This window comes from Peptidiphaga gingivicola (assembly GCF_001652275.1).
Taxonomy (GTDB): domain Bacteria; phylum Actinomycetota; class Actinomycetes; order Actinomycetales; family Actinomycetaceae; genus Peptidiphaga; species Peptidiphaga gingivicola.
In genome coordinates, this window is sequence record NZ_LVZK01000001.1 from 115,343 (window position 1) to 173,013 (window position 57,671).

44 protein-coding genes (1 of these 44 cut by a window edge) are annotated in these 57,671 nt (G+C 64.0%); 11 read left to right on the forward strand and 33 right to left on the reverse strand.

Annotated features, from left to right (window positions below):
- Window positions 1–250: 250 nt before the first annotated feature.
- The 14 genes from A4H34_RS00500 to A4H34_RS00565 all read right to left on the reverse strand — a co-directional run bounded on the left by A4H34_RS00500 (window position 251) and on the right by A4H34_RS00565 (window position 20,433).
- Complete coding sequence (locus tag A4H34_RS00500; RefSeq protein WP_064230704.1) at window positions 251–1,138, reverse strand: RCC1 domain-containing protein; 888 nt, start codon at window positions 1,136–1,138, stop codon at window positions 251–253.
- 232 nt (window positions 1,139–1,370) lie between these two features.
- Window positions 1,371–3,872 (reverse strand): hypothetical protein, encoded by a 2,502-nt coding sequence (locus A4H34_RS00505; protein ID WP_064230705.1) that lies wholly within the window; start codon window positions 3,870–3,872, stop codon window positions 1,371–1,373.
- Entirely contained in the window at window positions 3,869–4,210 is a 342-nt protein-coding gene (locus A4H34_RS00510) for a hypothetical protein (protein ID WP_064230706.1), read from the reverse strand. The genes A4H34_RS00505 and A4H34_RS00510 overlap by 4 nt, the downstream gene beginning before the upstream one ends.
- A 259-nt stretch (window positions 4,211–4,469) precedes the next feature.
- Window positions 4,470–5,087 (reverse strand): DUF4853 domain-containing protein, encoded by a 618-nt coding sequence (locus A4H34_RS00515; protein WP_082902950.1) that lies wholly within the window; start codon window positions 5,085–5,087, stop codon window positions 4,470–4,472.
- The gene (locus A4H34_RS00520) at window positions 5,084–6,793 is read right to left on the reverse strand and encodes an alpha/beta hydrolase (protein ID WP_064230708.1); all 1,710 of its coding nucleotides are present in this window, start codon (window positions 6,791–6,793) and stop codon (window positions 5,084–5,086) included. Before A4H34_RS00520 ends, A4H34_RS00515 begins: the two co-directional genes overlap by 4 nt.
- Window positions 6,793–7,146, reverse strand: coding sequence for a hypothetical protein (locus A4H34_RS00525; protein ID WP_064230709.1), 354 nt, complete (start codon window positions 7,144–7,146; stop codon window positions 6,793–6,795). The genes A4H34_RS00520 and A4H34_RS00525 overlap by 1 nt, the downstream gene beginning before the upstream one ends.
- A gap of 1,106 nt (window positions 7,147–8,252) precedes the next feature.
- On the reverse strand, window positions 8,253–9,686 hold the full coding sequence (locus A4H34_RS00530) for a DUF4357 domain-containing protein (RefSeq protein ID WP_064230710.1): 1,434 nt from the start codon (window positions 9,684–9,686) through the stop codon (window positions 8,253–8,255).
- Window positions 9,687–9,732: 46 nt separating this feature from the next.
- The gene (locus A4H34_RS00535; RefSeq protein WP_064230711.1) at window positions 9,733–12,789 is read right to left on the reverse strand and encodes an FAD-binding and (Fe-S)-binding domain-containing protein; all 3,057 of its coding nucleotides are present in this window, start codon (window positions 12,787–12,789) and stop codon (window positions 9,733–9,735) included.
- Between the two features lie 131 nt (window positions 12,790–12,920).
- Window positions 12,921–13,340, reverse strand: coding sequence for a hypothetical protein (locus A4H34_RS10485; RefSeq protein WP_009198475.1), 420 nt, complete (start codon window positions 13,338–13,340; stop codon window positions 12,921–12,923).
- Entirely contained in the window at window positions 13,337–15,454 is a 2,118-nt protein-coding gene (feoB, locus tag A4H34_RS00545; protein ID WP_009198474.1) for a ferrous iron transport protein B, read from the reverse strand. Before feoB ends, A4H34_RS10485 begins: the two co-directional genes overlap by 4 nt.
- Entirely contained in the window at window positions 15,451–15,675 is a 225-nt protein-coding gene (locus A4H34_RS10490; RefSeq protein WP_082902951.1) for a FeoA family protein, read from the reverse strand. Before A4H34_RS10490 ends, feoB begins: the two co-directional genes overlap by 4 nt.
- A gap of 389 nt (window positions 15,676–16,064) precedes the next feature.
- On the reverse strand, window positions 16,065–18,785 hold the full coding sequence (gene ppdK / locus A4H34_RS00555; RefSeq protein ID WP_064230713.1) for a pyruvate, phosphate dikinase: 2,721 nt from the start codon (window positions 18,783–18,785) through the stop codon (window positions 16,065–16,067).
- Between the two features lie 296 nt (window positions 18,786–19,081).
- Complete coding sequence (locus A4H34_RS00560) at window positions 19,082–19,480, reverse strand: hypothetical protein (protein WP_009198471.1); 399 nt, start codon at window positions 19,478–19,480, stop codon at window positions 19,082–19,084.
- A complete protein-coding gene (locus A4H34_RS00565; RefSeq protein ID WP_064230715.1) occupies window positions 19,477–20,433 on the reverse strand; it encodes a hypothetical protein in 957 nt (318 codons plus the stop codon). The genes A4H34_RS00560 and A4H34_RS00565 overlap by 4 nt, the downstream gene beginning before the upstream one ends.
- Before the next feature lie 689 nt (window positions 20,434–21,122).
- Here A4H34_RS00565 and A4H34_RS00570 point away from each other — a divergent pair.
- Window positions 21,123–21,566 (forward strand): YjdF family protein, encoded by a 444-nt coding sequence (locus A4H34_RS00570; protein ID WP_064230716.1) that lies wholly within the window; start codon window positions 21,123–21,125, stop codon window positions 21,564–21,566.
- Window positions 21,567–21,726: 160 nt separating this feature from the next.
- Here A4H34_RS00570 and A4H34_RS00575 read toward each other — a convergent pair whose 3' ends face one another.
- Window positions 21,727–23,211 (reverse strand): amidohydrolase family protein, encoded by a 1,485-nt coding sequence (locus A4H34_RS00575; protein WP_064230717.1) that lies wholly within the window; start codon window positions 23,209–23,211, stop codon window positions 21,727–21,729.
- A gap of 825 nt (window positions 23,212–24,036) precedes the next feature.
- Between A4H34_RS00575 and A4H34_RS00580 the strand changes: the two genes are divergently transcribed.
- From A4H34_RS00580 to A4H34_RS10495, 3 genes are read left to right on the forward strand one after another with little or no spacing between them, the layout of a single operon-like run.
- A complete protein-coding gene (locus tag A4H34_RS00580; protein WP_064230718.1) occupies window positions 24,037–24,795 on the forward strand; it encodes a Rossmann-like domain-containing protein in 759 nt (252 codons plus the stop codon).
- 9 nt (window positions 24,796–24,804) lie between these two features.
- Window positions 24,805–26,283, forward strand: a complete 1,479-nt coding sequence (locus tag A4H34_RS00585) for a hypothetical protein (RefSeq protein WP_064230719.1) — start codon at window positions 24,805–24,807, stop codon at window positions 26,281–26,283.
- Between the two features lie 21 nt (window positions 26,284–26,304).
- The gene (locus A4H34_RS10495; RefSeq protein WP_082902952.1) at window positions 26,305–26,436 is read left to right on the forward strand and encodes a tetratricopeptide repeat protein; all 132 of its coding nucleotides are present in this window, start codon (window positions 26,305–26,307) and stop codon (window positions 26,434–26,436) included.
- Window positions 26,437–26,794: 358 nt separating this feature from the next.
- On the opposite strand, the gene A4H34_RS11455 is transcribed toward A4H34_RS10495, so the two are convergent.
- On the reverse strand, window positions 26,795–26,923 hold the full coding sequence (locus A4H34_RS11455; protein ID WP_269452273.1) for a hypothetical protein: 129 nt from the start codon (window positions 26,921–26,923) through the stop codon (window positions 26,795–26,797).
- A gap of 1,072 nt (window positions 26,924–27,995) precedes the next feature.
- On the opposite strand from A4H34_RS11455, the gene A4H34_RS00590 reads away from it, so the two are divergent.
- Complete coding sequence (locus A4H34_RS00590; RefSeq protein ID WP_064230720.1) at window positions 27,996–29,909, forward strand: tetratricopeptide repeat protein; 1,914 nt, start codon at window positions 27,996–27,998, stop codon at window positions 29,907–29,909.
- Between the two features lie 86 nt (window positions 29,910–29,995).
- Here the strand turns inward: A4H34_RS00590 and A4H34_RS00595 are convergent, their stop codons facing one another.
- Entirely contained in the window at window positions 29,996–31,762 is a 1,767-nt protein-coding gene (locus A4H34_RS00595) for a formate--tetrahydrofolate ligase (protein ID WP_231870900.1), read from the reverse strand.
- A 340-nt stretch (window positions 31,763–32,102) separates the two neighbouring features.
- On the opposite strand from A4H34_RS00595, the gene A4H34_RS00600 reads away from it, so the two are divergent.
- The 5 genes from A4H34_RS00600 (at window position 32,103) to A4H34_RS00620 (ending at window position 34,978) form a co-directional block, all read left to right on the forward strand.
- A complete protein-coding gene (locus tag A4H34_RS00600; protein WP_064230721.1) occupies window positions 32,103–32,396 on the forward strand; it encodes a hypothetical protein in 294 nt (97 codons plus the stop codon).
- Window positions 32,397–32,767: 371 nt separating this feature from the next.
- A complete protein-coding gene (locus A4H34_RS00605; RefSeq protein ID WP_231870901.1) occupies window positions 32,768–33,025 on the forward strand; it encodes a hypothetical protein in 258 nt (85 codons plus the stop codon).
- Window positions 33,022–33,615, forward strand: a complete 594-nt coding sequence (locus A4H34_RS00610; protein ID WP_064230723.1) for a hypothetical protein — start codon at window positions 33,022–33,024, stop codon at window positions 33,613–33,615. The genes A4H34_RS00605 and A4H34_RS00610 overlap by 4 nt, the downstream gene beginning before the upstream one ends.
- Window positions 33,616–33,731: 116 nt before the next feature.
- Window positions 33,732–34,331: a hypothetical protein gene (locus A4H34_RS00615; protein WP_064230724.1), complete on the forward strand. Its 600-nt coding sequence runs from the start codon at window positions 33,732–33,734 to the stop codon at window positions 34,329–34,331.
- Window positions 34,332–34,384: 53 nt separating this feature from the next.
- Complete coding sequence (locus A4H34_RS00620) at window positions 34,385–34,978, forward strand: hypothetical protein (RefSeq protein ID WP_064230725.1); 594 nt, start codon at window positions 34,385–34,387, stop codon at window positions 34,976–34,978.
- A 413-nt stretch (window positions 34,979–35,391) separates the two neighbouring features.
- Here A4H34_RS00620 and A4H34_RS00625 read toward each other — a convergent pair whose 3' ends face one another.
- The 12 genes from A4H34_RS00625 to A4H34_RS00680 form a co-directional block, all read right to left on the reverse strand.
- The gene (locus tag A4H34_RS00625) at window positions 35,392–36,435 is read right to left on the reverse strand and encodes an NAD(P)H-dependent glycerol-3-phosphate dehydrogenase (RefSeq protein ID WP_009198441.1); all 1,044 of its coding nucleotides are present in this window, start codon (window positions 36,433–36,435) and stop codon (window positions 35,392–35,394) included.
- An 8-nt stretch (window positions 36,436–36,443) separates the two neighbouring features.
- Complete coding sequence (locus A4H34_RS00630) at window positions 36,444–38,003, reverse strand: xylulokinase (protein WP_064230726.1); 1,560 nt, start codon at window positions 38,001–38,003, stop codon at window positions 36,444–36,446.
- Between the two features lie 22 nt (window positions 38,004–38,025).
- Complete coding sequence (locus A4H34_RS00635) at window positions 38,026–39,567, reverse strand: xylulokinase (protein WP_064230727.1); 1,542 nt, start codon at window positions 39,565–39,567, stop codon at window positions 38,026–38,028.
- Window positions 39,568–39,840: 273 nt separating this feature from the next.
- Complete coding sequence (locus tag A4H34_RS00640) at window positions 39,841–40,902, reverse strand: NAD(P)H-dependent glycerol-3-phosphate dehydrogenase (RefSeq protein WP_064230728.1); 1,062 nt, start codon at window positions 40,900–40,902, stop codon at window positions 39,841–39,843.
- A gap of 46 nt (window positions 40,903–40,948) precedes the next feature.
- The gene (locus tag A4H34_RS00645) at window positions 40,949–41,650 is read right to left on the reverse strand and encodes an L-ribulose-5-phosphate 4-epimerase (RefSeq protein ID WP_197480374.1); all 702 of its coding nucleotides are present in this window, start codon (window positions 41,648–41,650) and stop codon (window positions 40,949–40,951) included.
- On the reverse strand, window positions 41,647–43,329 hold the full coding sequence (locus tag A4H34_RS00650; protein ID WP_064230729.1) for a ribulokinase: 1,683 nt from the start codon (window positions 43,327–43,329) through the stop codon (window positions 41,647–41,649). The genes A4H34_RS00645 and A4H34_RS00650 overlap by 4 nt, the downstream gene beginning before the upstream one ends.
- A gap of 89 nt (window positions 43,330–43,418) precedes the next feature.
- Window positions 43,419–44,786 (reverse strand): sn-glycerol-1-phosphate dehydrogenase, encoded by a 1,368-nt coding sequence (locus A4H34_RS00655; RefSeq protein WP_064230730.1) that lies wholly within the window; start codon window positions 44,784–44,786, stop codon window positions 43,419–43,421.
- Between the two features lie 139 nt (window positions 44,787–44,925).
- Complete coding sequence (locus A4H34_RS00660; protein WP_040323076.1) at window positions 44,926–46,476, reverse strand: FGGY-family carbohydrate kinase; 1,551 nt, start codon at window positions 46,474–46,476, stop codon at window positions 44,926–44,928.
- Between the two features lie 86 nt (window positions 46,477–46,562).
- Complete coding sequence (locus A4H34_RS00665; RefSeq protein WP_050758817.1) at window positions 46,563–47,363, reverse strand: HAD-IIA family hydrolase; 801 nt, start codon at window positions 47,361–47,363, stop codon at window positions 46,563–46,565.
- 216 nt (window positions 47,364–47,579) lie between these two features.
- Window positions 47,580–48,614, reverse strand: coding sequence for a hypothetical protein (locus tag A4H34_RS00670; protein WP_064230731.1), 1,035 nt, complete (start codon window positions 48,612–48,614; stop codon window positions 47,580–47,582).
- 120 nt (window positions 48,615–48,734) lie between these two features.
- A complete protein-coding gene (locus A4H34_RS00675) occupies window positions 48,735–49,202 on the reverse strand; it encodes a ribose-5-phosphate isomerase (protein WP_064230732.1) in 468 nt (155 codons plus the stop codon).
- Window positions 49,203–50,029: 827 nt separating this feature from the next.
- The gene (locus A4H34_RS00680) at window positions 50,030–50,857 is read right to left on the reverse strand and encodes a DeoR/GlpR family DNA-binding transcription regulator (RefSeq protein ID WP_231870902.1); all 828 of its coding nucleotides are present in this window, start codon (window positions 50,855–50,857) and stop codon (window positions 50,030–50,032) included.
- 411 nt (window positions 50,858–51,268) lie between these two features.
- Between A4H34_RS00680 and A4H34_RS00685 the strand changes: the two genes are divergently transcribed.
- Window positions 51,269–51,958, forward strand: coding sequence for a cyclase family protein (locus A4H34_RS00685; protein ID WP_064230733.1), 690 nt, complete (start codon window positions 51,269–51,271; stop codon window positions 51,956–51,958).
- Window positions 51,959–52,590: 632 nt separating this feature from the next.
- Here the strand turns inward: A4H34_RS00685 and A4H34_RS00690 are convergent.
- The 4 genes from A4H34_RS00690 to ygfZ all read right to left on the reverse strand — a co-directional run.
- Entirely contained in the window at window positions 52,591–55,176 is a 2,586-nt protein-coding gene (locus tag A4H34_RS00690) for an ATP-dependent Clp protease ATP-binding subunit (RefSeq protein ID WP_009198426.1), read from the reverse strand.
- Window positions 55,177–55,357: 181 nt separating this feature from the next.
- Entirely contained in the window at window positions 55,358–55,804 is a 447-nt protein-coding gene (gene dtd, locus A4H34_RS00695; protein ID WP_009198424.1) for a D-aminoacyl-tRNA deacylase, read from the reverse strand.
- A gap of 231 nt (window positions 55,805–56,035) precedes the next feature.
- Window positions 56,036–56,464 (reverse strand): DUF2516 family protein, encoded by a 429-nt coding sequence (locus tag A4H34_RS00700; RefSeq protein ID WP_009198422.1) that lies wholly within the window; start codon window positions 56,462–56,464, stop codon window positions 56,036–56,038.
- Window positions 56,461–57,671, reverse strand: the 3' portion of a protein-coding gene (gene ygfZ / locus A4H34_RS00705; protein WP_064230734.1) for a CAF17-like 4Fe-4S cluster assembly/insertion protein YgfZ. Its footprint extends 406 nt past the window's final position; 1,211 of the gene's 1,617 nt are visible here — the last part of the coding sequence; its start codon lies off the right edge, out of view — the gene reads right to left on this strand; its stop codon occupies window positions 56,461–56,463. Before ygfZ ends, A4H34_RS00700 begins: the two co-directional genes overlap by 4 nt.

The window sequence follows — 57,671 nt, forward strand, 5'->3', positions numbered from 1 at the left end:
AAGTCGGCTCATCTTGAAACAGTCGCCCGTCAAAGCTTGGCCGGGCAAGGCACGGCCCCTCCCCCATCCTCGTGCAGGGCGTCGAAGAGACCAAGTTGCCTGCCCGCCGTCTCCGTCGCCCGCACTCTTCCTTGTGCAGGGCATGGAGGCGCCGTTGGTTGCGCACGGAACTGTCGCACCCGTTACCGCATCAAGCTGCGGCCTGGTCTTAGCAAACCGCAGTCCGGCCTTCTTCGACACGCGCCTTTCCTTAGTATTGTCCGATTTGGGTGGTGCGTCCGCGCCCGTCGCGGCAGTAGGCCGCCCCAGAGACAAGGACCCAACACTGGAGGCTTCTGTAGGAGCCCGAGTAGCTTTTGACTTTCCCGAAAGTGTCGATGGGCGTGAGCCTGGTTTTGATGAAACCGTCGCGAGGATCAAAGGGCCGAAAGTCAATGAAGACGAGTTTTCCGTCGGAGGTCATCCCCATCTGCCCTGAGATTTCTTGTAGTCTGGTCGAGACTTTCAAGGCAACGGGCCCGGTCGGGATCGGCTTCCTGGAACCTTCAAGGTTGCCCCAGCAGTGGATCGAGGCGTCCGCCAAAAGCGCACACGTCATTCCGCCTCGCTCATCGAGTAGTTTGACGGCGGGTTGGGGCAAGGGAACCTTTGCCACGCTCTGTCCCGATTCGACATCGATCCCGTCGGGGACGCCGACCTCGCCGAACCGATTCTTTCCCCAACAGTAGACCGACCCGCTGTCTCCACGCGCACACGTAGTCTCGTTGGAGGCGTGGACCTGCTTGATGCCCTCGGGCAGATTGACCCGCACAGTAGCCTTCAGCCCATACCGATAGTGCACATGCAGCTCGGGCTCACGCCCGACGCCGCTTGCCTGCCCATAGGCGTCGTTCCCCCAACAATGGACCGATCCGTCCACGATCGCGCAGCCATGGCGACGCCCGACGGCGATCGAGGACGCCGGACCGGGCAAAGCAATCGTCGTCGGCTGGTGGAAGTAACTGATGTCAAAATTAGGGGAAATTTGCCCCATATCGTTGGGGCCGAGGCAACGAACGTCGCCCTTCCTGCCCAGAAAACACAGATTGTCCGTGTCTCGTTTGAGCGACGTGACGTCGCCGACATGATCGACGCTCAAAAGAACAGGATCTTCATCTCGTTCGTCCGGAGGCGTCGACGCGTAGTCAAGCTGAAAACAGCGAAGAGCCCCGCCCGAAGTCACAGTGCAAACAGACTGATCGTCCGACACTATCTGACCAAAATCAGTCCGATAGCTTCTAGGAGACGAACACCCCCAGACCACAACCAGCAACGACACCAAGAAAGCCTGCAGTGACTTGTAACGAATAGTGAACGGTTTCGGAGACACTTCACGGCCTCCAGCTTAGAAGGAACCGGTTGTATTGTTGGACTCTTAAACGGTCTCCCTCAAATTTTCCAGTGTTTGGATCGATTTTTATCAACCAATTCCCGTTTCGGTCCATAAAGCGTGAGTCTTCATCATCTATTCCGTTATTAAACGCATTTAATTCATTTTGCCACCCAGAAACATTATTAACTATCACATGACTGAGCATGCGCCTACTGATTGTTGAAACATCAGCTGAAGTGTTAGCGTTATCTGCGTTATGTTCTTGATACACGTTTTTTACGTGATCATTGAATTCAACGGAAGGTCGCAAAGCGTAGCCGGTGCTAATAACCTCGCCGATAACAGGAATGTGGCCTACTTTTTGGACCAACACAGACATTGCATTCGCCGTGGTCGCCTCCTTGCGGTCTAGTTCCCCCGCTTGTGCCGCGTCGGAGGCGAGACCTCCACCTTTGATAGCCGAGAACATACTTTGATATTTATCACACGTCTCTTTTATGTCTTGACGAATATTGGCCGAATCTGCGTGCGATACCGTTGCCGCTCTACCGTATATATCTTTTAAATCCGATTCTAGATTCGCCTCTAGTGACTCGGTTAGCGTCTTCATTGAGGATTTACTAGCTCCGATGTCCTTGAAAAAATCGGATTTTCCCTCGAATAGCGCTGTCGTTCCCGCTTTGGTCAAAGACAGGCTGTATTCTCCGTTTTGTTGGTTTCCATGGGGCGCACCCGGAACGCCGGTGTAGCCTTTCAGCTCGCTAGCAAGATCTTTAGAATACTCCTTCAGGATATCGCCCGCTTTTTCCCTCAGTTCAACGTTGCCGTACCCAAAGGCGTCTTGTCCCTTGAAAGTCGCATCTGAGCGTTTTAAACCATCCGTATATCCTTGCAAGTAATCCCGGGCAACGAGGGAGGACTCTTTATGGGTCTTATCGGAGCTCACTTCATCTAACAGATTTGCAAGCGTTTTGCCGCGATCAACATAGAGGGCCTCAGTGGTTCCTGGCAGGGGAACGAAGTGACGATTTCCAACAAGGTAACGCGTCATGCTTATAGGGTACTTGACAGGTCGTTTTTCATCGCCAGATTCAGCTATTTCGTACGGACCATTGCTGGCAAGAAAAGTCCTGGCCGCATCTGGATTGCCGTCCATCGCAACAAGCATATTATGCACGGGATCCCATGTTGTTGTTTTAGGCGTATAGATGTCTGAATGATAGTTATTTGCCTCTTGCGGATTCTCATAATCCCATTTGACGATATCGCGGCCTATTGCGTGGGGACCATTTAGGAAAGGATCGCCTAAGGCTAGTTCACTGTGAGTCTGCGCAGAATTCGCTATCGCCCCAGAGATGAGCATGTATCCCGATGCGCCCGCGTTATCTAGATTCGCGCCGCCAATCCAGCGCTTGTTTCCTGCTTTCTTGAGGTCATCAAGGTATTTATCCCGACTTTCATCGATCAATGTTCCGTCGGAACTCGTTAAGTACTTCGCTCCCGAATTCCAGGAATTCCATACGCTGCTTTCCTCTTCACTCAAGCCTTTGCGGATGCCGCCTGTGCCAAGGATGATTGCGGAACCGATGCTTGTTCGCGTGGCCTGAACCGTCTCCTGCGGGAAAGCCCCGTGGCTTCCATCTAGCTGGGAGACAAGTTTGATTGCGTTGTTGGCGCCGAACCTCCAAGCGAAGGCATTGGCGAAAAATGGGTCCTTCGCCATTCGTTCGCCGTATGCGGCATTGAAAGAGTCGAGATCCTTCTGGCTGATGTTGCCTTTCAGCTTGCCGTCTTTCGTCAGAAACACCTTGGCCGCCTTGTCGGCGTCCGCTCTGGCGTCCTCCCAACGCGCTTGAGCCGCCAAAACGCCTCCGCTTCCTCCAAAGAGCTCGACTCCCAGGTTGTTGCGGTCAATCGACCCGCTGCCCTCGCCGGCAACCCGCGACTTGGGCGCGAAAGACTCAGCAAGGCCGAAGATAGAATCGCCTGTGCTCTTGGCTAGCTCATTGAGAGAACGGACGGCGGCCTCGTACTTGGCTTTCGCCTCTTTCTGCGTCTTTTCACAAGCCTCGTCCGCCTTGGCTCTGTCTTTTTCGTATTCGTCGTCGTCCCCCGGATACAATCCCGCCTTCAATTGAATCGCCAACTCGGCGATCCTGCGAAGATGAACCGTCCTGGCCTCGTCCCAATCATGCTGGAGTCCAGTAATGGCGCTACGGGTTTTGGCATGTTCTTGCACATATTTGTCCAGAAGAGCAGGAATCTTCGGATGCAGATCAATGGCCTTCTGGATCGCCTTTTGTAAGAAAGTGGCCTGACCCTGATGGGCGGTAGCCGCGAGCCCTGTCCATCCTTCGACCTCGCCGCCGACGGCGATGACCTGGGTGTCTTGCATCGCTGCGCCGGCATTGGCGATGCCTTTGCCCAGCTGCAGAATGCCCTCGCCAGAGTCCTTCAGATTGGGCAATGCCTCCTCGCCGGGAACGTCGCTCCACGTCATTTGCCCGTATCCTTCCCGATTGAGCCGCGCATGAAATCGAAGTCTCGAACGGCCTTGTGCTCAGCCTGATCGTAGTTTGCCGTCGCTTCCTTCACACCAGAGCCGAGAGTCGCGCACGCGTCGGAAAACTCGAGGCAGCCCGCTCTCATCAGTTTGACGAAATGCAAGCATGCTTTGAACAAGTGCTCCGAATCCTCAAGGACGGGGTCTTTGACGACGTCGCATTCGCCCTCCAATTCGGCGTAGCCAAAGCCGATGCTGATGAACGTCTCAGAATCCGTCCAATGTCCCTTTGCCGTGATTCCCGCCCTGTCGCGGTCAAAGCTGAGGTCGCTCATGCGCGCGCCTTCCTTCCAGGAGCTTAACGTGACATCCAAACCCTAGCACGGCGGTAACGCTTCCGCAGGCTGTTTCAGTATACGGGCTGCAATATGGCTCACAGACCGCGCCTCGACGCCGATGCCCCGCGGCTGCTCGTTGCATGATTCCTCCAGCTTCATTGAGCACTTTCATCCGGCAAGTCAGATACATCGCCCAATCTATGGCGCTGAAGTTCCGGCAGAAGCGGAAGTCAATGAAGAGGGTTCCACCGGAAAGTTACGTGCTTGGCGACATTGCACTCGGCGATGGCGTTTCCTGTTGAGGAGTAAAAGGCACCGTCGGCACGCCCTTCAGAGGCGGCGGATCGTCTATTTTCGTCGCAGACGGGCGGCACCCCGAGACGAAGTGGAAAGAGATGCCTTTCGTCGGATGCGCGCTCAGTATCAAGAATCCGCCGTTCTTCGAATCTGACCAGCCGAAACCGGTGACGTTGTCCCTTTCGTCGTCTTGCTGTTCTATCTTCAGCCCCGCCTTTTCGATCGTTTTTTTGGCGATGGCCCTGATCTTCGCGGGAGGAACTGAGACTTGAGTTTCGTAGACTGCACTCATGTACTCGCGCCCATCGGTTTTCGTTTCGCACAAAGTGAGCTCATTGGCACCTTCAGCCGCGTAGTGCTGCCCGCCGCCGTCTGCGAGGAGCCGACGCATGAACTCTTCGATTGCCGGAACGGTCTTGCGCTGGTAGTCTTCGATCGTCTGGCGGTCCCAATAGTCCTTCGAACCTTGACCGAATAATTCGCCTGCGCCCGGCTTGGACATGTCTTCCGCGCAGCCAGCCGTCAGCCTAAGAATCAGCGCAAAAACGAACCACCGCCGAGTGCGAGCAGCTCTCATTTCTCCCCCTCGGGTTCCATGCCGCCCATAATGCGCGAAATGTCCTTTAGGCTTCCCGTTCCCGTTTTGAGGTACTCGGAGTGGCGGCCAAAGGGATTGTCGTCTCCTTTGCTGCAGAACTTCGTTACGCCGTTTCCAGCCCCCGTTGGAATGTACTTGCACTGGGAGTCGTTTTCGGGATTGTTGGCCAGGTGTTTGAATCCTCGCATTTCCATCGGGTCCTTGCCGAAGGATCCGTCCGGCCCAATACCCTGAACGTAGTCATTTGTATTCACGCCGGAGACGTAGGTTTGACCGTCGATGTTGTACTCGCGAACGTCTTGGACGCCGGATCCCGGCGAGCCATACAGGGCGATGTTGTGGACCGTGCCCTCACGCACCTTGCCGACGGCGATCCCGGCCATGGTCGATCCGTAGGAGTGCGCCCCAACGTTTATCTCCGCTTTGGGAACGCCCATCGCCTGCCGAGAGGTCTGCACCCCCTCCATGAATCTGTCCATCTTAGGCGCGGCCTTTTCGGCCAGATCCGTGGTGGCAACTTCCGCATTCTGCGGCGTCCGGTACATCCACGCGACGGTCGCTATATCCCCTTTGTCATGGATCCCCGCGCTGCTTGAATGGTTCCTCGACTCTTCAAAAGTCGTATTTCGGACCTTTTGCGCATCGTTAATCAGACCGTCCATATTGTCACCCACGGTGTTGTTCATCCCAGGCACCACCATCTGAACAGTCTTTGCGCGGTCGACGTCACCCAAGGCGACACCCGCTTGAACTCGCGAACTCGACTTTGTATCAAGATAAATCAGACTTTGACGCGTCTTACTCGGGTTGGAGGCAACGTCTGAGTCATTCTTTTCGAGGATCTTCTGGAGCCCCTCGAGGTCGCCAAGCTTCTTTCTGTAGCGATTGTAGTCATTGGTCGCATTCAGGTACTCCAGACTGTCCTTGCCGACGGTCGATTCCGCTTTATCCATCCTGGACTTCGCCTCGGCTACATTGCTTTTCATTTCCGCGATCTCCTGAGGCAGACGAGCGCGGTTGGCTTTGTCTCGCCATTCCATGGGGATGCCGTCGCGGTTGCCGATCAGTTCCGGATGCTCGCGAACCATGTTTTCCTTTTCGCTGTCCGTAAGGCCGGACCACCAGGCCGCACTCTCCCCCATCGTCCATCCTTTCTGCGGAAGGTCCGGCAGACCGGGGCTTGTCGAGAACCCTTCCTCCGAGGACTTGTAAGAGCCGTCGGCCACGGCGGTCAGCCTCGTGTAATAAGCCTCGTCTATGCTGTCGGCATTCTCCAGAACGCCCTTGATCATCGGCTTCAGCTCCGCCGCCGCGGATGCGAATTCATCCTCACTCTGACCGGAATCCGATATGAGCCGACCGTCCCTGATTTCCAGCCCATGGGTCTTCGCTTTCTGCTTGCATTCGAGGATCAACGTCTGTACCGTCCACACGCCGTCGGCCATTTGAGCCATCGCCATCATCGTCTCCGAAACATCGTTGATCAAATAGCTGATTCGAGCCTCGAACTGTTGCAACGCGTATAAGATCGCGTCAGCCGTCAGGCCTCTCGAGGTTACCGTCATTTCCATAGACTGCAGCTTCTCGTACGCCTCAATGAGCTGCTTGCGCCGGGCCCGCAGGGGCTCAAGCTGAACCTTCAATCGATCCTGACGCCATTCTATGGCGTCCCTCCAGCTAGTCATCAGACGATCCTTGCTTTCCCCTTGGATCCAGGCTTGGCCTTCAGATATCCCTTGACATGCTCCAGAATCCGGTCCATCGCCGCGGCAGATTCTTGGTCAGTGCCCGCCATGGACTTGATCGCCTCCTCGACGTCGCTTTTAAACTGGCCAATATCGGCCATTAGCGACCTGCATCGAGAGTCTATCGCTTCGCCGGCGCGCTCCGAGGCCGAAACACTCGATGCGCCGGGAATGCCCCGGGCCGCCTCTCGAACCGGGGTTTCGACGTCGCCCGTCCCAGGATTTTGGACGAGCTCGCCAGCACCGGACGCCAGCATATAGTACTCGGCGTCGACAATATAGATGTCGCTCACAGTAACTCCTTGCGTGATTGGCTTGTATAAACACAACCTATACCCGACACAAATGGTTGTCAAGAGCGTCACCCTACCGATTTTCGCCAGCCAGCTTGCGCCTCTAGAAAACGTTGATTTAACAAAGTTTAATCGCCACCCTTCCTTGAGTGCGCCCCGACCAATGAAATGCCCCTTTAAGTCACCCTTCCCATTCATACAACTATAACAATCGGGCCACCTCGATGCCGAACTTCAGCAGCGAAACAGAAGCACACAGACAAAAGGAGGAGATAGGCAGCGAAATAGTGCTTTCGTGCTATGAAAATTGCTTCCCGCCTCGTCGCGAACTGATTAGGATCGCACAGGATTAGACACGCACCGGTTCGATGCGCCGATTTTCCGAACCACAACACCCGTGGCCGCAAGAACTGCACGATTCGGAAGGGGCCGTGCTTCTTCGCGCTGGCGCGGTCGCTCCGCCCCTCGCCGTCCCTCGGAATCGCCAAATGCCCTTTCGGGATCTCGGCACTCGCGCAAGTCTCCAGGCCCAGACCGAGGTTGCATTCGACAGCGGCAAAGTATCGACATAACGGGGGCGCCGACAGCACGAAGTCCTGCCGTCGAAGCAAAGGGACATCGGCAAGACAGCCGCCGGCAAAACACCAACGAGGCGACCGCCGGCAAAACACCAACGAGACGGCCGCCGGCAAAACACCAACGAGACGACCACCGGCAAAACACCAACGAGACGGCCGCCGGCAAAACACCAACGAGACGGCCGCCGGCAAAACACTAACGAGACGACCACCGGCAAAACACCAACGAGACGGCCGCCATAACATCGGCAAGACCGCTGCACGCGCCAAACCATTCGGAGCTCTCGGGGCTCTCTCAGAGCTTTCAGAAGGGCTAGGCCGGGTCAGGGCCGGTCCCAGTTCTCAAGACTCGCTGCGCGCCTGAGAAAGCCCTCAAGGCTCTCGGAAGAACTCACCGAGTTCAGAGCTGGCTGACTTCATAACTAGCAGAGCTCCCAGAGCTGGCTGAGTCTCAGAACTGGACGAGTTTCAAGCTCGCCAAGTCCTAAAGCGCTCTCGGAGCCGGACCTCAGAGCGCTCCCTGAGTCTTCAGAGCTCGCCGAGCAGCCGGCCCTCCCGCGTCTTCCACAGCTGCCAGCCGTTGACGTCGTTCCTGCCGAGGACCTCCGCGGCCGCCTTCGAAGGATCCTGATAGGAGGTGTGCCCGAGGAGGAGGGTGCCGGTCGAGGTCAGCGTGGCCATCGTCGGGCTCCCATTCTTCCAGATCTCGAGAGTCAGGGGCGTGACGCTCCGACTGGCGATGGCCACGAGTCGGCCGGCGGGAGTGAGAAGCTCGCGTTCGGCGGCGCGGGCCACGGCGTCCGAGGACGCGTTGGCCGCGGTCGTCTCCGAAAAGGTCTGCGGCTGTCGACGCTTTCCGTCGCGCTTGGGGGCGGACTTCTCCCACAGCAGCTGCTCGGTGCGCGGCCGCTTGACCTCCTGGTCATAGCGGGCGCTGATGTACGTCGGCGTCTCGTCCGCGCCGTCCTCGGTTACACGCCAAGCCGGAATCACAGGAATCTTCATCTGGTTGAAGGGGTCCTCTTGGGCACTCTGATCTGCCTGTTGATCCTGCTGTTGATCCGGCTTCTCGTCCTCGCGAGCGGCGCCCTGCCCCTGCTCACGGTGAGCCGAACGCCGCGAACGCCTGCCCGTCGGCCTGTCGCCGGCCTCGGCGTCCAGGGGTTGGGGCTGTTCGGCAAGCGGAGCCTCAACGGCTTCGACGATGAGGGTCTGCGCGGGATCGGTGACGTCGGCGTCGTCTTGCGAGTCGATGTGCCCCGGAAAAGCGGTGAACCTGGGGGTGGCGGGGATCGTGAGAGTCGGCTGAAACTCTTGGGCCTCGCGCGCACGCCCACGCCTGCGAGGCTTGGTCTCTTCACCGCTCTCGACGTCTGGGGCGGGGAGAAACTCTACTGTCTCATCAGCCGACGGCCCTGATCCCCTCTTGCGACACGCCTCAATGGACACTTGGCGCACGCCGTTGGTGTCGAAGATCGACGCCGAAAGAAGCTGCACCCTCTCGGAAAGCGTGGAAAAGACGGGAAGGACGTCCTCGTCGATGTCGAGCGCGATCACGATAAGCCTGGGACTGACGCCGCCCAGCGGCGGGCGGCCGGAGCGAAACTCCTCCCAATCCGGGCCGAACTCTTTCGCTCCCTTCGAGTAGACCTGCGCCATGTCCACGGGCCCGGTATGGGCATACCTTCCCGATCTGCTGACAACTTCGTAGAGGTCCACCGATGTGAGTCGCTGGCGAAGATTCACCATGACGACGGTTCCGTCTTGATCAATGGCCACGAGGGACTGCCCATGCTTTCCCGCGGCGTCGCTCTCTTCCCACATCACTGGCAAAAGCGGAACGTCGACGACCTCGAGGATGCTCTCGCGGATGGCTCCAAGGACCTCCGCGGCGATGCTGCCCCGCGGCCGAACGGCCTGTGCAGGAGCGATGCGCCCGTTCGCCAAGGCGTACAGCACCATCGGCGAAACCTCCTTATGTAAACTTGCGTGATGAAACAAGGTTAGCTTATCGCGAGCGAGCCGGTATCCTCCCCTCGTCCGACATATGGCGTCGAACGGCCATCCCGTCGCGGATGAGTTCGGCCAGGTGTATGCCCCGAGAGGCGGACAGCTGCTCCGCCTGCGTGCGGCAAGAAAAACCGTCGGCCAGGAAGACGGCGTCGGGATTCGCCCTTTCGAGCGTCGGCAGCAAGCGGGCGCCCGCGATCCTCACGGATACATCGTAGTGCCCCTTCTCCATGCCGAAGTTGCCTGCCAAACCGCAGCAGCCCGTCACCTTCGTCAGCTCGGCTCCCGCCGAGAGCAAAAGCGCTTCGTCCGCGGCCCATCCCATAACAGAATAGTGGTGGCAGTGCGGCTGGGCCACCACCTCGAGGCCGGTGAGATCGGGCATGCTCCAGTTTTCCCCGGGGCCGAACGGCTTTGGCGCGCTGAGCAGCTCCGCCAAGGTGAAGGTCATTTCTTTGACCAGATCGACGCGGGGGTCGCCGGCAAGCAGATCTTCCATGTCGGAACGCAGCACCGCGGTGCACGAGGGCTCGACGCCGACGATGGGAATCCCGTTCGCGGCGAACGGCGCCAACGCGCCAAGCAGGGAGTCCAGCTTTCGCTTGGCCGCGTCGAGCTGCCCCGTGGTGATCCAGGTGAGGCCGCAGCAGGCCTCGTCGGGGGGAAGCAGCACGGTGTATCCGGCCTCTTGGAGCACGGAGACGGCCGCCCGCGCTCCGCGGGCGTCGAGGGTTTCGGAGAAGGAATCCGCCCACAGTGCGACGTAACGAGGCTTCGCGTCCGATTCGCCCGCCGTCGCCTCCCCCGCCAAACCGCTCGTTCGAGCGAGCGCCTCTCCCCGCTCGGGGGCGCTGCCCCGCTTTTCATCGGGAATGCCGCTTTCATCGGGAATGCCGCGCAGCCCCTTCTTCCGCGATTTTCGGAAGGCGGCACGCAGGCTCCGAGCCTCTTTACGCACGCTCCGGGCCTCTTCGCTTCGAGAGAAACGTCGGGTTTCGAACCCCGGCATCGCGCGCCGCGGGTCGACGCCGACCAGCCGGAAGGCCAGCCTCCGCAGCGGGCCGAGCCGCATCACAGCGTTCGCGATCCTCGCGACGACGGGAACCTTCGTGACCATCCTTGCCCACAGCGGCAGCCTTCCCAGAGCGTAATGGACCACAGGCCTGAGTTTGCCGCGGTAGGCGCGGTAGAGGGCCTCGGATCTGTACCGGGCGACGTCGATCCCCGTCGGGCAGTCCCGCGAACACGCCTTGCAAGCCAGGCACAGGTCGAGGGAGTCGAGCACCTCGGGAGAGTCCCACGCCAGAACCCCGCCGCGTGCCACGTCTTGGAGCACCCTCGCCCTGCCGCGGGTCACGTCCTTCTCGTCGCGCGTGGCCTCGTAGGAGGGGCACATGAAAGCGCCGAGGTCGAATCTGCTCGCCCGGCAATTGCCCACGCCCGTGCAGCGGTGAACGGCCCGGGCCATGTCTCCGCCGTCGTCGGCGAAACGGAAGCCTCCGGCGTAGGGAATCGGCTTCGCACCCGGCCTTCTCAGATGTTCGTCGATGCGGTCGGGCCGGACGAGCACTCCCGGGTTGAGCAGGCATTCGGGGTCGAAGACCCCTTTGACGCGCTCGAACAGGGCGACGACGTCGGGTCCGTACATCCTCTCCAACAGCTCCGAGCGGGCGCGCCCGTCGCCGTGCTCGCCCGAGAGGGACCCGCCGAAGCCTGCGGCGAGGTCGGCCGCCTCCTCCATGAACCGGCGGAAGGTTTCGGTTCCCCGCCGGGATTCGAGCGGGAAGTCGATGCGGACGTGGACGCATCCGTCCCCGAAATGCCCGTACATGAGGCCGTCGAGCCCGTATCCCTTCATGAGGGCCTCGAGCGCGCGGAGGTATTCGCCGAGCCTCTCGGGCGGAACGGCAGAATCCTCCCAGCCGGGCCACGCCTGATTTCCCGCCGGGGTCCTCCCACCCAGGCCCGCGCCGTCGGCACGGATTCGCCACAGCCGGACCGCCTCCGGGCCCGCGGGCCGTATGTCGACGGCCGTGGAGGAGGCGGAGCCTGCCAGCGCCCTGGCCCTTGACATCGCGTCTGCGCCGCCTTCCTCGCCGACCTCGACCATCAGCCATCCCCCGCCTTCCGGCAGCGGCGGAACGCCGCCCTTCGCACGCCGGACGACGTCGACCAGCCGGGCGTCCATGCCTTCGACGGCGAGCGGTCGGTGGGCGAGGAGGGCTGGGACGTCGTCGGCAGCGCTGGCCATGTCCGGGTAGCCGAGCACGACGAGGGCCGGCGAGGCCTCGACCGGGACGAGCCTGACCTCGGCCGCCGTCAGGAGGCCCAGCGTCCCCTCGCTTCCCACCAGGAACTTGGCGAGATTCCGCCCGTTTTCGGGCAGGAGGTGCTCGAGGGAGTATCCCGAGACCTGACGTTTGAATCTGCCGAACTGCACGCGTATAGTCGCCAGGTTCTCGTCCACGAGCCTCGCGAGCTCGGGCACGGCCTCATATCCCAGCCCGCCTTCGCCCGCCTTCATACGCCTGCCGTCGGCCAGGGTCACGTCCATGCCCGCGACGTTGTCCGCCGTGCGCCCAAACGCCACCGCGTGGGGGCCGCACGCGTTGTTCCCGATCATCCCGCCAAAGGTGGCGCGGTTCTGGGTGGAGGGGTCCGGGCCGAAACGCAGGCCGAACGGGGCCGCCGCCTTCTGCAGTTCCGACATGACGACGCCGGGCTGCACGCGAGCCACGCGAGCCTCGGGATCGACGCTCAAGATGGCGTTCATGTGCCGCGAAAAGTCCAGGACGATCCCCTCGCCGATGGAATTGCCCGCGCACGACGTGCCGCCGCCCCGCCCGGTGATCGGAACCCCGAATTCTCGGGCGGCGGCGAGTGCCGCGGCGACGTCGTCGGCGTCTTTGGGAAAGGCGACCGCGAGGGGCGGGATCCGGTAATTCGAGGCGTCCGTCGAATACTCGGCCCTGCGGCGTGCGTCGGCGTCCGCCCCGCCCGCAACTGTCCGCTGGAGCCTGTCAAGGAGGCCTGCCGTGTCGATCACCGAATCCATGAGCTCATTGTGCCAGCGCGGAGGGCGCCGCGGGGACGGCAACGCGTCGGCTTTTCTTCGGGCAGAGGCGCTCCCGGGGCGCCGGGCATTGCCCGGATGCGCGCCGATGCGCCGCTTCGACGAAGGCAGCCTCAGATGACGAGGGGACATCCGGCGCAGGCCACTCGAACCTCGTCGGAGACGTCTTTGGTGTGGCAGGCGCCCAGTCCCGAGGAGCACAGGGACCCGGCGTCGTCGAGCATTCCCAGCCGGTCATAGTGCTCCAAGAGGGTGGAGACAAACACCTCCGAGACGCCGGTCGCGGCGGAGATTGCGCGAACGGTGCGCCCCATCCGTATCTGCTCGAGTATCCTCTGCGTCACCGCGCCGCGGGGCCCTTCGAGGGCGCCGCCGGCCCCGCCTCCGCTTTCCAGGGAGACGCGGGAGCGGCTCTCTTCCGAGACAGAGGCGCCGCTCCCTTTTGGAGCCGAAGCGCGGCGGGCCAGGCCTCCGGCGTCGGAGGCCTGGCCGACGTCGGAGCGGGCGCTCTTCCGCAATGCCCTCAGCCTCATAAGAACAGCTTCCCTATCTGGAAGATGCCGACGGCCAAGAGCCAGGCAACGGCCAATTGCACGCCCACAGCGGCGGTCGCCTTCTTCGCCCCGATGAGCTTCGCCTGCTCGGCCACAGTGGCCAGGCACGGCGTATACGCCAAGACGAAGACGAGGAAGGCGAAGGCGGCGAGCCCCTGATAGCCCGAGCCTGCCGACTCGGTGAGGGACTGGCTGACGAGCTTGGGGAGCTTGCCAAGATCCGAGCCGTCGTCCTCGGCGTCGCCGGCGTCGGCATCCGGATCGAGGTTGTAGGAGGTGACCACGGAGGAGATGACCGTCTCTTTTGCGACGAAACCGGTCATGAGTGCGCCGGTCATGTGCCATTCGCCGAAGCCCGTCGGTTTGAAGGCGGGAACGAGCACCTGGGCCGTCTTGCCGTAGAGCGAATCCTCCATCGCCAGCTCGGGGTCGGCGAAGCCCTTGTCGCCTGCGCCCACCGGGATGGCGCCCATGAGCCACACGACCGCCGTCATCGCGACGATGATCTTTCCCGCCCCGGTGACGAAGGCCCAGGACCGCCGGAAGGTCATCTTCAGCATGATGAGCAGCCGCGGGATCTGGTAGGCCGGAAGCACGAGCATGAGCGGCGCAGCCTTTTCGTCCTTCGTGATGAAGAACTTGAGGACCCACGCTGCGAGCACGATGAGCACGGCCGAAAGCAGATACATCGAGAAGACGATCGTTGCGACGTGCCCGCGGAAGAAGATGCGGGCGATCATGAGGTAGATCGTCACGCGCGCCGCACACGAAGTGTAGGGCGTGATGAGCACGGTGACCAGGCGTTGTCGGGCGGAAGGCAGCGTTCTCACCGCGGCCAGGGACGGCAAGTTGCATCCGAAGCCCATGATGAGAGGAAGGATGACGCGCCCGTCCAGGCCGATCTTGCGCATCAGACGGTCGCCGAGGAACGCCGCCCGCGCCATATAGCCCGAATCTTCGAGCACGGAGAAGGCGGCGTAGATGACGAACATGAGCGGGAAGAAGCTGGCGACGACGCCGAGGCCGTTGACGATGCCGCCGACCGTGAGCTGTTGGAACCATGTGTCGTTCAGCCCTACCTTCTTCAGCAGCCAAACCACCCCGTTCGCCACCGAGATCGCGCCCGGGTCCGTCTTTGAGAAAAAGTCCTCGAAACGGTCCTGCAGCGGGCTGACCCACTCGCCGGCCGTCTTGAACAGCAGCCACATGAGGCTGAAAAAGATCGCGAGGCCGACCAGGGGGTTGAGAAGCAACCTGTCGAGCTTGTCGGAACGCGAGAGCCGCTCGGGTTCGGCCCTGCTCTCGTGGAAGCTCTTCTCGACGGAGTCGACCCACGAGAAGAGCGTGTCCGCGCGGCCGAGTTCCTCTGCGTGCATTCGGGAGACGGCGGCCTTCTTCTTTTTCTTCGACGTCGATTTCGGCTTTGGCTCGCAGCAGTCGCAGCCGACGTGGCCGATGTAGCCGGGCGCGCCCGGATCGGGGTCGATACCGCGAATGTGCGGCCGTGTGCGGATGGCCTCGGTGACCATCTCCTCGAGCCGTTCGTAGTCTTTCGACGAGCGCGGATCCATCGGCAGGATCGGGATTCCGAGAGTGCGCGAGAGGGCGTCGTAGTCGATGACGTCCCCGTTTTCGACGGCGACGTCGGTCATCGTGACGACGGCGGCGACCGGCTGGCCGGTCTGCCCCACTTGGCCGAGAAGATAGAGGGAGCGCGTGAGCGAGCTGCCGTCGAGGAGCACGAGCACGAGGTCGATGCCGCGGGTCTTCTCCCGGTCTGTGATCGTTCCAGGCGCGCAGGCGATCGTGTCGGACACAACCTGCTCGTCGGGGCTTGTGGCGATGAGCGAGTACGTTCCGGGAAGGTCAAGCACCTTGATCTTGGCTTTATGCCAGTTTCCCGAGGCGACTTGAACAGTTGTTCCCGGCGCGTTGACCACGCGCTGGCGGGCGCCCGTCAGCTGGTTGAACAGCGTCGATTTGCCGACGTTGGGGTTGCCCACGAGGGCGATAGTCGGCTCCGTCGACGGATCGATGGAGAGGGTGGCCGTCGCATGGGAGTGGCCCTCGGATCCGCAGCGCGGGCAGCTCATGAGACCACCTCCGCGCGAATCCGCAGGGCTGAGCGGTGATCGACGGCTACCCGTGCGCCGCCGATGTTGAGAACGACTCCGCCGAATCCCGCATGCTGAGTCACGACGACCTCAGTGCCAGGCCTCACTCCGAGCTCCTGCATGCGCAGGAGGTTGCGGCGGGGAAGATTGACATGGGTCAACCGCAACGCTTTGTGCTGGGGGCACTCGCGAAGATTCATTGCAACCTCACCTCACTGTGACAGTTCTGGGTGTACATGGTCAGGTTATGCTTACAATCGCAATTTTTCGACCGAGGCGTGGATCGTTTCCTACCTGAGAGACATTTCTTCCGCTCTCTAAACCCGTCTCCACCGACGAGTCTAGGACTATTGTCCCCTTCACTCAAGAGTTTTATGGAACGTTTCGCAATTCGTTTATTGCGGAATCGCTTTTTCTGACGTTCTGTCAGTTTATCGACGATTTCGTCGGCGTTTGCCCGACCGGGCGGCGAGCGGAAGGAACCCGCACGCCGAGCCGGTCCGGGAACGGCTCGCTCCAGACAATTTAGGACTGCTGGAGCGAGCCTAGCGGCGTCGCCGAACCGGCAGCCGCCTGCGCCCGCGGGCTGCTAGCGGCCTGTGCCGGCGGACTCGTTGGAGATCGCCGCGCGCCCGGACTCCAGTCGGGCGACCGGAACGCGGAACGGCGAGCAGGACACATAGTTCAGTCCGAGCCTGTCGAACAGGTGGATCGAAGCGGGGTCGCCGCCGTGCTCGCCGCAGACGCCGCACTTGAGGCCCGGCTTGGCAGCGCGCCCACGCGTCACACCGGTCTCGACTAGCTGGCCGACGCCGCTCGCGTCGATCGTCTCAAACGGCGAGATGCCGAAGATGCCGTAGTCGAAGTACTCGTTGAAGAACGAAGCTTCGACGTCGTCGCGCGAGAAGCCCCACGTGGTCTGGGTCAGGTCGTTCGTTCCGAAGGAGAAGAAGTCCGACTCGGCGGCGATGTGGTCGGCCTCGAGGGCGGCGCGCGGCAGCTCGATCATGTTGCCGATCGGGATGTCCAGCTCGACGCCGTTTTCCTTCTCGACCTTGCCGATGATGCGCTCGGCGTCGTCGCGGACGATCTGAAGCTCGCGCTCGGAGCCGATGAGCGGAACCATGATCTCCGGCCGGGGGTCGAGGCCCTTCTTCTTGCACTCGACGGCGGCCTCGGCGATGGCTCGGATCTGCAGCTTGAACAGGCCGCGGATCTTCAGGCCCAGGCGCACGCCGCGAAGGCCGAGCATCGGGTTCTGCTCGTGGTTGGCCTTGACGGCTTCGAGGACGCGCTTCTCATGCTCGGTGACCTCCTCGCCGCGGGCGGCCTTCACCGCGAGCTCAACCGAAAGCTCGGTGAGGTCGGGCAGGAACTCGTGCAGCGGCGGATCGATGAGGCGCACGGTCACGGGCAGGCCGTCCATGGCCGTGAAGATGCCGACGAAGTCGCCCTTTTGGAGCGGACGGAGCGCGTCGAAGGCCTCCTCCTGCTCCTCGGCCGTGTCCGCCAGGATGACGGACTCGATGAGCTTGCGTCGGTCGCCGAGGAACATGTGCTCGGTGCGGCACAGCCCGACGCCCTGTGCCTCGAAGGAACGCGCGCGCTCGGCGTCCTCGGGCGTGTCGGCGTTGGCGCGCACGGCCAGATTCCTCTTCTCGTCGGCCTGCGTGAGGATCCGGTCGACGGCGCGCACCAGCTCCTCGGTGTCGGCGTCGAGGCCAGTGGACAGCGCGGCGTCGAGCCCGTGGGTGATATAGGTCATGACCGGGGAGTCGACGACCGGCACCTCGCCCTGGAAGACCTCGCCCGTGGTGCCGTCGATCGCGACGACGTCGCCGGCCTTGAGGGTGACGCCCCGGGGCTTGACGTGCACGGTCCCGGCCTCTTCGTCGACGGCGAGGTCCTCGGCGCCGACGACGCAGCAGCGGCCCATGCCGCGCGCCACAACCGCGGCGTGCGAGGTCTTGCCGCCGCGAGCGGTGAGCACGCCGGAGGCGGCGACCATGCCGGCGAGGTCGTCGGGGTTGGTCTCGCGGCGCACGAGGATCACGGAGGCGCCGGCGGCGACGCGGGATGCGGCCTGCTCGTTGTTGAGGACGATCTCGCCGACGGCGGCGCCCGGCGAGGCGGGCATGCCCTTGGTGAGCACCTTCTTCTCGGCGTTCTTGTCGAACTGCGGGAAGAGCAGCGACGTCAGCTGGTCGCCCGTCACGCGGGTGACGGCTTCGTCGGAGGTGATGAGCCGCTCGTCCACGAGCTGGGTGGCCACGCGGAAGGCCGCCGCGGGAGTGCGCTTGCCCACGCGGGTCTGGAGCATCCACAGCTTGCCCTGCTGGATGGTGAACTCGATGTCGCACAGGTCGCGGTAGTGCGTCTCGAGCTTGTTCATGATGGCGCGCAGCTCGTCATAGGACTTCTTGTCGAGGCGCTCGAGGTCGGCGAGCGAAAGCGTGTTGCGGATGCCGGCGACGACGTCCTCGCCTTGGGCGTTGACCAGGTAGTCGCCGTAGACGCCCGAATGGCCCGTGGAGGGGTCCCGGGTGAAGCACACGCCCGTGCCCGATGTCTCGCCCATGTTGCCGAACACCATCGTGCAGACGTTGACCGCGGTTCCGAGGTCGTTGGGGATGCGCTCGCGACGGCGGTAGAGGCGCGCGCGCTCCGTGTTCCACGAGCGGAACACGGCTTCGACGGCCAGGTCGAGCTGCTTGCGCGGATCCTGGGGGAAGTCTTCGCCGGTTTCGTCCTTGACGACCTTCTTGAACTCCTTGACGAGGTGCTTGAGGTCGTCGGCCGTCATGTCGAGGTCGCCCGAGTAGCCCTTGTCCGCTTGAAGCTTGTGGAGGATGTCGGCGAACTTGTCGCCGTCGATGTCCTGGACCGTCTTGCCGAACATCTGAATGAGACGGCGGTAGGAGTCCCAGGCGAAACGCTCGTTGCCGGACTGCGCCGCAAGGCCCTGGACGGATTCGTCGTTGAGGCCGATGTTGAGGACCGTCTCCATCATTCCGGGCATGGAGAACTTCGCGCCGGAACGGACCGAGACGAGCAGGGGATCGTTCTTGTCGCCGAGGCGCTTGCCCATCTCCTGCTCGACGTTGCGCAGGTGGGACGTCACTTCGACGTCGAGCGTCTCGGGGGACTCGCCCGCAGCAAGGTATGCGCGACACGCATCGGTGGTGATCGTGAAGCCCGGAGGAACCGGAAGGCCGAGCTTGACCATTTCGGCCAAGTTGGCGCCTTTCCCGCCGAGCAAATCCTTCATGTCGCGGTCACCCTCGGTGAACGCGTAGACGTACTTCGTCATTAAATATCCTCCATTGGAAGTTCAGTGTTCCGCAGTCGCGGGCCGTCTACCAGACTAACATCGGCGGTGACGATTTTCACCCCGCACCTGTGACGAAAGCCCCGCGTCCTCAGCGCCGAGATTCCGCGGTTCTCGGTAAAAAGGGCCTAGCTGAGCAGCTGGCCGAGATTCGTCGAAAACACGGCTGCCCATCGACGCGGAACGCGCAGGCTAGACCATCGACGCGAGACACGCAGGCTGCCCATCGACGCGGAACGCGCAGGTTAGCCCATCGACGTGGAAGGCGCAGGCTGCGGCTAGCCCATCAGCGCCAGGCCCACGTACCCGCACGCGCCAGCCGCGACGTACGACGCGAGCGTGCCGATGATGAAACGCTCCGTCAAGGCGGGGTTCGTCTGGAGGTCCGCCCAGCGGCCAAGCCCCTTCACGGCGACGACGGCGGCGACCATCTCGGGCTGGCGGGCCAGAATCGCGCCGGTTATCGCCAGCCTTTCCAACGCGCCGATCCACGCTCCGCCGCGCAGCACGCGCGGCTGGGCAGGCCGCTCACGAAGAACGGTGGCCCGATGCCCGCCCGAGCTCGGCCGAGGACCGGCGCCGCCGCGGACCTTGGCCAGACGCATGACGCCCTCGACCGCCGCCCAGCCGAAGACCACGGACACAGTGAGGGAAAGAAGCACGATCGCCACGGTCACAAGCGCGAGCCTCCTTGCTTTCTCCCGGATGCGGGGGCCTTTTCGGGAACCGCCGAGGCCGTCTTGACCGCCGGGCCTTGTTCGCGGGCCGCCGGAATCGCGTGCGCGGGGACTTCTTTGCCGGCCGCAGGAGCCGCGCCGCCCGCAGGAACCGCGCCGCCCACAGGGCCTTGTTCGCGGGCCGCGAGGCTTTTGCCGGCTGTGGATCTTTCGAGTGCCCCGACGTCGGAGCTTTCGTTTCCCTTGGCGACAGCGCGCCCGTCCTTCGCCACGCCGCGCTCGGCGTCGAGCCGTGCATGCGACTTGCCTTTCGTTTTCGCTTTCTGCTCCACGTCGAGCCGGGCGTCCACCTCGTCGCCGATGCGGCCCAGCAGTTCGTCGAGCACCGCCCAGCCCCGCGTCTCCAAGTCGTAGCGGGAGGCCGTGCGCCGCTGGGAGACCGCGGAGGGGCTCACGCCGAGGGCCGCTGCGGCCTCGCGCCCGGTAAGGCCGGCGTCGAACAAGTCGGAGACCTCACGCTGGGCGTCGGTGCGGTCGGCGAGCAGGGCGCCAAGCAGTTGGAAGACGACCTGGGACGCCTCGAGGGCAAGAGGCGAGATGTTGACGTCCGCCCCCTGGCGCACTTCGACTTCCCCGCTGATCTTCGCCCGTTCGACGGCCTCGCGGGCGGCGACGAAAGCCGAGCCCCGCGCCTCGCGCACATTGCGGCCCACCGACTCGACCGAGCCGATTCCCAGGCCGATGTGCCAGTCGCCCATGGCTAGAGCAGCTCGAACGGCGGCGACGACGCCGGCGGCGTCGTCGAACAGGCCTTCGACCTCGTCCCCGACGGTCCTGTCGAATCCGGCGATCGGCGGATTGCCGGCGCAGGCCTCCGCAAGCAATTCGAGCAATTCGGGCACGCGGTCGCCCACCGACCGCGAGGACCGTTGGTCGATCGTCACCGCAAACATGCACCCTCCTTTTCGCCCCGACCAGTTCCGCTTTCCCAACGGGCCAAACCCGCTGTTCTCCGCCCAGACTACTAGATTAAGAGCAGAAGCTGAACCGAACATGCAATCAGGATGGCCGCTCACGCAGCCGTTCGCAGGAGGGCGCGGCAGTGAAACGGACGCGCGGTCGAGATGGCAGCTCAGGCAGCGTTTGCAGGAGAGCGCGGCGGGTGTGGCGCCGCCGACGGCAGCCGCCGAAGGCAATACCTGGAATCCCCATCAGCGTCGCGGGGCAGGATGAGAGCACGCGTGGCGCCGCATGAACTGTCGCCCGATCGGCGGCCATGCGCGGGCCGCCCGAATCTCACCGCCGTTTTCGGAAGCGTCCACGCGAACGGGGGCTGTGCACGGGCCGCCCGCAAGCCCATTGCCCGTGCCCCTATAGCTCATAACTTCCAGCGCCTTTGCCAAGGAAAGCCCGTCGCCCGTACCCCCGCGTATAGCGGGCCTTCCTCCTCCGCCGGAGGCCGCGATCGCCGTCCCCATGCGCCCCCGTGTATAGTCGAGGGGTCAGTTCCTGATGAACGAAACGCGCTGCCCGGTAGGAAGCCCGGGCGACGCTCTACACCCCCATCGCGGTGCGGGGCGTCCGTCGCCAGCCTCGCTGGAATCCAGCTCGTCGGGTCCGCTTTTGCGTACCTGGAGGCAAGATGTCAGCGCAGTTCACGCTGTTCTTCGACGGTCATCTGTGGGTCGGCGTCTACGAGGTCGACGACGGCGAATCCGTCCGCGCAGCCCGAGTCGTCTTCGGCAAAGAGCCGAGCGCCGCGGAGCTCCACGAGTTCGTCCGCGAGCACGGCGCAGAGCTTGTTCGGCGGGCGCACGGCGCCGTCCCCGTCGTCGAAAAAGGGGCCGACGCCGGAGAGGCAGGGGGCGGCGCAGGAAAAACGAACCCCAAGCGCGCCCAGCGGATGGCGGCGAAGGCGATGCGCGAAAGGGGCGTCTCGACGAAAGCCCAGGAGGCCCTGAAGGCCGACATGGAGTCGCGCGGCGAGGAGCGTGCCTCGGCGCGACGGAGCGAGCGGAAACGAGCTGCCGACGAGGCATACGCGCGAAGGCGAGCCAAAGCCCGTCAGAGGCACCGAGGGCGCTGAAGCGGCGCCGGAAGCGCAGGGAACGCTCGCCGCTCCCCGCTTGCTCAGCGCTCGCCTCGTGGGCCACTGCGCCGACCCGCGGCAGCCGCCGCCGCAAGCAGGCGCTGTGCCCGCAGATGCGCCCTTGCCCTGCGCGAGAGGATTCGGCCTCGTCCCCCGCTCACACCTCCGGGTGGCGGGCGAGGCGGACGCTGCGTTCGCGCCACTCGGCGAGGGTCACGGCGGGGCCGATCGGCTTGGCCGGCACCTCCCGCGCGGGAAGGCCTTCGACCCGGTCGGGTCGGAATTCCCGGCCGCGGGCCGCCACCAGGCGCAGGTTGTGCAGGACGGAGAGGTCCTGGCGCGGGTCGCCGGCCACCGCGATGAAGTCAGCTTCGAAACCCGCTGCAAGAACACCGGCCACGCCGGCGCGTCCGATGCCGGCGGCGGCCCGAGACGTGGCGGCGAGCAGCACCTCGTTGCGGGGAAGGCCAACCTCCTCGAGGGCCTGGAGCCCGCCGACGTATGCCCGCTGCGGGGAGCCTGGGATCCCGGCGTCGTGCCCGGCGACGATTCGCACCCCGTGCTCCCACAGAAGCCTGGCGGGCGGGGCGTAGGAGGAGTCGCTCGCGATAAAGCCGGGCAGGCCCGCGACTATCGTGCAGTCGACGTAGACGCCGGCGTTCGCCATTTCGTCGGCCAGCCTGGGGTCGAACTCGGTGCGGCCGGCCTCCGAGACGAAGGAGGCGTGGGCGACGTAGTCCACGCCGGCGCGCACGGCCCGCTCGATGCCCTGAACGCCGTGGGCATGGGCTGCCGTCCACTTGCCCAGGCGGTGGGCCTCGTCGAACATGACCCGAAGCTCCTCGACGGTGAACTGGGCGAACCACGGCGCGGAGCCGCCGGTCGTGAAGCCGCCGGTGGCCATCGTCTTGATCGTGTCGACCCCCATGAGGTGGTGGCGGCGAACCTGGCGGCGAATCTCGTCCACGGAGTCGGCGGCGCCGCCGGCATGGTGGGCGTGTCCGCCGGTGGTGGTGATCTGCGGGCCGGAGGCGACGATGCGCGGCCCCCGCAGTTCCCCGGCATCGACGGCGTCGCGCAGGGCGACGTCCACGTAGTGCCGCGCCCCGAGAGACTGCACGCTCGTGACGCCCTCGCTGAGCAGCTCGCGGGCGGCGCGGGCAGCGTTGAGGGTGAGGCGGGCGACCTCGTGCGGCCCGTAGTCGGGGTATTCGACGTCGGTCCCGGAGGTGGGAAGGTGATCGTGGGTCTCGATGAGCCCGGGCATGAGGGTGGCGCCGGGCAGGTCCAGGCGCACGACCTTGCGAGGGTCGACGTCGGGAACGAGCTCGCTCAAGCGCCCTTCGAGCTCCGCGGCGGTCCCCGCCGCCAAGATCTCGCGCCCCCGCACGAGGATGGCTCCGCCGCGGCCGGCTGCACGGGCGCCGGCGTCGTTGGCCCCGCCGAGGACCTCGAGGCTGCCCTCGGCCTGGCCGCGCTTTCCGGTGAGGACCCTGTCCGCGCTCACGAGGGCGACGGATCGCCCGTCAAGTCGTTCGCCGCCGTGGGTGGGCGGGGTGGTCCAGCGGACGGTCTGCGGTGTGGAAGGGGTCCGCGGCGCGGAGGCGGAGTGGTCGGAGTGGTCAGCGGGCTGCTCGGTCATGGCAAATCCTTGAAGCGTGGTTGGGAGCGGATCCGGCGGTGCGCCGGAAGCTCGGTCGGTTCGGGCGGTTCGGGTGATTCGGTTCAGACGATCCGGGCGGTTCAAACAGTACTGTCGCAGATCGTTCTCGGCTTTCATCGGGCTCACCGTCCTAGAGCGTCGTCTGAAACGCATCAGAGACCGGCCAGGCGGCCGACCTGACGCACCTCCTTAGGCGGCACATGTCCCAATCTGGCAGAAGAGAACAGATGCCGCCCCGCGTAAATGCTCCCAGCTGTCGGCTCCGCCTAACCGCTCTTCCGCCTAACCGCTCCTGAACGCAGACCCGCGGCTGCCACCGCAGGCCACGTCGCCGTATGCCGTCACGCTCGAAGCGAATGACACCCACCGTCTACAGCGCGAATTTCACCCAGGACGGCATGCGCAACACCTATGCCGTCGAAGCGCACCCCTGGCATGCCACTGAGCTATAGGCCGCGAATCGCTCTCCTACCCGCGCGGCACGCGCAAGCGCATCTTCACTCGCTCACAGGAAAAAGGGCTGCCAACTCGTCTAGATCGTCAATACTCCTGTGTGAAAAACGCTCTCGCCGGCGTTGCAAATTTCCCGTGCGTAAACCTGCCTTCCCTATGCAAAAGCCGATCCTTTTGCCGCTACAAACCGGTGCCGCAGCGCACTATAATTGAAGGCAACGCCAACGGTGAGGGGAACCTATTCAGGCGACGCTAGTCCGGCATCGCCCCGTTCAGGGGCCTATCGACCTCCGCCCGAGGTCGGAATCCGACGACGCATACGACAACACGGACGGCACGCGAGGAGAACTCATGACGAACCCTTGGAATCTATACGACGATCTCATAGACGAGATCCCCGGCCATATCACTGTCGCAGCGGCTTACATCGGCACGAAGTGGTGCCGCGTGACCTCCTCCGAGAGGGGCGCAGGAATGGCCTTCGCCATGCCCGTGCGCACCCGCCCCGCCTCCTACGGCGAGGACGACTTGGCGGGGCTCCCCCTGCGCGAGGTCGCAGCCCTGGCCAAAAGCTGGAACCTCGCCGAGGCCGGCCTGGGCATGGCCGCCATCAACGCGTATCATTCGCTGCCCAAGCGCGCTTTCGGCAACGGCTTCTCCCCCTGCCATGAGAACAACTGGGCACGCGCCTTCCACCCGTACCGCGAGGTCATCGCGGGGAAGAAGGTGGCGGTGATCGGGCACTTCCCCTTCGCCGCATCGGCGCTCGCCGACGCCGCAGAGCTTTTCATCCTCGAGCGCAACCCCGTGGAAGGCGACTACCCGGACTCCGCGGCCGAGTACCTGCTGCCGGGCTGCGACTACGTCTTCATCACCGGCTCGTCCTTCGTCAACAAGACGATTCCGCGCCTGCTGGAGCTTTCGCGCGACGCCGTGACGGTCATGATCGGCCCGTCGACGCCGGCCTCGCCGATCCTGTTCGACTTCGGCGTCGACATCATCACGGCCTTCGCAAGCGACCAGCCCGGAATGCTCGACGAAAGCCTCCAGGGCAAACTCCTGGGCGGCATGTACGAAGCGGGAATGCGCGTCGAAAAGGCCAGACCCTAGGGCGCAACGGTGGCTGGGCGGCAGGCCTATTTGGGGGCGGCTACATCCGCTGAAACCGTTCTCGAAAGGCTCCTGAAAAGCAAGGAGACCCTTGTCCAGGCCGCCCGCTGCGACGCCGACGTCCTCCTGACCTATATTGACGACAACGGCGGGAGCACAATGCGGCGGGAGGTCGACCAGAAGGCCGAAGGCATGTTCGACGACCTACTGGCCATCGTCGCCGACGGGCTGGCAGGCCTGGCCCAAACCTCGCAGGACTTCCCCCGCAACGCTTTCCTCGTCGCCCTGGACAACCATGACAGCCTCATGGGTGGCCAAGAGGCTGTCATGCGGCTTGTCCAAGGACACGGCCAGGACCTGTCGATGCTCAGGAAGGCCCTCGAAGAGATCCGCGAGGGCGCCTCAGCGGGCAACGAGCTCTTGGCCAGGGTCAGCCAGGCATCGGAGATCGTCTCCGCGGGGACCAAGGCCGGGTCGGTCTCGGAGGGCCAGGGGCGGCCGATTCGGTTCGGTTCTCCTCCGGGGCGGGCAGCCGGCTTCATCAGCCGACAGGAGCAGGCCAAGCTTGACGCGGCGCTGGGCCGACCCGAATCGCGGGCCGGGCGGGGCGAGGCTTTAAAGCCGGTCTGCGACATCGATGCGGGTCGTTCGGTTGACGGCGGGGGCTTTTCGTCCGACGGTGACAATGCGGGCTCGTGGTCTGTGGGTGTGCCGGTTGTTGTGTGTGGGATGCGGGGTGTGGGCAAGTCCCAGTTGGCCGCAGCCTATTACCGCGAATGTGAGGCCGGGTGGTCTCTGGTGGCGTGGATGGACGCCTCTACACGCAAGCAGGCCGTGGCGCGCTTGGGAGGACTGGCCCATGAAATGGGAATTGACGAGGACGGCAAGGGCGACCCCGAAGGGCTCGCCCGCCGGTGCTTGAGCCGCCTCAACTCCGGAGACAGCGACCGGCTGATCGTCTTCGACAACGTCAAGGACTTTGACGATCTGACCGGGCTAATCCCGCACGGCCGAGGCCTGCGCGTCCTAGTGACGGCCACAACCAGGCCGGGTGAGAGCCTCGGGCTCATTCTTGACATTGGCGTGTTTACTCGGCCCCAATCGGTGGATTTCGTCGTCGAGCGGACTGGGTTCGACGACGACGCCGGGGCGGCCCGTCTGGCCGAGGCGCTCGGGGATCTGCCCGTGGCCCTGGCCCAGGCCGCGGCGACCATCAAGCTCAACGGGTACGCCACGATAGACGAGTACCTGGCCGAGCTGGGCGAATACCGGCTTGACGAGATCGTCGACAGTCTGGAGAAAGCGGTCGTCACCCTGTTGGAGAACATCGACATGGACGAGGCCTCAAAGAACGACGCCCAGCGCGCCGACGTCCTCGACATGGCCGACCACCTCCGAGCCATCTCAGAACAACAACAAGGACAAGCACACTATTCTCCCCACGAGGTCCGCATCAACCCGTCGAGCGTCAGCAAAATCATAAACTAGACAGTTCATCGCCTCACCGATATGGGACGTCCGCAAACCGCCCTGACCCTCCAAGAAGCCGTCGGCATGCTCATAGACGCCCTCGGCCCCGACCACCCCGACACACTCGCCACACGCAACAACCTTGCTGCCGCGCGGAAGAAAGCACAGTAAGCACCGTCGCCTCAGTCAGACGGGCCAAGATCAATCTTGAGTTTTGCGGACGGAACTGGGGCGAGAAATTCAGATCGCTGTCGTGCGAAACTCGGAATCAACAGGAGGCGAGCCTGGCATCTACTTCGAGCAGCTCTTCAGAACCTGCTGCGCCTGCCACCAATGCAGGGCGATCCCAGATTTTGATTGACGCTTGGGCGGCAAACGGAGTTCGTGCGGGTGGGTGTCGCTGTGATTCGGGCGTGGCATCGGGTCGAGTTCGGTGGACGCTTACCACACACCTCTTGCTTGTCTGGTTCTATTTAGGGACAATGGAGGTGGCTAAACGGATGTGTTCCGTGTAGCCACCTGTGAGTCGTCACTTAAGCAGTGCTACTAGCAATGCTAGGGCGACGATGGCAAGGGCAAAAGCCTGGAGCTGCGCTAGCTTTACCATTCCGCGCAGTATCCGGGCTTTTTCCTTGCCCGACGAGGATGTCTTCCTCATCGTCCTCACCTCCTTCCTGGACTTGAAACCTTGGCATTCCGGGAAACGTGAAAGGTTCGGTCCAGCTCGAAGGAGCCGTTGTCGATTCTACCCGCAACCAAAGATCCGTGGACGCGAATGAAAGATAGGCTTGCAGAGGCCTTCCTTAGCTTTTTACATAGCTTCGCGGCGGTCTTGCCTATACATGCACCACCTTGGGAGATTATCGGAAGGCCATCGACATGCACCAGACGCTGCTGTCTGATCTTGCCCGCATCCTCGGACCGGACCACCTCCACACACTCACCATTTCTCAATTTCTTTCCGTTTTACGGGATCAAGGCGGCGGGACAGAGAAGAACCAGCAGTAACGCTGGCTAGAACAACTGGTTGACCGGGGCACCGCGGAGGGACGCCGTCAAAGACGAAACGGCGTTTCAATAGGATAGTTTTCCGCTTTGCCAAACGAGGACGGCAATCGGGCGCCGCGCTCTAAGACAGAGGGGTCAGCCTCGACAAGATGTGGAAATTTCCTTGCGGGTGCCGACGAGGGCCCAAGCGGAGCAAACCAAAGGATGGGAAGCCGAAGCTTCTTTGCAGGCGTCGGCCGAGGGAAGCCTGAAGCAAGTGCAGGTTTCAGCAAATTCGCCGTAGACAGTCCCTGCGACTGGGGCTAGGATCGATTTATGGGTCCGGGTGTTCTTGTATACGCATTTTCTTTACTTTTCGATAAGTCCGCAACAGTCGGCACGACGCGGGCAGACGAGACGACGACGCCGACAATCGGCACGACGACGCCGTCGGCGCTCAAAGCGATCCCGATTCGTTCCTCGCTCTCCTCGGCTCCCGCAGCGCGGCAGACCAACGCCAAAGAGTCGGGGCGACGGCGCGAGGCCTGTATGGCGAGCTCCTGCGCGTCGCCGCCGAGGAACTCGCCAAAGCCAATGCCGGCGGCGACGGGAAGCCTGGCGCAAACGGCGGCGACAAAAGTACCCGCGCAAGCGGCAACGGGTGCGCCGACACGGGCGATGACAAGCGCTTCAATGCAAACGATGAGGGAGGCCTAGGTGCAGACAGCGACGGGAGTTTCAACATGAGCAGCGAAAGAAGCTTTGACGCGAAACACGGCAAAGAGAACACCGGCGCGAGCCGTCAAAACGGCCCTGACACCACGGGGAGGTTTACGCGGCCCCAGTCGGTCGCTTTCCTGATTGAGCACACCGGCGTGAACGACCCCGACGGCGCGGCCCGCGTGGCCGAAGCGCTCGGAGACCTGCCCGTCGCCTTGGAGCAGGCTGCAACCACGATCAGGCTGGTCGGGTACCCGAGGTTGGACGACTACCTCGCGAACCTGCGGGAGTTCGGGCTTGACGAGTCTGCCGACGGCCCGTCCAGCGGTGGCTACGGCCAGCCGATCTCCCGGCCCGCCGACGGCTACCCCGCCCTTGCGCCCACGGCTCTGCTCATGGCCCGCCAAGCCGTGCAGGATCATCTGGCTGAGAAGGACAGCGCCAGCGGCGACGAAACGGCAGCCCACGCCAGCGCGGCATTCTTGCAGCTGGCGGCTCTGGCCCTGCTGGCGCCGTCGGGCGTGCCCCGGCACTGGCTGTATCAGACAGGCGCGAGCGAACAGATTGCGCGCGAAACGCTCGAGGAGCTTGTCTCCCTCTCGGTCTGCACACCCTCCGCCGACGGCCGCTATATCAGCATCCATGAGCTTCAAGGGCGCGCCTTTCGCCAAGACTACGCGACAGATCCGTCGTTGTTCGACGCCGTCAAGCGCGCCGTCGTCAGTATGCTGGAGATCACCGACATGAAGGAGGCGGCCGCTGACGAAGCCCAGCGTGCCAACGTTCTCGACATGGTCATCCAGCTCAACGCCGTCGCCGAACGAGACGAGGGGGGCGCGCTCCACTCTTCCCGCGAATCCTGCATCGATCTCCCAAGCGTTTTCGGACTCGTGAACAACACGATATATCGCCTCAACATGATTGACAGCCCGCAAATCGCGATCACTTTTGAAGACACTGTCAGAAAACTCGTCAGCTCGTATGGAGCCGACCATCCTGACACGTTCGCCATACGCACCAACCTCGCCTTGGCCCACAGAGAAACAGGAGAAACCATGAAAGCCATCGACGCCTACGAATCCCTTTTTGCCGAGCGGCTCAGGGCTCTCGGCCCCGACCACCCCGACACCCTCGACACGCTGGCCAATCTTGCCGAAGCGCACATGGAGACGGGAGACTTCGAGGGCGCCGTCGGCATCCTCGAAGCCCTTGCGGCCGACCAAACTCGAGTCTTCGGCCCCGACGACGCCGGCACGCTCGGCACACGCGGCAACCTTGCCGAATCCTATCTTCAGACGGGACGCACTCAGCAAGCGATCGACCTGCTCAAGGGCTTCGTCCGCGACGTCGATCGCGCCCTCGGCCCCGACCATCCTTACACTCTCACGACGCGCAACAGGCTCGCCAGGGCGTACATGGACGCGGGCAAGTTCAAGAAGGCCCGCAAAGAGCTCAACGCCCTGCTTCCCGACAGAATCCGGGTCCTCGGCCCAGACCACCCCGACACGCTGGCCGTCCGCAGCAATCTGGCCTACATCTGCAACGCCGTCGGAGACTACGGGCAGGCTATCGAGATTCTCGGGGAGCTGATCGCCGACGAAGTCCGGGCCCTCGGCCCAGACCATTACTTGACGCTGACCGCGCGCAGCAATCTTGCGCGCGCCCACACCGTCTCGGGAAATCCCCAGAAAGCCATTGAGATACTCGAGGCCGTCTTGGACAGCCAGTTCCGCTCCCTGGGCGTTGATCACCCTGACGCTCTGGACACGCGCGGCGATCTTGCCTGCGCCTACAGCGTCTTGGGAGATTATCGGAAAGCCATTGCCATATTTCAGTCTCTTCTGGACGACCAGACCAGGATCCTCGGGCCCGACCATCCCGACACCCTTCTCACGCGGGAGAGCCTCGCCGAAGCCCTCTCAGAGGCGCAAGAGTAACGGCTGCTTTCAGGAAAGCCGGACGACGGGAACAGCCGCTTCGAAGGGTTTGGCCTCCGTTCGCAATAAAGGCGGCAGAAGCCAGCTCAGTGCATTCCCCCGATAACCCCGTCGACCACGTCGATGTCGCAGGCCGAGGGGCGCTTGGGCAGGCCCGGCATCGTCATGATCGAGCCTGAGATGAGCACGACGAAGCCCGCCCCTGCCGAGAGGCGCACTTCGCGGATCGGCACGGTGAAGCCCTCGGGGGCGCCAAGCGCTTTCGGGTCGGTCGAAAACGAGTATTGGGTTTTGGCCATGCACACTGGCAGCTCGCCCCAGCCGGACTCCTCGAGCCGCCGGAGCTCGCGCGCCGCGGCGGGTTCGAAGACGACGTCGGCCCCGCGGTAAACCCTGGTGACGACGGCTCGCGCCTTGTCTTCCAGGGAATCCGCCAAGCTGTATGCGCTCTTGGCGATGCTCGGCTTGGCCAGCGACTTCACGACGGCGTCGGCGAAATCGAGCGCCCCCTCTCCCCCGCGGCCGAAGTGGTCGGTGAGGACGACGTCGATGCCGAGGTCGGCCACAGACTCGCGGACAGCCGCGATCTCGGCCTCCGTATCCGCGGCAAACCGGTTGACCGCCACGAGCACGGGCTGGGCGAAAACCTCCGTGAGATTCTCGCAGTGCCGGCGCAGGTTGACCGCGCCCGCGCGAACCGCGGCGGCGTTCTCCTCCTCCAGGTCCGCGAGCGCCACGCCCCCGTGATACTTGAGGGCGCGCACGGTTGCGACGACCACGGTGAGGTCGGGGGCGATCCCGGCGGTCTGCCCGATGATGTCGAAGAATTTCTCCGCGCCCAGGTCGGCGCCGAACCCGGCCTCGGTCACGGCGACGTCGCCCAGCTTGAGCGCGGCCTTGGTGGCGATCACCGAGTTCGTGCCGTGGGCGATGTTGGCGAAGGGGCCGCCGTGGACCAGGGCGGGGTTGCCTTCGAGGGTCTGGACGAGGTTGGGAGCGAGCGCGTCCTTGAGGATCGCCGTCATTGCGCCGACGGCGCCGAGGTCCGCCGCGGTGACGGAATCGCCGGCCGAGGACCTGCCGACGACGATGCGGCCGAGCCTTTCGCGCAGGTCGTCGAGGGAGTCGGCCATGCAGAAGGTCGCCATGACCTGGCTGGCCGCGGTGATGTCGAAGCCCGACTCTCGCGTGACCCCGCCGAGCCGCCCGCCGAGGCCGATGACGACGTCGCGCAGGGAGCGATCGTTCATGTCGATTGAGCGGCGGATGGCGACGGTGCGCGGGTCGATGTCATGAGTGCCGAAATGCAGCGCGTTGTCCGCCATCGCGGCGAGCAGATTGTTGGCCTCGGCGATGGCCGCAAAATCGCCGGTGAAGTGGAGGTTGATCTCGTCGCCGGGCGTGACCTGGGCCCTCCCCCCGCCGACGGCGCCGCCCTTGATGCCGAACACCGGCCCCATCGAGGGCTCGCGAAGGGCGAGCACCGGGCGCTTGCCTAGCCGCGCCAATCCGTCGGCCAAGCCGATCGACGTCGTCGTCTTCCCCTCGCCGGCCGGCGTCGGGGAAATTGCGGTGACGAGGACGAGCTTTGAATCCCGCTCGGGCAGCGAGCGCAGGTAATCAAGGTCGATCTTGGCCTTGCCGTGGCCGTAGACGAGAACGTGCTCGTCGGGGACCCCGAGGTCAGCGGCCACGCGCCGTATGGGTCTGGGCTCGCCGGGCCGAGCTCCCTCGGCTTTGGCCTCGCCTTGAACCACGCCCGCTTCGGCGGAGGAGGGCGAAGCGGCTTCGGCCGTCTTGGCGCCATTCGCACCTCGGTTCGTCTCACCCGGGTTGGTCAGATCGTTGCCCACATCAACTCCTTGCTCGCGGAACTTTGCTCGCGGAACCGCCGATCTTTCCCGCCGACGGCAGAAATTAATATACCACACACAACACACAAACGAAAATGGCGTCCGTACGGAGGTTTTTCAAGGTCCGGCGTTAGGAGTCGCCCTTCACCTCGCCCGCTTGCATGCACAAGTTAGAACGCGTTTCCGCGCGCTTTAAAGCAGGTCGGACGGGCGCATTCTAACGACAGGTTCCACATTATGAAACCTCTAGATTTCGTCCCGAAATGCGTGTAGGTTCATCTCATACGTCGTTCACGCCGGTTTGCCGACGGGCAATCCGATTCATGCGAATGGGAGAAAAATGAGCAAGTTCGCCATCGACGAAGACGAAATGGACGACCTCGGAGAGGGCCTCGACTCTCTGTCCGAGGTCTACGACGACGTCGAAACACCGTGCCCGGTCCCGGCCTTCGGTCATCCCTCCCTCGACGAAGCCTACAGAGAATTCGCCGACGCGGCGACGGAGAGGATCGGAGGGCTGAGCGATTGGTGCGAGGAGACGTCGGAGGCGGTGTCCGACACCTCGCAGATGGCCGAGGAAACCGACGGCGAATGGGCCAAGCAGTTCACGTCGCAAGTGCAAAAGTTCCAATGAGGGGCCCGCGAAGCCCTAGGCGCTGCCAGAAGGCCGGCAATGCGGAACGACGAGGCCTTGCCGAACGGCAAAACAACGCCTGACGATCGGCGTCGCGAAAGCAAGCCGGCGCCGCAGAAGTGAAACGGCGCCGCACAACGACAAGGCAAACGCGAGATCAAGGAGATGACTGCAATGGAAAAGTTCGCCGACTGCATACCGGAGTTTCCGAGGCGCTCGCCCGGCATATTCACGCTGCATGACAAGCTTTTTTCGATGAAAGCGATTAGAAGACGCGCATCGTCGAATTGTCCGAATCCTCGGTTTTTCGCCCCGGGATTGGGAATCAACCGTCCTACACCGCCTCGAATATTCGCTATTCCGACGGAAGAATGACGGCGACTCTGCAGGGCGGATACCCCGCCGATAGCGTTGATACGCCTGGCAGTTCCCGTGTAACGTCGATATATCGCGACTTGGAAGCGGGCGAATGCATCGACCATCCGGGGGTCGGGACCTTCACTCTCATGTACGTCAATCCAATCGTCATTCCCTTTGCCGTAGGCGGCGGTCCTACGGCGACCTTCCAATTTGTTCCCGCGCCCGGCTTCATCGCCTACTGGGATAAAGAAAGCGAGGTGAACCGGTGAAGAAACGCCGGAAAGTCCTCGCCGCCCTGATCAGCCTCCTGGCTCTGGCGGCAGGCATACGGATCGTCTACGTCTCCGGATTCCTCACACACAAACATCCAGTCCGAAACACCCACGTTTTCACAAAGAAAAACAACCCTTCCAGCTGCCACGGAATTAAAGTCTCGGCCAGCGATGGACACGAAGGCTGGTTCCACCCCGACGTTGACCGCAATGTCACCTTTTATGTCGGCGACCCTCGCATCGAACGTTGGCGCAAACGGGCAATAATCGCGATCTCGGTCAAAAGCCACAGTCGAGACACTACAGAGACCTCAGGGGAAGCTGATCTTGCCTTAGGAGAGTCCTTTACGTTTGAAGGAGTCGGCACCATCACTTTGCTCGACGTCAGGATCTACTGGCTTGAATTCATACTCGGCAGGGACAAAGCAGGAGACACCGCCACCTACTGCTTCGAACCCGCCCCCGGATTCAACGTCGGCGACGACTACAAAAACCACTACCAAAAACAACATCCGGACACACCCACACCCTGGCCTACAACCCCTGCCAAACAAACAGAACCGACGGAGCTCCCGACCGACTGGTAAAACCAACCGACCAGCCAAACTCAATCCAATCAGAGAAATAAACCGCGAGCGGAACCGATAACAAGCCCGCCACTCCGAATCCCAGCTTCACCACCCACGCAAAGAAAACAAAACCGATGAAGAAACGCCGGAAAATCCTAGCCGCCCTGATCAGCCTCCTGGCTCTGGCGGCAAGCATACGGATCGTCTACGTCTCCGGATTCCTCACACACAACTATCCAGCCCAGAACACCCGAGTCTTCACTAAGAAAGGCGATCCGCTTCGCTGCGACGGCATCACATATAGAGCGGGCGACACCAGCGGTACACGCAGAGGCGTGCTTCGCCCCGGAACTAACTGGAACACACAAATTGAAGTTTCCAACCTAAGGATCGAACGCTGGCACAAACGCGCCACAATCGGCATCTATGCGGGCAAACTTCGTAACGTCACAGCTGAGGGAGGTGGCGCCGATCTTGCCTTGGGAGAGTCCTTTACATTTGAAGGAGTCGGCACCATCACTTTGCTCGACGTCGAAATGGACTGGTTCGCATTCACCGTCGGCAACGACAAAGCAGGAGACACCGCCACCTACTGCTTCGAACCCGCCCCCGGATTCACCGTCGGCGACGACTACAAAAGCCTCTACCAAAAACAACATCCGGGCACACCCACGCCCTGGCCTCCGACCCCTGCCAAACAAACAAAACCGACGGAGCTCCCAACCGACTGGTAAAACCAACCAGTCCATGAAAGTCGACAACTACTCAAAGGAGGACAGGAAAACCGATGAAGAAACGCCGGAAAGTCCTCGCCGCCCTGATCAGCCTCCTGGCTCTGGCGGCAAGCATACGGATCGTCTACGTCTCCGGATTCCTCACGCACAAACACCCAGTCCGAAACACCCACGTTTTCACAAAGAAAAACAACCCTTTCAGCTGCCCCGGCATCAAAATTCATGCAAGAAGCGGACATTACGGACAATTTTATGTCGATTCCCGCCGCAAAGTCGCAGTATCCGTAGGTGAACTCCGAATTGAACGATGGCACAAACGAGCACGAATCGTAGGGTCGATCATCAATCGCGGCCCAGATGATAAAAGTGCCTTCGCGGGTGCCGATCTTGCCTTGGGAGAGTCCTTCACATTTGAAGGAGTCGGCACCATCACTTTGCTCGACGTCAGGATCTACTGGCTTGAATTCATACTCGGCAGGGACAAAGCAGGAGACACCGCCACCTACTGCTTCGAACCCGCCCCCGGATTCAACGTCGGCGACGACTACAAAAACCACTACCAAAAACAACATCCGGGCACACCCACACCCTGGCCTACAACCCCCGACAAACAAACAGAAACGACGCCGCTATCGACCGACTGGTAAAACCAACCGGCCAACTCCTCGGTTGCTCCCGCGAATGCTCGGGTTTCCAATATTTCCGTTGTTCAGGTTTGGACTGGCCCACCGCTATGAAGGCCGGGGGTCGTCGCGAAGACACAAGGCGGCCTCCGAGCCACAAGGACTCCGGCGAGAAGTCCAGGCAGACGGCGTGGGCGGGTGCGATTTCGCACCCGCCCACGGTTTGTAACAGCCAGCTGCTTGGAGGGACCCAGTTCAGCAGCCTTCGTCGCCTAGCCTAGGCAACAGACGCTACCCCGGCGGCGGCCACAGTTTGGAAGCCCGCTGCAGTCAAGGCCTCACAGTCAAGTCCCACAGCCAGGGCTTACAGCTTGGCCTGCCGCAACTCGGGTCTCGCAGCTCAAGCGTCAACAGCCAGAGCCACGGGCTCCAGACGCTCACGGCTTGGGAGGCAGGACCGCCCGGGCGAGCACCGCGGCGTAGTCCGGAACGTCCTCCTCCACGATCTGCCGAGCCGCATAAAGCAACGGCAGGCGATCCTTGATCTGCGGGGCGGACTGCTCCACGAGGGAGATCGCCAGCGGCAAGGCCGGCACGCCCTCGACGGTCTGCTCCAGCTCCGTCATCGCCTGGAGCGCGCCCTTGGCGCCCTCGCCGCGGCCGATGCGCACGCCGTAGACCTTGTTGCGCCCGGACAGCCCGGTCACCTCCAGATCGCCGACGCCCGGCAGTCCGTAGGCCGTGGCAGGGTCAGCCCCCAGCGCCGTCGAAAGAATCGACATCTCGCGCACCGCCTCGTTGAACGTCGCGGCCTTGAGGTTGTGATGGGGCTTGCCCGTCTTCTCCTCCAGCCCGTCGGCGATGCCCAGCATGATGGCGTACACGTTCTTCATCGGCGCGCAGATCTCCACGCCCACTTCGTCGTCCGTGGCCTCGATGCAGTAGTGCTCCGAGCGAGCGGCGCGCGCGAACTCCACGGCGACGTCGCGGCTCTTGCATCCGAAGATCGTGGCCGTAGGCTCGCCGGCCGCGCACTCGTTGGCCTTGACCGGCCCGGCGATGGCGACGATCGGCGGAAGCTCGACGTCGGCGGCCTTCGCGATCGAACGGATCCCGTCCGGCAGAAGGAGGATCTTGCCGTCGACCGGCATGAACCCCTTCGACGTCAGCCACAGCGCCTTCGCCTTGGCGATTCCAGGCAGGGCCATCTCGGTCACCTTCGGAACGCCCTGGGAGGCCACCGAGACCACGACGACGTCGACGCCGTCGAGCGCATCCTCCAGGCCGGCGGAGCGGAACGGGCGGACCTTGCCGGAGATGACCACGTTGATGCGCGGATGTGGGCGGCCCTCCTCGATGGCGTCGATGAGATGGTCGTCCAGCCACGTGCCCCACAGGTTGACGTCCCACCCGGCTTCGACGAGGGCGTTGGCCAGGCCCGACCCCATGGCCCCCGCGCCGAGTATCGCGACTTTCGGCATGTCTTCTCCTATTCCTCCGCTCCCGAAAGCTCGGCGTCGGGGTGACGTTTGGCGAACTCGTGGAGCAGATCGTTCGTTTCCTTGAGGTTCGAGTAGAGGCGGCCCTGGATCTCGCCGAGCTCGGCGTAGACCTCGTGCTCGTCCATGTTCGGCTCGCTCTTGTCGGTGAACTGGGCCATCTTCTGGGCGGCCGTCGCAATCGACGTGTCGCCGAACACGCCGGTGGAGGCCATGGCGATGACCGCGGCGCCCAGCGCGGAGATCTCCTCCTCCTTGCAGCCGGTGATCGGCAGGCCGATCGCGTCGGTCATGATCTGGCGCCACAGCGGCGAACGCAGCCCGCCGCCCATGCCGCGCACCGCGGTCAGCTTGACCCCGGTCGCCTCTTCCATGGCGTGCAGCGAACGCGACATTTCGATGCAGATCGCCTCCAGAAGCGAGCGGTACATCGAGCCCTTGCCGTGGGTTCCGCGCCAGCCGACGACGGCGCCACGGGCAATCGGATCCCAGTAGGGCGACTGCACGGCGTTCCAGTACGGGAGCGTGATGAGCCCGCCGCTGCCAGGAGTGCGAGCCGCGGCCAGGGCCTCCAGCTCCGGGTCGGGCGCGCCGGCCAGCTCCGGCTTGCCGAGCGCCCGCCGGAACCACGTGGCGAGGTAATTTCCGGAGGATTGCAGGACCTCCAGGATGTACGTGTCCGGGATGCCGCCCGCGAGGGTGCGGTAGACCTGGCCGAACTGGTACTCGGGGGACGTGACGCCGGCGTTCACGGCGGTGCCCATGTTGAGATAGGCAACGTCGGGGGTGACCGCCGCCGCGCCGACGCCGGCCGCCTGGCCGTCGCCGCAGCCCGCGACGATCGGGATCTCGGCGATCCCCCACTCCTTGGCGAGCTCGGGCTTGAGCGCGCCGAGGGTCTGGCCGGGCTTGACGAGGTCGGCCATCTGCTCGCGCCGCACACCTGCGATTTCCAACAGGCGCTCGTCGTAATCGAGCTTGGCGATGTCGAAAAGACCGAGCGAGTCGGAGCAGGCGGTCGAATCGACCCACTTGCCCGTCAGGCAGAAGGCGATGTAGCCGGAGACCGTCGTGATCTTCTCGGCGCTCGCCCACAGGTCCGGCTGATGCTCCTTGACCCACGCCATCTTGTAGATGGCCGGCGTGACGTCGGCGGGCTTGCCGGAGAGCTGGTGGATCTCGGGCGTGCCGTACCTGAGGATTTGGTCGGCGGCGCGGATGTCGAGCCACAAGATCCCGTTGCGCAGAGGCGTGCCGTCGGCGGTGAAGGGCGCGAAGGACTCGCGCTGATGCGTGATGCCGAACGCCTTGATGCGCTCCTTCTCGGCAGGGGTCAGTTTGCCCACGGCCTCGCCGACCGCCTCGCGGGTGGAAGTCCACCATTGGCGCGGGTCGTGCTCGCCGAAGCCCTGCTCCGGCGAGAGCAGCGCGATTTCGCGCCTGCCCAGCGAAATGACGTTTCCCTCGACATCGACGATGATCGCCTTGGTCGACGTCGTGGACGAGTCGATGGCTATGACCAGGGGGCCATCGACGCTTGCGGATGCCATGTTTTCTCCTTGAACGGTTGGATCAGCCCTCGCCGCCTGTCAGCTCGGCGTCGGGGTGCTTGCGTGAAAATTCGTGAAGCCGCGCATTGGTTTCGCGCAGATTCTCGTAGAGCCTGTCCTGGATCGCCGACAGCTCGTTGTAGATCTCGTGGTTGGCCATGTTCGGCTCGGTCACGTCGGTGAACCTGGCCATCTTCCGGGCGGCCGTGGCGACGTCGTCGCCGCCGAACACGCCGGTGGAGGCCATCGCGATGACCGCGGCGCCCAGCGCGGAAATCTCCTCCTCTTCGCAGCCTGTGATCGGCAGGCCGATCGCGTCGGTCATGATCTGGCGCCACAGCGGCGAACGCAGCCCGCCGCCCATCGCGCGGACCGTTGTCAGCTCGACGCCGGTCGACTCCGCCAGCTTGCGCAGCGAGCGGGCCATCTCCAGGCTGATGCCCTCCAGGATCGAGCGGTACATCGAGCCCTTTCCGTGGGTTCCGCGCCAGCCGACAATCGCGCCGCGGGCGATCGGGTCCCAGTGCGGCGACTGCACCGCGCCCCAGTAGGGCATCGTCACGAGGCCTCCGCTGCCGGGGGTGCGGGCCGCGGCCAAGGCCTCCAGCTCCGGGTCGGGCGCCCCGGCCAGCTCTGGCTTGCCGAATGCGCGGCGGAACCAGCCGGAAAGGTAGGCGCCGGAGTTCTGGACGAGCTCCAGCACGTAGGTGTCGGGCACGCCCGCAGCCTCCGTTCTGAAGAGCTTTTCGTAGCGGTATTCGGCGGACGGCACGCCCGCCACCACGGCCGTTCCCATGTTGAGGTAGGCGACGTCGGGGGTGACCGCCGCCGCGCCGACGCCGGCCGCCTGGCCGTCGCCACAGCCCGCAACGATCGGGATCTCGCCGATCCCCCACTCCTCGGCGATCGACTTCTCAAGCGTGCCGAGGACTTGGCCGGGCTTGACGAGGTCGGCCATCTGCTCGCGCCGCACGCCCGCGATCTCCAATAGGCCGTCGTCGTACTCGAGCGTCTTGATGTTCGACAGGCTGAGCGAGTCGGCGCAGGCGGCCGAATCGACCCACTTGCCCGTCAGGCAGAAGGCGATGTAGGCCGAGACCGTGGTGACCTTGTCGGCCTTCGCCAGCGACTCGGGCTCGTTTTCCTTGAGCCAGGCCATCTTGTACAGGCCGGGCGTGACGTCGGCCGGGCGGCCCGAAAGCGCGTGGATTTCGGGGGTGCCGTAGCGCTGAACCTGGTCGGCGGCGCGGATGTCGAGCCACAGAATCCCGTTGCGCAGAGGCGTGCCGTCCGCGGCGAAGGGCGCAAAGGACTCGCGCTGATGCGTGATGCCGAAGGCCGCGATGCGCTCCTTTTCGGACGGGGTCAGTTGAGCGAGTGCCTGGGCGACGGCGTCGTGGGTGGAAGTCCACCACTGACGTGGGTCGTGCTCGCCAAAACCCTGTTGCGGCGAAAGCAGATCGATGTCCTGCCTGCCGAGGGCCAGGACCTTTCCTTCTGTGTCCACGACGATCGCCTTCGTGGCGGTGGTGGACGAATCGATTGCAATGACGAGGGGATTCATGCCTCTACCTCAATTCGACGTTGAATGCGGTTGGATGTTGGGTTGCGCGGTTGGCGACGGCGGGCTCAGAAAGCGCCAGGTGCGTGATTCGGCGCGCCTGCGGTGCGTGCCGGCGTCGGCCTTCGAGGGCGTCCTTGTTCGAGGGCGTCTTGTCGCTGGTTGCGTTGTTGTGGGGACGTTGTTGCGAGCGGGTGCGTTGCGGACAGGTGCGGCGACGCCGGCGTCGCCGCACCCGGGCAGGCGGGGCCGGCCTCGGCTCCGGCCCCGCCGCGGTCACTTCAGACCTTGGAAAAACTTGTCCCAAGGCATCTCGAGCGGCGCGTCCTCAGCCACGACCGAGTAGAGGAAGCGGCACAGCGGGTACTCGTCCTCGCCGATGACGCCGCGCTCGGTCAGCGGCCCGAGGGCCTTGCCGATGACCTTGATGGCCGCGACGCCTTCGAGCGTCACTCCTTTCATGTAGCGATCCTGCACTTCGGAGAAGGCGATGCCCTCCCCGACGTATCCGCCGGCCTTGACGTTGCGGCCGCCCATCGAGGTGACGAACATGTCGCCCACCCCGCCCAGGCCGTCGCCCGTCTCCGGGTCGCCGCCCATGAGCTTGATGAAGGAGCGCAGCTCCTTTTGCCCCTGGGCGAAAACGGCCGCGCCGTAGTTGTACATGACGTAGCGGTCGTTCTCCTTGCCGGCCTTGCGCAGCATTCCTTGGGCGAAGCCCGCGGCGAACGCGTACACGTTCTTCGTGGCCGCGCCGGTCTCGTGCCCGACGAAGTCCGTCGACGTCCACACGTGGTAGTAGTCGGTCCGGAACAGGCCGGCCAGGTATTCGACGTCGGCCTCGTTCTGGCCGCAGAACACCACGCACGTGTCGTGGTGGACGGCGAGCTCGCCGGCGATCGAGGGGCCGACGATGGCGTTCCAGGAGACGCTCTCGGCCAGCTCGGGGTCGAAGTAGGACCGGAGCACGTCCGGCAGGATGTGCATCGTTCCGTCGTCGTCGGCCCGCATTCCCTTGGTCACCGTCAGGAGCTTCTGGCCGGGCTTCATGAGCTTCGAAAGCTGCTCGCCCGCCCATTCGATTCCGAAGGAGTTCACGCCGCACATGACGACGTCGGCGTCGGCGATCACGTCGGCGGCCTCTTCCAACTGGTGGGCCTTGACGCTTTCGTTGACCTTGAGGCCAAGGTCCGGGTGCACGCCCGTCTTCTGGATCGAATCGATGATTTCGCGGTCGAGGAACGTGCCGACGAGGCGAACCTCGTTGCCGTTCTCCGAGGCCGGGAAGGACAGGGCCGTGGCCATGATCCCCGACCCCAACACTGCAATCTTTGCCATACTGCTTCCTTTCGGGTTGTTGTGCACGTCGGCGCGGCTCGGGCGCCTAATGCTGACCGTAGACGTTCTGGTATCTCTGGTAAAGCGCGTCGATGTGATCCTGGGCCACCGGCACGGGGTCGCCGAGCAGCTGGGCCGTCGCGACAGTGCGGGCGACCTCCTCGACCATGACGGCGGCCTTGACTGCGGCCTCGGCGTTCTTGCCCACGGTGAACGGGCCGTGGTTGGCCATGAGCACCGCAGGCGAGCGCGAGGACCTGAGGGTCTCCACGATCCCCCGCCCGATCGAATCGTCGCCGATGATCGCGAACGGGCCCACCGGCACCTCGCCGCCGAACTCGTCGCCCATCATCGTCAGAACGCAAGGGATCGGCCGGTGAAGCGCGGCGAAGGCCGTCGCGTAGGTCGAGTGGGTGTGGACCACTCCGCCGACCTCGGGCATGTGCCGAAAGACGTATGCCGCAGCGGCGGTGTCCGAAGAGGGACTGAGCGAGGAGGGCGTTCCGTCGTCGATCTTCTCCCCCTCCAGCGTGCACACTGTCATGTTGTCCGGGCTCAGCTCGCTGTAGCGCACGCCCGAAGGCTTGATGACGAAAAGATCGGCGCCCGGAACGCGTTCGGAAACGTTGCCGGCCGTCCAGACCACGAGGCCGTTGGCGGGAAGCTCGGCGTGCAGCCGCGCCACCCGCTCCCTCGTGGCCCGGACGGAGGCCTGAACGTCCGGTGCGAGCTCGGACAGGCGGATCACTGCTCGGCGTCCCTGTCGCGATAGATGCGCGCGCGGATGTCCTTCAGCCGGTGCATGGGCGAAACGCCGTTGTAGCGGCCGAAGAAGTCGTGCAGCTCCTTGTAGATCTCGTAAACTTCGTCGTAGCGGGCGGAGGCTTCGAGATTCGGCTCGTAGGCGTGCTTCTCCACCGAGGACATCGCGTCGGCGGCCGCGAAGACGTCCGGGTAGACGCCGGCGGCGACCGCGGCGAACACGGCCGAGCCCAGCGCGCCGGTCTGCTCGGCCGTGGAGACCGAGATCGGGCGGCGGGTGATGTCCGAGAGCATCTGCATGTAGTACGAGTTCTTGAGCAGGCCGCCGGCGGCGACGATCTCGTCGACCTTGATCCCGTGCTCCTCGAAGTTGTCGATGATGACGCGGCAGCCGAAGGCCGTCGCTTCGAGGAGGGCGCGGTAGACGTCCTCGGGCGCGGTGGTCAGCGTCTGGCCGACGACGAGGCCGGAGAGCCGGGCGTCCGCGAGGATCGAACGGTTGCCGTTGTGCCAGTCGAGGGCGACGAGGCCGTGCTCGCCGATCTCCTGGCCCTTCGCCTTCTCGACGAGCAGGTCGTGGACCGAGACGCCGCGCGACTTCGCCTCCTCCACGTAGGAACCCGGCACGCAGTTGTCCACGAACCACGCGAAGATGTCGCCGACGGCCGTCTGGCCGCCCTCGAATCCCCAGTAGCCGTCCACGGCGCCGCCGTCGACGATCCCGAACACGCCGGGGCAGTCGCGGTATTCCTCGCCGTTGAGCACGTAGCAGGACGACGTGCCGAGGATCGCGGTGAGCTGGCCCGGGCGGACGGCGTTTGCGCCGGCGACGACGACGTGCGCATCGATGTTGCCGGACGCGACGGCGATGCCCTCGGGCAGGCCCGTCAGCTCGGCCATCTCCTTCGTCAGGCCGCCGACCTTCGCGCCGAGCGGGAGGACGGGGGCGCTCATCTTCTCCTCGAAGACGCGGCCGAATCCGGGCTTGACGGCCTCGAGGTACTCGAAGGAGGGGTACTTCCCGTCCTGGAGCATGCGCTTGTAGCCGGAGTCGCCCGCCGACTGCGTCAGGGTCCCGGTCAGCTTCCAGGTGAGCCAATCGAGGAGGTTGCACACCACGTCGGCCTCTTTGTAGACCTCCGGAGCCATCTCGAAGACCTCGAGGACCTTCGGCAGGAGCAGCTCGGAGGAGAGCACCCCGCCGTAGCGGCCGAGCCATTCCTCGCGGCGGGCCTCGGCGACCTTCACCAGCCGGGTGGCCTGATCCTGGGCGCCGTGGTGCTTCCACAGCTTGACGTATGCGTGGACGTTGTTCTCGAAGCCGGGCTTCTCGCACAGCGGCACGCCGTCCTTGTCGGTGAAGAACACCGTCGCCGACGTCGCGTCGACGCCGATGCCCACGATGTCGGCCGGGTCCACCCCGGCGTCCTTGACCGCGGCGGGAACCGACTCGCGCAGCACCTTGACGTAATCGGCCGGGTTCTGCAGCGCGAATTCAGGCGGAAGGGTCTGATTGTCGCCGGCGGTCAGGGTGCGGTCCATGACGCCGTGCGGGTATTCGGTCACGTGCGTGCCGAGCTGCTCGCCCGTCGCGGCGTCCACGACGATGGCGCGGCCGGAGAGCGTTCCGTAGTCGATGCCAACGATGTATTTCTTATCGGACATATGTTTTCTCCTTGGGTTAGGGGAAGACTTGGGTTAGGGGAAGAAAGGAAAAGCGGGTGACGGAGTTCGAAGGGGCTCGACGATCCGAGTCACTCCGCGGGGCGGCGGTGCCGGCCCCAGAAGCCCTCGGGCGAGAACAACTTCTCGACGACGGCGTCGTAGACCCCCAGGTCGATGAGGATGTCGAAGACGGTGTAGCGGTCGCGGATCATCTGAGCCTTGAAGTGGGTCTCGCGGAAGCGCTCCCAATCGATCTCGATGAGCTCGGGATGGTATGGCGCGCCCACCGTCTTCAGGCGGTCCATGATCTCCTCGGGCGCCATGAGCTGGGCGCGCAGCCTCTCGCGCAGCTCGGGCCACTTCTCCTTGAGCAGCTCGATGCGGGCGACGAGCTCTTCGCCTTCGGTCCTCTTCTTGAGGGAGTGGCGCACGGCCTCTTCCTGCATCCGGGGCTTGAGGGCGGCGCGCACCTGGGATTCGACCTGCTCGGGGCTCTTGACGGCCGCGAGCGCCCGATCGACGTCGAAGTCCTCGGCCTCCATCTTGAGGAATTCCTCCCAGATGGCGCACGAGGCGACCGTTCCGACCCCGACCTTGAATCCGTGCGAAAGCGGGGGCTCCCAATCCAGCCCGTGGCCTTCCATCTCCCACACGTGCGAGAACTGGTGGCCGGCGCCGGAGGCCGAACGCGAGGACTGGCCGGCCTGCATCGCGAGACCGGACATGAGGTTGCCCTCCATGAGGCCCTCGATGGCCTTCTTGTCGCCGTTCCCGATGGCTTCGGGGTCGGCGAGGGAGCCGCGCAGCGGGCCCTGGACCATGTTCCACACGTACTCGTTGATCGGTTCGATCCCCAGGGCGTCGGCGAGGATCCAGTCCGCGCCGGCCGGGATCTTCTCGATGAGGTCGCCGTATCCGGTGGCGGTCAGGCGCTTGGGCGCGTTGCATACGACGTCGTTGTCCGCGACGAGGCCGGCGGGGCCGGGGCACGAGCGGGTGATCTTGAAGCCGTCGCGGGAGATGGACGCGCCGAAGGCGGCGAAGCCGTCGACGGAGGCGGCCGTGCACACGTTCATGTACGGGCGGCCGAGCTCGCCGGAGGCCAGCTTGGCGATGTCGTTGAGCGTGCCCGCTCCGATCGAGCACACGACCGTGTCCTCGAGCGGCTCGATGTGCTTGCGCAGAATCTCGACGTTCTTGTAGTCGCCGTAAAGCGTGGGCTTTCCGGGGAAAATATACGGTTCTTGGGCGAATTCGACCCCCGCCGCCTTGAGGGAGGCGACCACTTCCTCGCCGGTCGCGCCGAAGGTGTTTTCGTCTGCCACGACAAGGGCCTTCGCCCCCGGGAACAGCTTGGCGAACATTTCGCCCGTCTGGCTGGTGACGCCGTCGCCGAAGACGATGTCCTTTGTCTCGACGGCCGTCTTGAGAGCCTTTTCGATGAGATCGCTCGACATTGTTCTATCCTTTCCCTTTCGTGCCTTCCAGGCTTGCCGCGCCAATCCCGATGCTTGCTGCGCAAGGCCCTTCCGGCTCTGTGGTTGAACTTGTGATGCGGCCCGGGGCCCTCCTGACGGAAAGCCCCGGGCTCGCGGATCATTCGGCTGCTGCGTGCTCGGCGGCGACGTGGTCGACCGTCTCGTGAATAAGGCCTTGCACCAGCGGGAACTGCTTGCAGTACTGATCGGCGTAGAACTTGTACTGCTCGTGCCTCTCGGCGTCGGGCTCAATGCGCTCGCGCTCGTGGACCATCGCGTCGGCGGCCTCCTGGACCGACCCGTACAGGCCCGCGCCGGCGGCGGCGAGGATGCACGAGCCGAGTGTGACCGCGTCGCCCACCTCGGTCAGCGTGATCGGAACGCCGGTGACGTCGGAGTGCATCTGCGTCCACATGCGGGACTTCGTCGCGCCGCCGCAGGCCACAAATTCCTGAACCTCGAATCCGGCTTCGCGCAGCTTGCGCAGGTTGGCTTCGACGCCGTAGCAGACGGCCTCCTGGATTGCGCGGTACATGTGCTCGCGGCTGTGGGCGAGCGAGAGCCCCGTGAAGACGCCGCGGGCCTTGGAGTCGGAGTAGGGCGTGCGGTTGCCCTGGAAGAACTCGTTGATGACGAGGCCGTCGCAGCCGATCGGGATGTCCGCCGAACGCTGGTTGAGGATGTCGTAGGCGTTGAGGCCGGTCTGCTCGGCCGCCAGGTTGATGTCCGGGCAGAAGTTGTCCTTGAACCACTTGAGCACGGACCCGGAGGAGACCAGCGAGATCTCGACCGTGTACTGGCCGGGGACGACGCCGTCGGTGTAGCCGCCGAAGAAGCCGGGGCCGGAGACGGGGTCGGGCGACTGGCCGGACATGACGTGCGAGGAGCCGGTCACCAGCGACATCTTACCCGGGCGCAGCACGTTGAGGCCGATCTGGCCGTGCCACGCGTCGCCGCCGCCTTGGGCGACGGGCGTGCCGGGAATGAGGTCGAGGGCCTCGGCCGCGGACTTCGACAGCCCGCCGACGAGCACGCCCAGGTCGTTGACCACGGTGGGGAGCTTGTCAAACACGTCCCCTGCGCCGGCCTCTTCGTAGAGGTCGGCGGGCCAGCCGCCGTTGTCGCGGTCGTAGTACATGCGGTGGGCGGCCGTGTTGATGTTCTGCGTCCACTCGCCGGTCAGCTTGAAGGTGAGCCAGTCGGGCGCATCCACGAGGCGGTATGCCTTGTCGTAGGTCTCGCGCTCGTTTTCGCGCAGCCATGCGGCCTTGAAGGGGAACCATTCGGCGGTCGGCGGCAGGGTGCCGTTTCCGGTGTACCGCCGAGCGGGCGACTTCGTGTCGGCGACGCGGGCCGCCTGCTCCGTTGCCCGGACGTCCATCCACATGATCGCCGGACGCAGGGCTTCGCCGCCATGGTCGAGGGCGACGACGGTCATCGTCGTCGCATCGTAGGAAATGCCTTTGATCTCGTGGGGCTGGACGCCCGAACGCTGCATGACGCTGTGAACCGAGGCGCGAAGGGCGTTCCACCAGTCGGTGGGCGACTGCTCAGCCCAGCCCGGCGCCGGGTGCGTGGTCTTGTATGCCGTCGCTGCGAATGCCACGGGCGCTCCGGTGAGATCGAAGATTCCGACTCGGCACGACTCCGTGCCGAAGTCGATGCCCATGACGTAGGGGCCGCCGGTGAGTGAGTTGGTGTTGTTGAAAACAGACAAGGAAACCTCCGCGCTGAAGTTCGTATGTGTTTGACAGTTCACTCGTCCGCGTCGGACCAGCCCCATTCGAGGCGGACGGCCTCGGGAATGAGATGGTCGATGCGGTCGAGGACGAATGTGGGCTGATCGGCCGGATCCAGGGCTTCTGCCTCTTCCAGCGTCGAATCGCCGGTCAAAAGCAGGCACGAAACCATGTTCGTCTTAATGGCCATGCCGATGTCGGTCATGAGGCGGTCGCCCACCATCATGCAGTTGGCCGGATCGACGTCCAGGCCGTCGATCGCCGCCGAAAGCATGGTGGCCTCGGGCTTGCCCATGTTCGCCTGGCACTTGGCTCCGGTGCAGGCTTCGATGGCCGCCACGATGGTGGCGGCGTCGGGTTCGCCGCGCCCGCCCGGGAAGGGGCAGTAGCGGTCGGGGTTGGTCGTGATGAGGAATGCCCTCTTGTGGAACCAGATGGCGTCGAATGCGATCTGGAGCTTCCGGTACTCGAAGGTCCGGTCGTAGGAGGCGATGACGATGTCGATCTTCTCCGGGTCCTCGCTCATGGCGATGCCCGCCTCCGCGAGGGCCTTCTTGAGGGGCTCTTCGGAGATGGGGAAGACGACGGCGTCGGGATGGTTCGCCTTGAGCCAGCGGACCGTTGTGACGACGGTGTTGGCGATTTCCTCAATCGGCGTGGGAATCCCGAGCTTTCCGAGCTTTTCCAGATAAAGCTGCGGGTCCTTCGTCGGGTTGTTCGACAAGAAGCGCACGGGCCTGCCCAGCTCGCGCAGCCCTTCGATGAGCCGCTTGGCGCCGGGCAACAGGTCGTCACCCAGATAAATGGTGCCGTCCATGTCGAAAATGTAGGCGTCGTAGAGCCTGTCAGGAGATGTGCGCCTCACTGCGTTCCTCTCTCGAGTCTTCCGGATTTCGAATTTCGACCCTGAGCTTCAGCCCTGCGCTTCGATCATTGGCGTGACAATGATTCGAATGCGTGAATTTGAAGCGCACGGCATTTTGAAGGGCGGGCCTCGGGCCGGGGCGGGTCGCTGCCCCGGCCCGAGGGGCTTTTAGAACAGCGCCGCCAGGGAAACCACAATCGTGTTGCAGATCCAGATCGACGCCGCCGGGGGATCAATGTGGGACGTGCCGCGGTTGTACCAGAGCCTGGCGAAGAACTCGCAGACGAAGGCGTTGAAGATGCCGAAGATGCCTGCGATCACCAAGGCGAGGGTTGCCATGGTCCAAGTCTTCGAATCCCACGTCGCGGTGGCCGTCCACTTGAAGTCGTCACCCATGAGGACGGGAAAGAACTGAACGGCCGCCAACCCGGCGATGTTCGTCACGTGGTGCTGAACCGGCATGTTGCGGTTAGTGATGAGGAACAGGATAATGACTGCCGAAATACCGAACGCGAAGGTGTTGGCAAAGGCTGCACCTCCAGGGACGTTGGCGGCCAAGAAGATCGACACAGCTCCTGCGAAGATGCCGAAAAGCGAACCGATGGCGATGAGAGGGCCGCGGTGCTCCTGCCACTCCAGCCAGCGGCCGTTCGGGCCGGGCTTAATCTTCTCGAGGAAGGTCTTAGCTCCGGGAGCGAAGGCGTGGGGCGAATGCAACGAGCCCTTGACGAGGCCCTTGCCGGGATCGCCGCCGAAGACGATGCGCGCGACGATGCCGGAAATGAGAACCGTCAGGGCGACGGAATCGGTGTGGCCGCCGAACCACGGAATCTTCGAAATACCGATCTGGACGATGTAGCCGAAGATGCCGAAGATGGAGCCGACGTAGATGACGTCGGGGCGTCCAAGGCCGGCCAGCGGGGAGTTGACGTCCTTGCCGTCTTCCATATATCCCTTGTATCTGGCGTAAACCGCCGCTGCCGCGCCTCCGGCGAAGGCGATATGCGGGCCCATGAAAGGGCCGAACGATATGTAGTCGAAGCCGAAGGAGTTTCCGGTGGCGGCGAAGACGCCCCACGATGCGAGTACGCAGAAGCCGGTGAGAACGAAGGCGTAGTTGCCTCCGATTGCAGCACCGACAGCGCCGCCCGCGATAGCGGCGAGGAGTCCGAATAAGAAGACTCCCAGCGAAGCTGTAAACATCGATGTTCCTTTTAGGTCGGGCGGATGAGACATCCGCTAGGTGTGGTCCGCGATTCCCGACAAAGGCAATCGCGCGAGTTTTTCGAGGCCCCTTCCCTTCGAGGGACGTCGAAAGCAGTTCTAGCAGCCAGCCGAACCGTTTTCGTATTCTACAAGGACGTCAACGTTGGCTTTCGAGTGCGACGAGGGGTCGAATTCGTAGCCGAGGAACTCGCGAGCAAGCCTTCTGGCGAGCTCGAGCCCGATGACGCGCTGGCCGAGGCACAAAACGTGTGCGTCGTTGGAAAGAATGAGCCGTTCTACGGAGAAGCTGTCGTGCGCCGTGCTCGCGCGAATGCCGGGGACCTTGTTCGCAGATATGGCCATGCCCATGCCCGTCCCGCAGCAGAAGATCCCGCGGTCGGCCTTCCCTTCCGCAATGAGCCGGGCGCCGGCGACGCCGACATGCGGGTAAGGGGTCTTATCGCCTTCCTTGACGCCGACGTCGATGATCTCGTCGACGCGCTCGTCCTGCTCGAGGTCCCTCTTGATGGCTTCTTTGTAGTCGTATCCTGCGAAATCCGCAGCGACGACGATGCGCAATCCCATGTTGTGCCCTTCCTTGCGACACTCTGTGTCAGCCAATCTGGGAACGCGTGCATTCCCACCTCGGCTGAGGCGACTCGTTGTTCAAAAAGAGTAACACCGGTTGTGTGAATCTTTTCGCATCCAATGTTAGTTTGGACATACTTCTAGTTAAGTTAACCGTTTCGAGAAGATGTGCAAATCATTTTTGCAACGATGTGCTGGCCATTTTTCGTTGACATGGCGCGAAATACAGTCAATTGAACGTTGTCGTATCTTTCAAGGTCCCTCTATTTGAGCACGCAATAAGGCGGCAGCCCGATTCACACCATGCCTGTTAATCGCCCCGTCAGCGTCGCGATACGTGAGGTCGGGTGTCGGTTCGATTCACACCATGCCTGTTAATCGCCCCGACGACGGCGAACTCGACAAGCCGCTCGCAACCCCGGTCACTAACTGCCCGCGCGTTGCCCCCGCACGTCGGTCGCGACGCTCCCGCGAACCCCGGTTGCCGACCCCCGTCCACGGGCCACGCGCGTGATGACAACCGTGCTGAGACGGTCGCCTGCAATCCACTGATTGACCGCGGACCACGCGCGTGATGACCACCGGAAGGATCTGTCGGACGCCGGCGGGCTCGGTTGCGTCCGCGACGTCACGCCAGGCGGCGGCGCTCTGGGGCACGGAAAGCGCTTAGCTGCCGTATAACGACCGAAGACAGGAAGCTTTGGCGCAGGCACTGACACCGAGCGGCGTCGACGTCACCGCCGAACTCGCACCCAAAGCCGCTGCGGAACTCACAGCCTCAACCGCAGCCATGGCCGCATTGGAAGCCGCCGCCATGGCCGCCGTCAAACCCGCGCGCTCTCTGCCCGCGGCGCGACGGTCACATCCACCTCGGCGTCGCGCATCCGGGCGACGAGCTCCTTCGGCGTCTCCGAGTCGACGACGACGGTCGTGAACTCGGCCATTTTGGCGAAGCGATAAAGCGCTTTGCGGGCGAATTTCGTGTGATCGAGGAGGAGAATCCGGGTTTCGGCCGATTCCAGCATCGCGCGTTTGACGGCGACGATTTCCTCGTAGGGGTGGAAGCAGCTCCAGTCCGAAATTCCCGAGGCTGAAACCATCGCGAAATTGGCGTGCATCTGACCGATCATGTCGACGGCGGCCGCGCCGACGAGGCTCTCTGCCCACTCTCTGTAGGCGCCGCCGACGATGATGAGATTTTCCGCGCCCGAACGCCCGGCCTCCTCCGCCACGAGCAGTGAGTTGGTGACGATGGACATCGAGGCTATGTCCCGCAGCGCGCGCACCACCCACACGCCCGACGTCGAATCGTCAAGCATGATTGAGCTGCCCGAAGGCACCATTGCGGCAGCGCAGGCTCCGATCTGCTCCTTGGCGGCCTCGCTCTGGTCCAGGCGAAACCTCGCGGAAGCCTCCTGCAGACCCGACGCCTTGGCAACCACTTTCCCGTTGTGGCGCTGGAGCATGCCGGCTTCCTCCAGCCAGGAGACGTCGCGGTAGATCGTCATCGACGAGACGCCCTGATCGTCGGCGAGCTCTTCGACGCTGACCGCGCCCTTTTTGATGACCAGCTCCGCCACTCGGGCGCGCCGGCTGCCCGGACTGTCTGCAGATTTGGCAGAACCCTCGTCGAAAGCGATTGGAAGCCTCACGCGCACCTCCTGTTTCACGGCAGCCTGACCGGGCGTTGCAGCCAAGCCGTTTCACGGCTGCCAAGCTTTTCACGGAAGCTTGGCCGTTGCGCCACAGCAATCCAGACTCGCCGCGCATCGGGCCTGCCGCCAACCCTACCCCGGATTCGCCCTTCGTGCGCAGCCGCGGAGCCAACTGCGCAGGGCATAACGGCCGGGGGCGAAGCCGGTGACGGCCGGATGCCAAGCCGACGGCGGCCGGATGCCAAGCCGACGGCGGCCGGGTGCAAAGCCCCCTTCCCTGAACTTGTGACTCCAACTTGTGACTCCTCTACAGCGTGGGCTATGGTTTACGTCAATCACGCGATACAGTGCCGTTTCGCCGCGAGAGATCGGGCAGTGCGGCAAACCCATTCCGATCGAAGGAGAACAATGTCGTTCGTTCATCTATCCCACATACTCGACCCTAAGGACGGCGCATTCCCCGGCGAGCCCACGCTGGAAGTCCGCCAGGACTCGGTGGTCAGCGAAACCGGAAAGCCGTTCAACTCGACGATCTCGACGCTGCCCAACCACGTCGGCACGCACATGGACGGCCCCCACCACTTCAACACAACGGGGCTAGATTTCCACGAGCTTCCCATTGAGTTCTTCGCCTACGAAGGCGACGAGGTGCTCGTCGTCGACCTCCCCCACCGCGGCAAGCCCCGCGAAGTCATCCTCAAGGAAGACATCGAGCCTTACGCCGAACAGCTCAAGGGCAAGCGGCTGCTCCTGCTGCGCACCGGGTTCGTCAAGATCAAGTTCACGGACCCGCACACCTACGAGCACGAGGGAGTGAGCATCCATCCAGAATTCTCGAAGTACCTCAACGAGGAGTTCCCCGAGCTCGCCTGCATCGGCGTCGACTTCCTTTCGCTCGGATCGCCGACGAACGACTACGGGCCCGAAGCCCACCGGTGGCTTCTCGGCAACTACACGGGCCACATCATTTGCGCCATCGAGGACATCAACCTCGAGCCGCTGGGCGACAAGAAAATCAAGGCGATCACGCTCGGCCCGCTGCGGGTCAAGGGCGTCGATTCCTCGCAGGTCAACGTCATGGCCTGGCTGGAGGACTAGGCAGGGCTTTGCCGGAAGGCCGAGCCCGGTCCTCGCCTGAAGGGCCAAGTCAAGGCTTTGCCCGAAAACCGACGAAGACTCGGATCGGCGGCTTCTCGCCGGGCGGGGCCCGAGCACTTTGGAAGTTCTCGGACAAATGCACTCGGCCGCTCTTTTGCGGCCGAGCTTTTGGCGATCCGCTGCCGGCTCAAGCGAGCGGCTCGCAACCGGCCCAAGCGGACAAATCATGGCCGACCCATGCGCGCAAGCCGGGGCGGCTCAGGCGGGCTGGCCGGGGCGGGTCGCCCCAACGCCCACGCACGCATGAAAAGCACGTCGCCAGCCAGGCCAGGCGTAGACCTCACTAGCCGACGCCCACGCACGCATGAAAGGCACAAATCGACGGCGCGCTACCTTTCCACGCTCCAGCCGACGCCCACTCGGACGTAAAAAGTACCTTGATATATCATTTCAGCAAATTTTTGAAATTTATAATGAACCAAGCGTTTTTCGTCAGCGTATCACCGCAACATCAGCCCGTGTCCGCGCCACCGAGACATCAGGCGTCGACAAAACGGCGTGTCCGCGGCTTTTCCCGAGGACACGCCGTTTTACAGCGATTTCATCGCGTCTTGTTGCTTGCAGGCCAACCGTCAGTTTGCGGCGCTCAGTCCGCTCGGCTGGGTGGTGTCCGCGCCTTGGCGTCGATTGTCCACGCCCGCGGTTAGGCCGTCCATCGACTCGGGTTCGGCCACGGCTACAACGTCCTGCGGCAGCTCGGCGTCGGCGTCGTAAGGGGTGAACGTGAACGTCACGGGGATGTTCTCCTCGTCGACGTCGGCCACGATCGTCTGCCCCTTGGCGAAGTCGCCGAATAGCAGCTTCTCAGAGAGCACGTCCTCGATGTCCCGCTGGATCGCTCGCCTCAGCGGGCGGGCGCCGAGCACAGGGTCGTATCCGCGGTCCGCGAGCAGCTCCTTGGCCCGCTTCGTCAGCACGAGGTGCATCTCCTGCTTGGCCAAGCGCTGATCGAGCTTGCCGACCATGAGATCGACGATGCGCAGGATTTCCTCGCGCTGCAGCTGCGGGAAGACGATCATGTCGTCGACGCGGTTGAGGAACTCGGGGCGGAAGTGCTCCTTGAGCGCTTCGCCCACGCGGCTCTTCATCCGCTCATACGAGGTGGTCGTGTCGCCGTCGAACTGGAATCCAGTGGTCACGCCCTTGGCGATGTCCTTGGTTCCGAGGTTCGTCGTCATGATGATGATCGTGTTCTTGAAGTCGACCACCCTGCCCTGCGAGTCCGTCAAGCGCCCTTCTTCGAGGATCTGAAGCAGAGAGTTGAACAGATCGGGGTGGGCCTTCTCGACCTCGTCGAAGAGCACCACCGAGAACGGTTTGCGACGGACCTTTTCGGTCAGCTGGCCGCCCTCGTCGTATCCGACGTATCCCGGAGGGGCGCCGAAGAGCCGCGAAACGGCGTGCTTCTCAGAGTATTCGGACATGTCGAGCGTGATGAGCGCGGACTCGTCGCCGAAGAGGAACTCGGCGAGGGCTTTCGCCAGCTCGGTCTTGCCGACGCCCGTCGGGCCGGCGAAGATGAACGAGCCGCCCGGGCGGTTGGGATCCTTGAGGCCTGCGCGCGTGCGGCGGATCGCCTGCGAGAGCGCGACCACGGCCTCGTTCTGGCCGATGACCCTCTTGTGCAGCTCCTCCTCCATGCGCAGAAGCTTGGCGGATTCCGCCTCGGAAAGCTTGAAGACGGGGATGCCAGTGGCCATGGAGAGAACCTCGGTCACGAGGTCTTCGTCGACGACGGAGACGATGTCCATGTCGCCGTCCTTCCACGCCTGCTCGCGCTCCGCGCGCTTTTCGCCGAGACGCTGCTCCTCGTCCCGGAGCGAGGCGGCCTTCTCGAAATCCTGGCCGTCGATGGCGGCTTCTTTTTCGCGGCGCACGGAGGCGATCCGCTCGTCAATCTCGCGCAGCTCAGGCGGGGCGGTCATCTTGCGGATGGCCAGGCGCGCGCCGGCTTCGTCGATCAGGTCGATGGCCTTGTCGGGAAGGAAGCGGTCGTTGACGTATCGGTCGGCCAGGGAGGCGGCCGTGTCGATCGCGTCGTCGGTGATGGTCACGCGGTGGAAGGATTCGTACCGGTCGCGAAGGCCTTTGAGGATCTCCACCGTCTGGGCGACCGTCGGCTGCTCCACCTGAATCGGCTGGAAACGCCTCTCCAAAGCGGCGTCCTTCTCGATGTGCTTGCGGTACTCATCGAGCGTCGTGGCGCCGATAACCTGCAGTTCGCCGCGGGCCATCATAGGCTTGAGCAGCGACGCCGCATCCAGGGCGCCTTCGGCGGCGCCCGCACCGACGAGCGAGTGGATCTCGTCGATGAAGAGCACGATGTCGCCCCGGGTGTTGATCTCCTTGAGGATCTTCTTCATACGATCCTCGAAATCGCCGCGGTAGCGCGAGCCCGCGACGAGTGACCCCATGTCGAGGGAGTACAGCTGCTTGTCTTTCAGCGTCTCCGGCACGTCGCCGGAGGCGATGGCCTGCGCAAGCCCTTCGACGACGGCGGTCTTGCCGACGCCGGGCTCGCCGATCAACACGGGATTGTTCTTCGTGCGCCGGGAGAGCACCTGCATGACGCGCTCGGTCTCCATATGGCGTCCGATGACCGGATCGAGCTTGTGGTCGCGAGCCGACTGTGTGAGGTTGCGGCCGTACTGGTCGAGGACCGTCGAGCCGGCCTTCGTCCCCTCGCGGGCGCCTCCGCCCACGCCCACGGGCTCCTTGCCCTGGAAGCCCGAGATGAGCTGATTGACCTGCGAACGCACGCGCGTCATGTCGGCCCCGAGCTTCGTCAGGACCTGTGCGGCCACGCCGTCGGGCTCGCGCGTCAAACCGAGCAGAAGATGCTCGGTGCCGATATAGGAGTGACCCAGCTGAAGGCCTTCGCGCATTGCGTACTCGATGACCTTCTTGGCTCGGGGCGTGAAGGGAATGTGGCCCGAGGGCGGCTCCTGGCCTTCGCCGATGATGTCGATGACCTGAGCCCGGACCTCGTCGAGCGTGATGTCGAGGGCTTCTAGCGCTTTTGCCGCCACGCCCTCGCCCTCGCGAATGAGGCCGAGCAGAAAGTGTTCAGTGCCGAGGTAGTTGTGCTTGAGGTTTCTGGCCTCGTCTTGCGCAAGCACAATGACCCGGCGAGCACGGTCTGTAAACCGTTCGAACATTGACTCTCCTTGTCGTGGATTGCACCGCCGAGGCCGCGGGTGGTGCGGGCCCGGCACGGCTCGGACGCGTTGACGCCCGGGCACGCTCATGGTGGTTTCACTCAACTCTATCGACGTTTTCCCGCTTTTTTACTACTGTTCGCCACAGGCGTGAGTACGGGCCCGCGCGGCCCCGGCGAAGTCAGGCTTCGATCAGCAGCGTGAACGGGCCGTCGTTGACGAGCTCCACGTCCATCATCGCGCCGAACTTCCCCGTTTCGACGTGCAATCCGTAAACCTTGCGCAGTTCCTCGGCGACAGCCGCGACGACCGGTTCGGCGACGTCGCCCGGAGCGGCGTGGGACCACCCCGGGCTCCTCCCCTTGCGCACATCCGCATACAGGGTGAACTGCGAAACGAGAAGCACGGACGCCCCTGCCTCTTCCGCGGACCGGCGGGCGTCGTCGTCTCCGTCGGCCCCGCGCAGCACGCGAAGCTGGGCGATCTTCCGCGCAGTTTTCTCAATCTGCGGCTTGCCGTCCCCGTGTGTGACGCCGAGCAGGACGCACAGCCCTTCGCCGACCTCCCCGACGACGTCGCCGGCAACCCGCACCTGCGCGCGCCTGACCCTTTGAACAACGGCTCTCATATTTCCTCCGTCTCAGACATGTTTGCCGCGCGTCCGATCCTATTCCCCGACGCGCGTCCGGACCATTCCCCGGCGCGCGTCTGGGCGAGTCTCCAGCGCGCGTCTGGGCAAGTCTCAGGCGCACGGCCTTCGCAGCCGGGTCCCAGCCTCAAGCCACCACGGCCTCGGACCGCCTCCCGAATCTTCCGACGGCCCTTGGGATCATCGGCCAATTCTCCCCGCCGCTTGGGATCACCAGCCCGAATCGCCACGGCCTCCTCCGCGGCCCCATCCCCTGCTTTTTCCCATTCGACGTCGCTCTGGGCCGACGTAGTAAACGGCGAGGATAAGCGCAACCCACTGCAAAATCCCATGGAGGGGGAGATACAGCGGCATGACGTAGGGCCAGACGAAGACGAGCAGGCTTGCCCCCAGCGCGACGAGCCAGAATTTCTTCGGGCGGGTCGCCGTGAAGTCCGCGGCGGGGCGCGCCAGGCACATGAGGAGCACGCAGGCGAGGAATGCGATGATGACGAGCCACACGGTCTGCCGGATCTCGTATCCAATGCTCCTGAGCGAAAAGGCCAGCACATCGGGGCCGTCGGCAGACAGCCGTTGCGCGAGGGTTGTGGGCGCATCGTCCGGCAGACTCGTCGCCAGTGCATTTTCCAGCAGACTCATAGTGGCTCCATGTTCCTTCTCGTGCGGCCCGGCTCGGCTTCCGACGCCGTGCGGGCCGGAGCAGCCTCAGATTCGACCCGATGGCGCTCGGCGCCCGATTCCGCCGGGCGCGCCTCGGCTCCCTTCTTTGCCCGCCGGAACTCTGCCCCCGGGCGTTCTGCGGGAGACGCGCTCGACTTGCCCTCGGGATCGACTATCAGCGTCTGCCCGGCGCGGAAATGCCCGACGTCGAGCACAGCCTCGGGATCGAGTGCACGCCTGACGAGGGCCAAGGCGACTGGGCCGTCCTCTGGGTGTCGAACGGCGCTGGTGACCACGCCGACTTTCCGCCCGCCGCTTGTCACGGGGTCCCCCGTCCTGGGAAGCTCGTCGACCGGCCCTTCGAGGAACAGTTCGACGAGCCTGCGCGGAGGCCTGCCGAGGTTCACCAGCTTTGCAACCGTCTCCTGGCCGCGGTAACACCCCTTGTTCAAATGGACGGCTGTGCGCAGCCAGTCGAGTTCATGCGGCAGGGCCCGCTCGTCCACCTCGAAGGCGACGCGGGGCCTCCATCCTGCGACCCGCGCGGCCTCCCAGGCCAGCATTCCGGCGGGCGCCGCGCCGGCGCGTTCCAGCGCGGCCAGCAGCTTCCCGCCCTTGTCGGCTTCGACGACGCCGATCACCCGACGCCAGTTGCGAGCCGGGTGCTCGATGCCGCGCAGGGTGTAGGTCGCTCCCCCCTCGCTCACGCCGGGCCACGGATCGCGCCACACGAAAAGGGCCGTTTCTTCGAGCGCAGCCGCAGCGGATCCGCCCAACGGCAAGCCAATGCCTTCCGGCCCGGAATTGGCGCCGTCCAACCCCAGGCTAGAACTTTCCGACGGCGAGCCGGCGCCGCCCGCCCCGGGGCCGACCCCAGCCGAAGGCGAGACAGTCCCATCCGCCCCCGGGCCGGCCCTATCCGCCCCCGAGCCAGCGCCCTCCGACGGCGACTCAGCCGCCTCCGCTCGCCGAGACGCGCCAACGGGAACGAAGGCTCCGATCGTCAGCAGATCCTCACGCAGATTCACTTCCACGCGCATCGTAAAGACCATGGAGTTCAGGAAGTCCGCCCATCGCCGACCGTCGCCCCGGTCGCATAAAAGCCAGGCGACGTCGCCGTCGTCGTAGACAAACGCGCCGTTCTCGATGTGCCCGGACGGGCTGAAGAGAAGAGCCTCGGTCGAGG

Bases quoted from the DNA above. Each gene is read 5' to 3' on its own strand.
- A4H34_RS00505 (WP_064230705.1), bottom strand. From the start codon at position 3,872: ATGACGTGGAGCGACGTTCCCGGCGAGGAGGCATTGCCCAATCTGAAG.
- A4H34_RS00510 (WP_064230706.1), bottom strand. From the start codon at position 4,210: ATGAGCGACCTCAGCTTTGACCGCGACAGGGCGGGAATCACGGCAAAG.
- A4H34_RS00515 (WP_082902950.1), bottom strand. From the start codon at position 5,087: ATGAGAGCTGCTCGCACTCGGCGGTGGTTCGTTTTTGCGCTGATTCTT.
- A4H34_RS00520 (WP_064230708.1), bottom strand. From the start codon at position 6,793: ATGACTAGCTGGAGGGACGCCATAGAATGGCGTCAGGATCGATTGAAG.
- A4H34_RS00530 (WP_064230710.1), bottom strand. From the start codon at position 9,686: ATGGTGCTGTACGCCTTGGCGAACGGGCGCATCGCTCCTGCACAGGCC.
- A4H34_RS00535 (WP_064230711.1), bottom strand. From the start codon at position 12,789: ATGGATTCGGTGATCGACACGGCAGGCCTCCTTGACAGGCTCCAGCGG.
- A4H34_RS10485 (WP_009198475.1), bottom strand. From the start codon at position 13,340: ATGAGGCTGAGGGCATTGCGGAAGAGCGCCCGCTCCGACGTCGGCCAG.
- feoB (WP_009198474.1), bottom strand. From the start codon at position 15,454: ATGAGCTGCCCGCGCTGCGGATCCGAGGGCCACTCCCATGCGACGGCC.
- A4H34_RS10490 (WP_082902951.1), bottom strand. From the start codon at position 15,675: ATGAATCTTCGCGAGTGCCCCCAGCACAAAGCGTTGCGGTTGACCCAT.
- ppdK (WP_064230713.1), bottom strand. From the start codon at position 18,785: ATGACGAAGTACGTCTACGCGTTCACCGAGGGTGACCGCGACATGAAG.
- A4H34_RS00565 (WP_064230715.1), bottom strand. From the start codon at position 20,433: ATGTTTGCGGTGACGATCGACCAACGGTCCTCGCGGTCGGTGGGCGAC.
- A4H34_RS00570 (WP_064230716.1), top strand. From the start codon at position 21,123: ATGTCAGCGCAGTTCACGCTGTTCTTCGACGGTCATCTGTGGGTCGGC.
- A4H34_RS00575 (WP_064230717.1), bottom strand. From the start codon at position 23,211: ATGACCGAGCAGCCCGCTGACCACTCCGACCACTCCGCCTCCGCGCCG.
- A4H34_RS00580 (WP_064230718.1), top strand. From the start codon at position 24,037: ATGACGAACCCTTGGAATCTATACGACGATCTCATAGACGAGATCCCC.
- A4H34_RS10495 (WP_082902952.1), top strand. From the start codon at position 26,305: ATGGGACGTCCGCAAACCGCCCTGACCCTCCAAGAAGCCGTCGGCATG.
- A4H34_RS11455 (WP_269452273.1), bottom strand. From the start codon at position 26,923: ATGAGGAAGACATCCTCGTCGGGCAAGGAAAAAGCCCGGATACTGCGC.
- A4H34_RS00590 (WP_064230720.1), top strand. From the start codon at position 27,996: ATGAGCAGCGAAAGAAGCTTTGACGCGAAACACGGCAAAGAGAACACC.
- A4H34_RS00600 (WP_064230721.1), top strand. From the start codon at position 32,103: ATGAGCAAGTTCGCCATCGACGAAGACGAAATGGACGACCTCGGAGAG.
- A4H34_RS00605 (WP_231870901.1), top strand. From the start codon at position 32,768: ATGACGGCGACTCTGCAGGGCGGATACCCCGCCGATAGCGTTGATACG.
- A4H34_RS00615 (WP_064230724.1), top strand. From the start codon at position 33,732: ATGAAGAAACGCCGGAAAATCCTAGCCGCCCTGATCAGCCTCCTGGCT.
- A4H34_RS00620 (WP_064230725.1), top strand. From the start codon at position 34,385: ATGAAGAAACGCCGGAAAGTCCTCGCCGCCCTGATCAGCCTCCTGGCT.
- A4H34_RS00625 (WP_009198441.1), bottom strand. From the start codon at position 36,435: ATGCCGAAAGTCGCGATACTCGGCGCGGGGGCCATGGGGTCGGGCCTG.
- A4H34_RS00630 (WP_064230726.1), bottom strand. From the start codon at position 38,003: ATGGCATCCGCAAGCGTCGATGGCCCCCTGGTCATAGCCATCGACTCG.
- A4H34_RS00635 (WP_064230727.1), bottom strand. From the start codon at position 39,567: ATGAATCCCCTCGTCATTGCAATCGATTCGTCCACCACCGCCACGAAG.
- A4H34_RS00640 (WP_064230728.1), bottom strand. From the start codon at position 40,902: ATGGCAAAGATTGCAGTGTTGGGGTCGGGGATCATGGCCACGGCCCTG.
- A4H34_RS00650 (WP_064230729.1), bottom strand. From the start codon at position 43,329: ATGTCCGATAAGAAATACATCGTTGGCATCGACTACGGAACGCTCTCC.
- A4H34_RS00655 (WP_064230730.1), bottom strand. From the start codon at position 44,786: ATGTCGAGCGATCTCATCGAAAAGGCTCTCAAGACGGCCGTCGAGACA.
- A4H34_RS00660 (WP_040323076.1), bottom strand. From the start codon at position 46,476: ATGGGCATCGACTTCGGCACGGAGTCGTGCCGAGTCGGAATCTTCGAT.
- A4H34_RS00665 (WP_050758817.1), bottom strand. From the start codon at position 47,363: ATGGACGGCACCATTTATCTGGGTGACGACCTGTTGCCCGGCGCCAAG.
- A4H34_RS00670 (WP_064230731.1), bottom strand. From the start codon at position 48,614: ATGTTTACAGCTTCGCTGGGAGTCTTCTTATTCGGACTCCTCGCCGCT.
- A4H34_RS00675 (WP_064230732.1), bottom strand. From the start codon at position 49,202: ATGGGATTGCGCATCGTCGTCGCTGCGGATTTCGCAGGATACGACTAC.
- A4H34_RS00685 (WP_064230733.1), top strand. From the start codon at position 51,269: ATGTCGTTCGTTCATCTATCCCACATACTCGACCCTAAGGACGGCGCA.
- A4H34_RS00690 (WP_009198426.1), bottom strand. From the start codon at position 55,176: ATGTTCGAACGGTTTACAGACCGTGCTCGCCGGGTCATTGTGCTTGCG.
- dtd (WP_009198424.1), bottom strand. From the start codon at position 55,804: ATGAGAGCCGTTGTTCAAAGGGTCAGGCGCGCGCAGGTGCGGGTTGCC.
- A4H34_RS00700 (WP_009198422.1), bottom strand. From the start codon at position 56,464: ATGAGTCTGCTGGAAAATGCACTGGCGACGAGTCTGCCGGACGATGCG.